Raw genomic sequence first — 57,001 nt, forward strand, 5'->3', positions numbered from 1 at the left:
GGCCACATCCTGTTTCAATCTATCCAGCAATGCCGCCTGCGCCCCATCACAGCCACTGCGCCCCATTACCTCGAACGCCTGCAGCAGCGGCACCCCGGCCTTGAGCAAGGTCGCCAACTGCCGGCTGAACCCCGCCGGGTCAGCCTTTGCCCGCCGTTTCGGCAAACTGAACTGCAGTCCGCCGGCAGGCCGCAAACTGGCGACCTTGATGCCCTGGCGGATAAGCCCGGCACGCACATAGGCCGGGCTGCGCCCGGACGTTTGCCCGCTGACCGGCGTGCCGTTGGCGTCAGTGCCGTGCCAGGTGTAGAGGAGTGTGGATTGGGTCATGCAAAGGTCCTTTTTCTGCCCGTGCGACAAGCCTGGAAACAGCTTGCCGCGCCCATGCGAGGGCGTGCTTCCGAGATGCTCACTAGAGTAGTTCAGCGAAGACGACGCCCGAGCGGGCAGGGGTGACAAAAGGTGTCTGTTCAGGCCTACTGCGCCGCTGCCAGCCGGGGTCGAGCCTGACCTCAACGAGTACGCGTATCAAAAAGGAAAACGTTCATGAAAGGGCAACGCGGTATCACCCTGATCGAACTGATGATCGTCGTCGCGATCATCGGCATTCTGGCGACCATCGCCTTACCGATGTACACCAACCACCAGTCACGCTCCAAGGCCGCGGCCGGGTTGCTGGAGATCAGCGCGCTGAAGACGGCGATGGACCTGCGGTTGAATGATGGGAAGGACGTGGGGGATGCGGCCGCGCTGGGTGGCCAGCCGGCGACGGCGCACTGTGCGATCACGGCTAGCGGCAAGGCGGCGGATGGCACCGGGAGCATCGTGTGCACGCTGGTGGATGCGCCGGCCACTGTGCTCGGCAAGGCACTGACCCTGACGCGTTCGGCTACTGGGTGGGCGTGTACGACCAACATCGAGGAAGACCTGGCGCCGAAGGGGTGCAAGGCGCCTTGAGGGTGGGGCAATAAACTAGCGGAAACAGGGGTTTGCGTAACGGGTGCGAGCAGTGGTACGTTGCGCTACACGCCGGTGTAGCTCAGTCGGTAGAGCAGCGCACTCGTAACGCGAAGGTCGCAGGTTCGATTCCTGTCTCCGGCACCAGTCAATAGATTCATGCAGTGCCAAGCAGTCGCATGAAACCCCTCAGAAGCCCGCCTAGTGCGGGCTTTCTGTTTCATGCGGTGCCATCCGATCCCATCCCAGCCCTTGCTATCTGAGTACCCCTGCGAGTACCTTTGCGCTGTTCAATAATCTATGGGTACTCGGATGCCTTTGACAGCGCTGCAAGTGAAGAACGCTGCACCCCGCGAAAAGGATTTTGGCCTTGCTGACGGAGGTGGCTTATTCCTCTGGATTCGAGCCGCCGGCGGTAAGTCTTGGCGCTTCCGTTTCAGGCTGGACGGTAAGCAGTCACACATTTCTTTGGGCACTATCGACAACGTTACGTTGGCGCAGGCTCGCCAGCTTGCGTTTGATGCACGCCAGCTGGTTTCCCAGGGGCGGCATCCAGGCCTTGAGAGAAAGGTCGCTCGGGCCCAGGCGGCAATTTCTCGTGCCAATACCTTCAAAAATCTCGCATTGGAGTGGCATCAGCATAAATCTGCACGCTGGTCAGAAGGGTATGCGACTGACGTCATCGAGGCTTTTGAGCTGGACATCTTTCCGCAGGTTGGAAGCTTGCCCCTGTCTGAGATCAAGCCTATGCAGTGGTTACAGGTCTTCCGCCGCATAGAGTCACGTGGGGCTTTGGAAAAGCTACGCAAGGTTCGACAGCGCTGCCAAGAGGTGTACCGCTTTGCAATTGCCACGGGCAGGGTCGAATACAACCCCATCGCAGATATCGGAGGGGCACTTCAAACGCCTACCTCCCGGCATTATCCCTTCCTTCCTATCGCTGAAATCCCAGATCTGATTCGAGGCTTCCAGGCGTGCCCAGGTCATGACGTGGTGAAAATTGCTACCCGTTTGCTAATTCTCACGGGTGTACGGACTGCTGAGCTCAGAGGGGCGCCGTGGTCTGAGTTTGACCTCGAAAATGCCCTTTGGACGATTCCGGCTCAGCGGATGAAAATGCGCCGGGCCCATCTAGTTCCTCTGCCGAAACAAGCTGTGTCTGCACTGCGTGAGCTAGAAAGCATCACCGGTGGCTACACGCTCGCATTTCCTGGTCGGAATGACCCCGCTAAGCCGATGAGCGAGGCCGCCATCAATCAGCTGTTGAAACGCTCGGGTTACGACGGCAGAGCCACAGGGCATGGGTTCCGTCACACAATGTCTACCACCCTGCATGAGCAGGGGTACCGCAGCGAGTGGGTGGAAACCCAACTGGCGCATGTGGACAAGAACAGTATTCGAGGAACCTATAATCACGCTCAGTACCTTGAAGGGCGTCGTGAAATGCTTCAGTGGTATGCCAACCATTTAGATGCTTTGTCATGTGGGGCTGCCGAGATTTCTATTAAAGGAAGAGAGAGTGCACAGTGAGTGATGATTTTATGCGCCTGTGTGATCTGGTGCCGAGATACGCTCGATTCCACAAAATTAGCCCGAAAGAAGCTGCATACGCGCTGTATGAACTGATTGAGAGATTATATGTTGAGTACGGTGTAAATCGATTTCTTCCCAATTCGGTTAATGATGTTTTTTGGGTGGGTTGTTTTGGAAGTCATGACCGATCCCCCAGAACTCATGTGATCTATTTTCAGGAGTTAAGCAAGTATTTCTACGAGCTTTTTTGCTCGCCGAGCAAGGGTGATAAAAATAAACTAAGCTGTTATTGTGAGGAGGCGCAGCGGTCGATAGATGTTCCTGATAGCGTAGTTTGTTTTTCAGGGTCAGTCTTAGTAGAGTGGATTTTTAATGCAGGGTTTGAAAGTCCAGATTTTCTGTTAAGTACTAATTTAGCTGAGAAAGCTAAGGATAGGAGAAATGGCGGACTCAATGAGCAGGAGTTGGGTACTGTCATCAAGATTGTAAATGGTCTGGTTGATATAATAAAGGCAGTTGATAAGGCTCATCGTGAGTTGCCGACTAATTATGATGATAAGGTTAGCTCAAGTAATATCAAGCGTTATGCCTGTACGCTCAGTAGCCCGCCGCGTAAGAACTCTGATGTGTGCTCTACCTTGATAGCTCTCGCGGAGGAGGCTGGAGTTGACATGCCTTCATATCATGGAACCATGCGAAAATATATGGGTATCCAGTCCAAGTCGGATACAAAGGCGTGACTTATCCTTAGCGAAAATCTTGAGGAACCCTATGAGAATTTGAGGTTCCTCATGACTCCTCTACTGTGGTGCCATTGAATGCCTAGCCATCCAATCCGGCCTCAGGAGGGCCCTAGATGGCTAATCAGTCTGTCTCACCATTGTTGCTTCGCCTGCCGGGAGTATGTGCCCTTGTGGGGCTGAGCAAATCTCAGATCTACCGCTTGATTCGAGCCGGTGAGTTTCCTCCGGGTATCTCACTAGGGGCGAACTCTGTGGCATGGCCAGCGGAGCATGTGAATGCGTGGATCGCTGAGAAAATTAAAGCGTCGCAGGGGTGATGCATTTGTCATCCGATCATGCGCGTATCGTAAGGGAGGCTCGTCCAGGTGAATCTTGGGCGCAAGCTGAGGCTAGGCTTAATGGAAAGCGAATCCAAGATCAAGCGCGTCCAGGTGAATCATGGCAGGAGTTAAATGCTAGACGTCGTGAAATTGTCGCAAGTAAAAATGAGGAAGAGGTTGAGTTGGTTGATTGTTTTATAACAGCTGACGGTATTGCGATAAAAGATTGTCGGCATTTTATGGATGTTGCGTTGTTTCGCATGTCCAAAAAGGAAAAGCGTGCTGGTGAAGTTATCAGGTATAACTTGGTGGATGGCTATGTCGAGGTGAAAGCTGGACCGGATGGAATGGCAACGATCTGGGACTACGATATTGTGCTGATGCTGGTATCGCATTTGACCGAGTCAATGAATCGCTTTAAAAATGGCCGTGGGGCAATGCCGGGTCGTATTTTTACAATGCATGTCTCGGATGTGCTTAAGTTTAGCCAGCGCGGCGATGGTGGTGGTCAGTCGGAAAGAGTTGAATCAGCATTGGATCGTTTGAAAGGCACTGTAGTCAAAAGCGTGTTTTCTCGTACTGTGCATAAAGGGAAGCTCATAATGCGTGAGGTGAAAAGTGAGAGTTTGATTAGTGGCTACCGTGTGCTTTCCGTCACAGGCATCGGTAGAGTAGATCGCGTTGAGATTGAAGTGCCTAATTGGATCTATTCGCAGGTGACTCGCAGTCCAAGATCTGCAGTTCTGACTGTGAGTCCAGAGTTTTTTCTTATCGAGTCCGCTCTAGGGCGCTTTGTTTATCGTTTGGCTCGACGTGCGGCGGGGAATGACAAGGCTCGGTGGGGATTCCGAACGATATATGAGCGAAGCGGTATTACTCGATTTAAGGAGTTTTGTCGATCTTTGAGAAATCTTATTAAGTTGAATAACCTCCCAGAGTATGAATTGCACGAGGAGGCAGGACAATCCGGTCCGCAACTGCTCATGACACGACGGGGGTGGGATTCGGGCTGTGGATAACCCGTCCATTACCCACCACCTTCCGTCCATTGCACACCAGCTTCCGTCGATTACCCACTAATCCCCGTCGATTGCACACTCCTGATATTCTTATGCTATTGAAAAATAAGGGATTTATAAGCCTTTCCAGGTCTAAAGCTTTGAATCCTTCAAAAACCCTATAAATCGCTGCTTTGCAACTGAGTGCTGATCGCTGACCATGAGCTGAGATTACGATCCCTTTTCAGGGCTTGCCTCACCACTGCGGCCGTCGCATCGTCGCCCGTAGCCCAAGTCTCGATGAGCACGTTCAGGTAAGCGATGCGGTCCTGCATCAACTTGAGCTGTCTCTGATCGTCAGATGCGGCCTTAATCGCGATGTCTCGCTCTTGCTCTGCAACACCGAAGATCTGCATGAGGCTAGCTATCTCATGTCGATGATGCGTTGCAGCTTCAGCCAAGCGTTCAAGGTGTAGCTGTTCGAGAGCTTCAATTGCTTCGCCTTGTTCTTTGTGCAGCGCTAGCTGTCGCTGAGCGCTGGCGTCCAGTAAGATTTCAGTTCTCACTCTCGCTTTTTTGCTCTCGAAAAGTAGGAGGCTGAGCACAACTATTAGGGTTAGTGACGTACCTAAAACGAAGAGAAAGCTGCTGTGAATCAGGGTTGGATCGATGGTAGTGCTCAACGCAGGTAGACCTCGGTAATTTCGGCCCGGAAGTGACCAAGTTCTTGAGAAACGACCTCCAACGCTTGTTTCCGTGTGAGGTGACGTTGTAGCGAAGCCATTCGCTCTTGAGCGTACGTGTGCCGTAACCCGTGGGCACCATTTGACCAACCGAGAGCTTCCTTCGATGCAGCGCTAACGCTTTTGCTCCATGGCTGGCCGCCGCCAATTGCATAGAATTGCTGGTAGCTGATACCGCGATCCTTTACGACCCGTGGCGTTGCCAACCGGCTCCTTTCCAAGCGTTGAGCCAGAGGTATTGGGATGCGCACCTCGCGGACCAGGCCACCCTTGCCGTGGACCGTGTAGCTGATGGTCGTTTCCCGAATTCCAGCAAACTTCATCCCGTGCGCTGGACGTTCATCCGCTACACGGCGATGAGTTCTTTGGAGACTCAGCAATTCATGAGCACGGAGACCCGCTGCATATGCAATCTCTGTCGCAAGCGAGTTGTGAGGAGCTTGCCGAGAGGCGATCAGTGTCATCTGCTCGCGGTTATAGGCTCGTGTTTGGTTGGCCAGACGGCGACCCAAAGTCGGGTGCTGCTTCGTGCTGGGGCGAGCGGTCGCGCTGCTTTTAATTACTTCTAGAGACCGGCCTAGCGGCAGTTGTAGGGTGACGTGCTGCATCATGGCCTGGAGAGCCTGACGCTCCATATCGAGTGTTTTCTGACCCACGGTCGTCGCTCTTTGCTGAAGGTAGCTAATCGCGCTATCAGGGGTCATTTCGCGGAGGCTGCCTAAGCGATGCTGCTGTAGGTAGGCGGTGATGCGTACCAACCGCTGCTCGTAGTTACGGACAGTGCCCACGGATCGAATGTGGGTGCCCTGGAGCTTTTTCATCACGGATGCAGCTTGCTTTGTAGGCTTGGCAAACTTAGCCACTCAGGCGATTCCGATGTAGCCATCGGTGCACTGTAGAACGCTGAATCTTGATACCTTTTTCCGCTATCCAGCGTTGCAGTTCAGTGCCATTGCAGCCTGCGGAATCAAGCTGCAACAGCTCGTACTTATAGTTATCCAGCAATGAGCGACGTTGGGCATAGGTTCGGGGTTTTCTCCGAATCCTAGATTCGGCCTTGAGGCGTGCAGTAATGCTCTGCGCATCGAATTCGCTCATGGGATTCTCTCTATCAGGTGTAAGAACTCCTGACCGTTGCCGGTTCAGCGACACACCATCCGTAGATGGTTCGTTGTGTGCCTGTTCGCCCCCCTTAGCATGAGATGCAGGCGGGGACTGTTCACGCCTACTCGGATTCTCCGAGTGAGTTCCTGATTGTCCGCTCAGGTTCGGCTGCCATTGGGTCTGGCTGACCATGTTGGGTTGTCTTCTCTCCTCAAGTGATTGGTCGTTGATGGTCCCGATATGTAGTCGGCGTTGGGCCGGGCACACACGCGATGACGCAAGTGTGGCCGATGGGCCAATGCCCGCGATGACGCAGGCCGAGCCCCCTGCCACTGTCCCAACCCATGAATCACATGGGTAACGAGACTGCCGGGCAGTGCGGTTTGGTTCGTGATCAGCTTACGAAAATGGGGGAGGGCAAACAACGCAACTGCGCTGCGTTGTATTTGTTGCGCGAAATCAAACCGTTCGATGGTGCCCGCTATGTGGCGCGACGTTTAGGAGCGTTACATAGCGGGCAAGGGGCGCGAGCAGAACCAGTAGCAGTAACTACATAGGGTTCGGTAGAACCGCAGCCAGTGGATTCATAGGATCGATACGTATCCTTTATCACTGGAGTGATGTGACGATGAAAATCGCAATTTTCTTGGACTGGGTTCAGATGCGTATGCCATTCCTTACCAGGTGGGCGGGTCGGCTGGGATTGCTCCTTGGCCCCGTTCTTTGCGTTCTGCATCTGATCGCCGCATCAATTTTTCCACCATATGGGAAACTCGTACTCGCCCAATATGATGCGGTCCAGCTCACCGGAAGCCTCCTAGCCGCTCCGACTGCGCAGTATTTCATTCTGTTGGGCGCGGTCTTCGGTGTCCTCTGGGTGTTCCTTTGGGCTGTCCGGTGTGGCTTGGCTCTGCGTAGTTGGATCATCTGTCGGCGGGCGGCCTGATGAGCATTGGCACGGCTGAGGATTTCGCCGGATTCAATTGGGTATTCGGGCTGTGGGAAAACGTTGCGTTGACGATCCTGACTGCCACCGAGCCGCTATTTGTCGCATTCAACGAAACCAGCAACGCGCTTATCGTTGCGGTTGGATTTGGATGGATGCTGCTCGTTGCATTGCGCGTGGGGCAAGGAGCTGCGCGTACGGTGTTGTCAGGAATTATGATTTTCCTGGTTGTGGCGTACGGCATGAGACCCGTGACAGTGACTCTTCCAAGCGGAGCAACGGTCCGGCTGGTCGAAGCTCAGGCGGTGCCGCTCAGTTTCGTGATGACGATTCACAAAATCTACAGAGAGGCTTTTGATCAGGTCCTGAGTGATCAAACAGTAGCCGGGACAATCGTCCCTGCGCAGTCCGCGATTGACAACATGGTAGGTCGATCAGCCGAAGTGTTTGCCGGCAGTGATTTGGCCCGGCTGATTAGAGATTACAACGCCAGTTGTGCCCCGGCGCCGGCTGAGCTTGCCGGTCCCGAGCACGCGGCTAAAGTGGAAGCTTTGCAGGCTATCGGGCTGCTCGGCGGTGGTGGCTTGGGGATACCGGATGAAGAAGTCGGCGTGATAGCACAAGCACGCACGGCTATTGGCGGCGCGTGGACGTATGTTTTCGGTTCAGCCGAAGAAAATGGCGGTTGGGGAGCTTATCTGTTAGGCGGCGGGGCTGCCCGGACTAGTTTGGGTCAGGTGCTTGACCAGAGAGCTATCCAGTCGCGTCGTGAGGCCGGTATTCGTGCTCTTGAAGCTGCCGGGCCGTTCATGGGGGACCGCTATGCGCTGCCAACGCAAGCGCATTGGGCCGCCAAACTTGCAGGGGAATCTCAAGCCACGCCGTCTTACTTGTCGATCAGCACAGTGCCAGGGCAGGAGTCGGCTATCGTCGGCGACGATCAAGGAATAATGTTTCGACCCACCAGCTGCATCGAGGCATACAAAATTGCCCAGATGGGCGCTGAGCAGGCGTATCAGGCGTTGCGCGAGTCGGGTGCGGTTATAGCAAGTGGGCAGCGAGTAAGCGCTGAGGTGGGGGCTGTAAGTACAGCGACAGCTTGGCAGCGATTCATGGCTGGTTCATTGCAGAAAACGACGGGCCTCTCTCGTGGGGATAGTGAGGTTGCTGGAAGCTTCTTAGCCGCGGCTCAGATGTGGAAGAACTTCAGCGGGTGGCTTGATCTGCAAACGCTGTTACCTGGTTATGTGATCATGTCAGCCTGGTTGTTTTGGATTGTGTTACTCCTCGCGCCGTTCTTTTTGATGCTCGCACCTCTCAGGGGCGGTAGGATGTTGACCAATTGGCTGTCGCTGCTGATGCTGCCGGTCATCTCCGTTATGACCGCACAGATGATCACTGTTGCGGTGTCCCAGACTGTGGCTGCTGTTGCGGTTGCCCAAGCAGGGGCTGCTAGTGGGTGGTCAGGCGTCGGGGCGGACTATGACGGTCTCCGTGGGTTGATGTCAGCTATTGCAGCTGTGTCACTGGGCATTTCCACCTGGATCACGTCGAGTATGCTAGGTGTATCATTGGGAGGTTTGGCTGGTAGCTTGTCCGGCGCTGTGGCAACTGCCAGCGATGTAGGACGCTTAGGTATGAAAGCGGTTGGCTTTGCCATGCTGGGCTCTCGAATCGCTAGCGTAGCGGGAGCGGCCACCGCTGGACGGAGTGGTTCTAAAGCTCAGCCGGGTAAAGCCACCCCTCCATCCATGCCACCATCAGCCAACCCAGTTGGGCCTAGCTCGATTCCTACATTTCGGCCTGGTAGCCGTGGTGTAAAATCGCTGAACCCACCAAAAGCCAGACGTTAGAGTTTGGGCAAGGGGGGCGGCGCTGACCGCCCTGGTGCAGGTGATGACGTCGCTACTTGCGAGGCTCATCTGCACAAGCCCTCCATTTCCGAAAGAAGCCAACGGCTATATTCGCGGCGCCCTAACAAGTCAATTGGGGGGCACCGCTTTTGCCTTGCCACAGAAGTGAGCCGCAGAAGCTCGCAACAGCCGTACCAGTGAGTCACCTATAAGGTTCCTCTGAGATGAGTCTCCGATACTGCGCCCGGCCACTGGCATGGCGCCGCGAGACTCAAGCAAGCCTGCGCCACACCAGTGATTACCCAGCGAAAATCTCCGAAAAACCACTGAGAATCATCGGCGCACACTCTCGTGCTTTGGGGTACTGCTAATACACCTCGGCTTGCCTATGAGATCCGCCAAGAATTCCTCGATTCCCACTTGGGGTAGTGAGCATTTTTTCCCGGGGCTCGATGACACCATGCCAAGCGGTGTTTTGCTTCACCCTCTACTGAGAGTGGAGGTAAGCATGAAGTCCTTTTTGATCACGGTTGTATGCGCTGGGGGAGGGTATTGGCTGGGAACGAATCGATTAGTACCTCCTTGGCTGGTAATCGGGTTGGCAATTTTGGGAGTGGGCTTATGGGCCATTGCCGAGTGGATTGAGCTCCGGGAAGGAAATGATGAGGGCAAGCCATGATGTATGCCGATATGAAGGATCTTGCTGTTCTATCTGCAATGTTTCCTTCCTGGAGTTGGAGACTGTCAGCGAGACGACGGATATTTGTGGCGTCGGAAGGGCCGGTCATCCGACTCTACTGGATGCCAGCCCTTTTGAGCCTGGACGAGTTTCGTGCCCAACTTTTTGTGAAGGAGCTCAACGCCTTAGGCACATCTGGTGGCTCAAGACAGGGGGAGTGGTGACAATGGCAAATTGTTATCAAGGGGTGTGCTGTGTGAAAAAATGGAAACTGGTGATGCTGGCCATGGCATCCGCCTCCCTTGCCGGGTGCTGGCAGAGCGATTATGCCTTTGAGGGGAAATACTTCGCTGCGGAGGGAGAAGAGTGCGCGACCCCGACTAGCGCCTCGGATCGCGAGCAATATCTTCTGGATATCACCAAGCAGGTCCACGACGGTAAAGCCCTGTACTCGGCCAGATTCCCTATCGCTGCGAAGCTGGGAGCTCCTCTCACCAGCGAACAGAGCGTGGCTGCAACAGACGATAATGAGCTGACTTTCCGTTTCACTAAACCTGAGGTTTCCGGAGTGTTTTCAGGAAGCCCGGCAGTGGAAATCGAGCTCACAGTCGTGCCGAACAAGAGCAGGAAAGATCATCTCTGGATGAAAAAAGCAACGTTCACCAGCGTTCGAGACGGGAAGGTCATCGAGCGAGATTTCTTAACAACTCTGAGAGCTGCAAGCAAGGTCGGGGAGTCCGGTGCTTGTTTGAGAAAAGATAGCGTAGCTCGCTGACAGGCTAAGTGTCGCGCTGCAGCAGGCAAAGGAGCATTTAAGGCATTGTAAAATGGGCCGGCTTGACTATGGATTGCCGCTCCCTTGTCGTAGCAGGATAAAGAAGTGCTAGACTCCTCGCGAGGTCTAGCACCCATAGCCTTGCACCACCACAGCCCTGACCAGTTAAGACTCGACCCTCAGCTGGTTCAGGGCTTTTCTTTCTGAAGGCACCGAGGTGGGTGGATTAGCACTCGATGCCCATGACTCTTCTCCTGGCGATCCGCATACGGCCTCCTCTTACGGGTCTTCGCCTTAGCCTTGCACCACCACAGCCCCAGCCGGTCAAGACTCGACCCTCAGCCGGTCCGGGGCTTTCATTTTGAGGGCATCGAGGTGGGTGGATTAGCACTCGATGCCCATGACTCTTCTCCTGGCGATCCGCATACGGCCTCCCCTTGCAGGTCTTCACTGTAGCTTTGCACCACCACAGCCCCAGCCGGTCAAGACTCGTCCCTCAGCCGGTCCGGAGCTTTCATTTTGAGGGCATCGAGGTGGGTGGAAAAGCATCCGATGCTCATGACTCTCCTAAGCACTAGCCTTAGACCTCCTCGTTCGTTTGGGCTTGGTGGATGGAGCTGGCGGCGCTGGAGGTGTCGCGGTTGTGTTCGACGTCTGCTTCGCAGCTTCCGCGGCGGCGGCCGCAGCTTTCTCTGCTTCCTTGAGAGCGGCCCAGTAGACGTGGAGCGCCTCGATATCGCCATAGGCACCGATCTCGGGAAGTCGCTCGATGAACCGGCTATACAGCCCGTCCTGAACTTTGCCGTTATGGCGCATCCACTCAACCGCAGCGTTCGGATTGGTGAGCATCACATAGTGGAATTCGCCCGATGCACCTGGCTTGGCAACAATGAACTGCAGTTCTCGCAGCTTCTTCATCCGCCGACGCCAGGTATCCACAGCCCGCTCTCCGAGAAAGCCCGCTTCAGCAGCAAATGTGCTGGGATTCTCAATGGTGATGACCGGATGATCGGGCATACGCGCCCATAGACAAAACAACACGTGGCCGGCAGGCTGTCCTTTCGAATCGGCATCGATGACTTGCATGGCAATCGGCAGTGTCCGGGGAATCGTGCTAAAACCATCGTGGGTTTTGCGCGTCCATTTCCACGCTTCAGGCATGTCGGGGAAGTGCACCTGCATTAATTGCTGGGCACGCTCCGCCATCGTTAAGCGGCGTTTAGCTGATTGTTTTGCGTTGGCCATTTTGCAGCCCTCATTCGATTTCTGTTGGGCTCAGTTTCCCGACATCGGCTGATGATGGCAAACCGTCATTGAGCGCTAATATCACGCATCTCCAAGCGCATGAATGAACGATACAAGCTACTCAATTGCACTATATGAGCCTAGTTCAGATAATCGAATTGCGCGATATCGCGCATAAAAAGCTTACAACCTACTGATTTTCATAGTTTTATTTTTGCTTTTTGGTGCTCGGCGTGCTGAGTGTACTCGGCGTGCTCAGTGTCCTCGCCGTGCTGCAGGGTGTAGGGTGTGGGAAGAGGGGCTTCACGAAATGGGTTCGGCCTCGATTTTCTTGCTCATGGGTACACCTAGTAGCGCACTTTGAAGGTTGGGGAGTCTTCTGGCCGCTGCTGACGGCGGTCGTAGATCCGGGTAGTACTGATGTTGGCATGGCCCAGCCAAGCCTGGACCTTAGCAATGTCGGCTTCATGCTCCAGGGCATTTGTGGCCGCGGTCGCACGCAGACCATGCACACCCAAACCCGCGACCTCGATCCCGGCGCATTTCGCATATTTTCCTACCAAGGTGTAGATGCCATTGGCTGTAATGCCGGTGCCGGTCGAGCGTCCCCGCAACGGTACAAACAGCGGCCCCTGGGGCTCGAGCAAGTGATGACCGGACTTTTCTAAATAGGCATGGATTCGCTCGGCGGCCACGGGATGCAGCGGCAAGAAACGCAGCTTTCCACCTTTGCCCAAAATCCGCAGGTGCTTGATACCTCTCCGCTCCTGCAGATCGCTCAGCTGCAGCTGCGCACATTCCTCACGACGCAGGCCGTGATACAGCAGAACAGCGAGAATGGCCCTATCTCGTAGCCCCTTGAGCGAGTCCGCCGATGGCGCATCCAGCAGCGCTTTAGCCTGGTGGTCTCCCAGAGCCGGTGTCTTCCCTTCATTCGTTTCGATCTTGGGCCTCTTGACCCCATGTACTGGATTGCCACCGGCGACAGCATTGCACTCCAGCAGATGATCGAACAGGCTGGCCAGCGCGGCTAGCTTGCGGCGGATGGTCGCTCCGGCCAGTCCACGCTGCTCGAGCTGAGCACGCCAGGCCAAGACATGTGCCCGGGTGATGGCGCGGAACTCCTCCGCCGCGGCTAAGCCTACGAAGCCGCAGAAGTCTTCAAGGTCACCCTGGTAGGCACGCCGGGTGCGGGGGTTAACGATATTGGCAAACCACTCCACCGCAGCCGGAACCTCAGCCAGGGTTTGAAACTGGGCAGCGGTCAGCCGGCGTTCAGGCAGGATAACAAGCTTCGACATTTACTCTGCCTCCCAGTTTCTCTGGTGGATGTTGCGGCAACGCTGCACGACTTCTTCCACGCAAGGATGACGCGGTGAGTCGGTGTAGATCTCTTTTCCATAGAAGGGAAGTGCGCCCAGGAAAACTTCCAGTACGGCGTCGACTTCGAGCGAAAGCAGAACCAATGTCTTGAAGGCGTTGGGCACTTGGTCTTTTTCGAATCTGGCCCATCTGTCCCTCATGGCTCGTTCGGCCTTTCCCGCCTCGTCCCACTCCTTGGATTTATGGTGCACCAGAGCATTGCGCGCTTTGATCAGGCCCTTAAGGCCATTGACCGCAGGACCTTCCTCCTTAAGGGAACGGCCGCAGATGAGTCGGGGAACAATCATCCACTTACCCAGCAGATCCATCTTGTCCAGGTAGTCGGTGGCCACCTTGTCGCCCAACTGGATGGCAGCCAGGTCAAAAACAGCCGCCTCGATGGCCATCGCGGAAAAGACGATGGTCTTGATGCCGTTTATGGCTTTTCGTTCCTCGCGGTCCATAGCACCTGTGGGATCGTGAGGCGGGCAAAACAGGGGACTGGGATCCGCTGCGCCGTCAAGAAACAGCGTAAAGGCTTGCTCCGCCATTCTTGCGTAGGTGTCTGCCATGGTATCGACACGGATGTAGGTATCGCGGATTTCGAACGGCTCAGAGCTACTCATAGCGTCCTGTTTCAGAATTGGTGATAACGTATTTTATCACCAGTTTCGCTATCGCAGGTTGTGCTGACCTTTCACAGCACAGCTTCGTCAAAAAACGCCTTGACTTATCCTTGTTCTGATATAAATTATATCTACACCCTCGGGTGCGATTCAGCATAGGTGTCGAGCTGTAGACCTATGCGCATTCCATGTGGAGTGCACGATTTTCTGGATTGCGGCGCCGCCGTAGTTCAAACAAGCAGGTGACCAAGCTGGGGAACGCTGATGGCTTACTCATATACTGAGAAAAAATTCAATATTATCAAAAGCTTACTAAGGTATTACCAATGGCCGAGGTATCGAAGTTAGTAGATTTTTGTGGCAGCAGTAAGAAAGATATTTCAGATTTTCCTCTCGCAGTCCGTGATCGGGTGATTTATCAGCTTGACCTACTGAAGCATGGAGACGATCCATCCAACTTCAAACCAGTCAAGACTGTAGGACCTGGCGTTTACGAGATCAAAATCCGAGCAAAGGAAGGGGCTTTTCGCGTGTTTTATGTGGTGAATCGAGCAGCCGTGATCTCGGTATTGCATGCGTTTCAAAAAACCACTGAAAAGACGGAAAAGCGTGACATTGATCTTGCAAAAAAGAGATTGAAGTCACTGGGCTAAAGCGGACTGGTATCCCCTTGTACGCGTTAGGGGTTAAGTATTAGGTGCACCACCATAGCCCGAACCCTATGAGGTATCTATCGAAGAGATTCATCAATAGAGGTAAACATGATGACAAACGAACGCCAAACCAATCTTTGGGGTGCGTTGGTTGAGTCGCCGGAAGAAGCCGCAAACCTACAAGTGCGTTCAACGCTGATGCGGGAAATTACTCGAAAAGTACGTTCTTGGGGGCTTGCTCAGAAGGACGCAGCGCAGAGATTGAACGTAACGCAACCTCGGCTGAACGATTTGCTGAAAGGGAAAATTGATAAATTTTCCCTGGATGCTCTGGTAAAGATGCTGCCTGGCGCAGGCCTTCAGATTGAAGTGATAGTGAAAGAGCAATCTGCAGCATAATACCCAGCTAGTGCCAAGTCTCACAGAGAGTTGTTGTCTGATTGAGAACTGGAAGATCACGACGAGAATGCGTGAGGGAAAAATTCAGCAGCAGGCGGTTAGCAAGTGTTCTCCTATTGAAGAGAAGGCTGCGGCACAAGACTGAAATCCCCTGAATGCAGTCATTGGGCTAGCTATGCAAAGCCATGACCATGGTCTCGAAACCATGGTGAGTGCGCTTCGGCTAGGTTATCCTGATGCAAGGACTGAATCGAGCGAGCCTGGCTAGGCCACCGCGAAACCTATTACAAGGATCGATCATGAAGGCGTTTCTATCTCACTCAAGCGCTGACAAAAAGAGCTACGTTGGTATTGTCGCTTCGCGGCTTGCTGAAGAAGACATCGTCTATGATGAGATGTCGTTTGAGTCTGGCGAAGAAACCATGAATGAAATTATTCGTGGTTTAGATGAGAGTACAGTGTTTTGCTTGTTTATTTCTGATGAATCGCTCAAGTCTCCTTGGGTTCGTGAGGAGATAGATGGTGCGTCTATCCGGCTTGCAAATGGTTCGCTCAAATATATTTATCCTGTGGTTATAGATCGTAGTGTGACCCATGATGATCCGCGCATACCCAAATGGCTTAAAGAAAATTATAATTTAAGATTGGTTACTCGTCCCGTTATTGCTGCGCGTCGCATCCAACAAAAATTGAGGCAGGCCAGTTGGGCAAAACATCCGAAGCTAAAGGAACGTGAGCGTGCCTTTGTGGGGCGAAACAAGAATATTGAGTCATTCGAGCGCCGCTTCGATGACTATAGTCAACCTAAACCCGTGCTATCTGTGGTCGTTGGCCCTCCATCGATTGGTCGTCGTACGCTCATATCCAATGCTTTGCGTAAGCTTGCCCTTAACGGGCCAGATAAAGACTTTCCAGTTCTTCCGCTAGACCGCCATGCTAGTATCGAAGACTTCATTCTCAGACTTTTGGATCTTGGTGCTTCAGACGCAAGTTATGCCGAGTTGAATCTTGCCGAGCGTCCCATTGACGAGAAAGTGGCAATTACAGTGGGTTTGCTGAAAGACCTCGCGAAGCTTAAAGAGCGAGTGGTCGTGCTTGATGAAGGGTGCCTCGTAACCTACGAGCGGAAATTGGCCCCTTGGTTTGAGGCGATAGTAAGCCATGCCGATCTGGTCGGTAAGCCCTTGCTTTTTGTTGCTTCGCGCTGGGCCCCAAATCCTAACTCAGTTCGTCAACTCTCTCGGGTGGTGTTTTCATGCACTCTGGGCGAACTGGATCCATCTGAGCGGCGCCGACTCTTTGCTCGGCTTCTGGAGATTGAGGAGATAGTACTCAGCACTGAAGATTTCGAAACCTTCGCGGCCCTCCTCAACGGATTCCCTGATGAAGTGTTCTTCGCTGTTGATCTTTTGGCAAGACTCGGCGTTAGAGGCGCTATAGATCACTCTAATGAAATTGTCGAGTTTAATGGGGAAAAAGCGTCTATGCTGCTACGCCCCTTCCAAGATAACGAGGCTGTGCTCAACGTAATACGGCTTCTTGCCCAGTCTGAAGTTTTCAGTGTTGATTTTCTTTGTCAGATATTTAAGGAAGAGCAGCTCGTAAATATTATTGGTGATCTTGTTTCTGAGCATGTGTGCGAGCTGATTGGGGCAGAGGGTGAATTTTTAAGGCTGGTTGATTCGGTTCGTGATTATGTAAAGCGGAATGACTTAAGTTTGATTCCCGAACTTCGTGCTGCGGTGAATTCCGCGGTTGAACGCGATATTCAGCACGGTAACTGGAACGAGTACGACTCGTCTCGTGTTGCGTTTTTAGTAAAGAACGCACTTGCTTCGGGCGAAAGCTTAGAACCCCGGTTTATGATTCCCTCTCATATACTACGGACGATCAAAGAGCTTTATTATGATCGAGGTAAGCTGAGGCGTGCTGTCGACTTGGCGGACATTTTACTGGCTAAAGAGCGAAATCTCGATCCACAGCTGGTTCAGGATGTGCGCTATTACCTTTGCCTGGTTCTAGCCCGTCTCAGGGACACCCGCGTGCTGGAAGAAGCTCAGCGTATTCATGGAGATGAGCATGATTTTATTCTCGGATACTACTATCGTCTGGTAGGTCGCCAGCGTGATGCTATCGAGCGGCTCTCCCGTGTGGCCTCTGGAGCTTTTGTTGGGGTTAGAGCTAAACGAGAACTGGTTGAAGTACTGCTGCAAATGGAGCAGTACGATGATGCGAGAGAGTTAGCTCGAAAAAATTATGAGGAGAATCGTACCAACCAATTCCATATCCATGCTTACTTCCGTGCATTAGTGCTCGGGAGCAGCCCGGAAAGATATCTCACCGTGCTTGAGGCGCTTTGCTCTGAGCTGGAGGATGTGCGCAGTGATCGCTCTCGCCAAATGGCTATGATCGGGAGAGCCCTCATTGCCGCTCGATGCAAGCATGATCAGCGATCTCTCGATCTTATCGACGACGCAATCGCTTCGTTCCCTCGCATTATCTATCCTGTTCTGGCGAAGTTCGATATAGGTTTGAGCTTCCGCAATGAAGCTGCCATGCAGGACGCACTGACCCGCTTGGAGAGGCTAGCGAGTGACGGAGTGAATCTATCGACTAAAACCTTAGCTGTCCTTCGCGCCTATCTTGCCGCGGTGCGAGGAGACCTGGCCACAGCTCATAGTCGGGCGGCTGAAGTAGCTAGGCATTTTACTGATGAGGCGCGCACCAGATTTTTAGAAAAGCTGGAGGCCTTTGCATCGGGTGCGGTAGTAAACCGAGGGGGGGCTCGTTAGCGTAAGCTTGGGCTTGTCGCAACGGTTCATTTCCATCGGGCTTGGGGGCGTTCCAGGAGGTAATCACTTCACGCCGTTCTTACGCAGGGGGAGCTTCCCCCGCGTTAGAAGCGATTGAAGTGTGAGCTCGAGTACCCTTTTGAGTACCTTTATATATTTTTTATTGACTCAATGCTCGTTTTTTCAAGGGCCTTGAGCTCGGGGTTCGATTCCTGTCTCCGGCACCACATCCAGCTCCACTGCATTCCGCTGAATGCTTTGGAAACCCTCTAAACCGGCCTTCTGGCCGGCTTTTCGTTTCCACTACACTCCGTCGGGAACCAACTAAATCCCCAATAACGGGGGGTATTTTTGGGGTACAGCGTCTTTCCTGAATGGAGAACGTACCCCTATGCCACGCCTAGCCACTCCGCTCAGCGACCTCAAATGCCGCACGGCCAAACCGCGTGATCGCGCCTACAAACTGTTCGACGGCGGGGGCATGTACCTGTACGTCACGCCCAGTGGTTCTAAGACTTGGCGGCTGCGGTATTTCAAACCCAGCGGCAAGGAAGGCACGCTGATTATTGGCAAGTACCCCATCGTTTCATTGGCTGTCGCGAGGACCAAGCGCGATGAGGCTAAGGCTCTATTGCTCGACAACCTTGATCCGATGGAGGAAAAGCAGAAGGCCAAGATTGCTGCCCAGCGGGCGAGCCTTCTCTTCGAAACCGTTGCCCTGGAGTGGCACGTCGAAATGTCCCGGCGCTGGACTGAGAGCCATGCCAAGACGGTGCTGAGCAGGCTGCGCACCCATGTGTTTCCTCTGATTGGTCAGCGGCCTATCGCTGAACTCGACACCCATGATCTCCTTGAGGTCACCCAGCGGATCAAGGATCGCGGCACCATGGATGTAGCCCTGCGTGTGCAGAACTATCTATCCACGATCATGCGGGGCGCGAAGCGGGCGCGGCAGATCACTCAAAACCCGGCGCTCGATCTGGCCGGCTCGATTCAAGCGCCGCGCACCGTGCACCGTCCTGCACTTTCGCTGAACCGCCTTCCTGAACTGTTGGATCGAATCGACAACTACACCGGTCGCGAGCTAACCCGGCTCGCAGTGCTGCTGACGCTGCATGTGTTCGTGCGCTCCAGTGAACTGCGCTTCGCTCGGTGGGATGAATTCGACCTGCAACGGGCGATGTGGGAGATCCCTGATACCCGTAAGCCGATTGAAGGCGTCCGCTATTCCACACGCGGAACTAAGATGAGTGGGGACATTCAGATAGTGCCGCTGTCGCCTCAAGTCATCGAGATCCTTGAACGGCTACGCAGCTTGAATCGCTTCTCTGAACTGGTTTTGCCCGGCGACCACAGATATTGGAAGCCCTTGTCGGAGAATACGGTTAATCAGGTGCTGCGCAATATGGGGTACGACACCACCAAGGACGTGTGTGGGCATGGTTTCAGGACCATGGCTTGTAGTGCCTTGCTCGAATCAGGGCTGTGGACGGACGCGGCGATTGAGCGGCAGATGAGTCATCAGGAGCGTAACCGCGTGCGCGCCGCTTACATCCACAAGGCCCAGTTTCTGGAGCAGCGTCGGTTGATCATGGCGTGGTGGAGTAACTACATCGATGCCAACAGATCGGGCCATGTCACCCCACATGAGTTTGCCCATCCGGTCGGCGACAACGTCACCGCCTTGCCAAATGGCCATGGCGCATTCAATCGCGGGTGAGCCTGCAAGATTGGCGCTGGCTGCTCTTTCAGGCGGGTCCATCCAGACAGGGCTGCAAAGCCGCCCTGTTTGGATGGACCTTATTTTGAAGAGCTAAAGGCCACGAGTTTGTCCGGGGTTTACCACGGAATTCCATCGGTGGATAACCGCTTTTCACGTCCCAAGCAGCGGTGAGTATCGACCCTTGACCGGGTTTATCCACAGGCGTAGAACTGGCCGTGCAAGCGCTGTCGATGACAGCACCCCAGGTGGCCCGAACCTTCAAGGCCACGCCGCTCTCGCGGTGGTTCTACCCAAGGGCGATTAGCATTCGGCAGCTCGCCCGGTCACTACCCATGTGATGAATGCTCTTACACATATAGCGCTCGTGCGCCAGATACTCCGTACCTCGCTGCCCTGCAGCAACCTATCCGCTTGGCCGAATCCTGCGCCAACCTGTGCCCGTCTCTTTCTCCTGGAAAGAGACGGGCACTTCTACCACTGCTGCAGCCCTGATCGCACAAGGCTTTGCGGCATTCCCCCTCGTGACAATCGGCGTGACAAACGCCGATGTCACCAGCAACAGCGCTGTAGATGATGGTGCAGCAGACCAAGGAATGGACTGCACCTGACTGACAGTCAGGCCTGCCCCGGTCATCGCAGTGCTGCTTGCACATGGCTCAGGATCTTCAGGCGCTGGTCTCGTCAGCCAGCACTGCCTCCACCCGCCCACCGGCAAGGGTGCTCAGGAAGCCAGATCATGAGATGCCCTTGCTCCCGGACGTAAGGAGCCGCCAGTCCCGCGTAGAGGACATTCCCCACAGGTCGCAGGGGCCTTGATCCCTGATAGCACTCAACATTCTTGGCGGGATGACGTGGGGCGAGGATCGGAGAACGGTAGATGAGGTGACTGACATGGCATTGGTGGGTAGACGCGATGGCCGTAATTTCGGCTACGGCAGGCAATTGAGCTATGCAGGGCCGCAGGCGCTGAAAGACATGTTTGGCGGTGGCCATTACGGCACGGTCAAGGCGCACTGTGATCGGTGGCAGGCATTCGTGAAGTGGTGTCGCTCCGAACAGGGGCCCGGCATCAATGATGCGCGGCAGATTGATCGAGAGATCTTGGTAGGTTACGCAGCGTACCTGTGCGACCTGGTTATGCGCGGTGATCTTGCTGTCAGCACCGCGCAAAACCGGCTATCCAGCGTTAACCGGACCATGGCGGCGCTTCGCGGTGATCAGTACGTGAAGTTGCCCAGTCCGAGCAAGGCGTTGGGTATGCAGCGCACCGGGGTCCGTCATTCGGTGCCGCAGGGCCAAGACCGTGAACAGGTTAAGCAGATCGTCAAAGCGCTTTGCAGCCAACATCAGCTACGGGCCGCTGCGATTGTTCTGATGGCGCGAGCCACCGGCATGCGCTTGCGTGAGGCCATCTTGGCGGATCTGCCAAGGCTGAGCCGTGAGGCTAACAGGCTAGGCAGGATTAACATTCAGGATGGTACCAAAGGTGGCCGCGCCGGCGCCTCGGCGCCACGTTGGATCGCAATGAACGACCATGTTCGATATGCACTTGAGTTTGCACTACGGGTGTCGCCTGCCGGTAGCCGCAACATGATTGCGCCACACGAAAGCTACCTGAATGTTCTCCAAGATATCATCCGACCTGCAAGGGAGATCCTGCACGCACAGAACCTTAAAGGTTTGCATGAGCTACGAGCGGCATACGCATGTGAGCGCTACGAGCAAATCACCCAACACCGCGCGCCTATCAATGGCGGCCATTGTCACCAGTTAGATAGGAACCTTGATCGTGAGGCTCGGAAGCAAATCAGCTTCGAGTTGGGGCATGGTCGGATCGATGTGGTCGCGGCCTATATTGGAAGACGGTCATGAGCAAGCCATTCGATATGGAGTTGTTCTTGGCTGGCATGCTGACCGGGTCGCACGCGACTCGGCAACGCCATATACACCAGGCGGAAATCATCCAAGCAGAAATCTCAGAGCGTTGGCATCGACAGACGCCTTGGGCTTGGCAGAAAAAGCATGTGGATTGGTTTCTTGAGCGCCGCATAAACCGACGCAGCGAGGCGACGCGGTATTACTATCTGTTGACCGTGCGGCTGCTCGCCCGTCGTTTACAAAAAGCATGGGTATTCAACCTCTGAGCGAGGTGCTGCTATTGATAGGTACGACTGGCAGCAATCGACCCATAGCTGCCCTTCGTACGGGACAGCAATCGGCCAGAAGCGGACCTCTGCCTAGTAAATAAATCTCCCAGCCAGGCGCAGGTTTGATGCCTTTCGCGCCTCACGAAGAAGCGCTAGGGGAGCGCCCCCTTTCCCCTCCGCGAGCCAGATCTGGGTCAGCACCACAAAACTGTTCATTCAACCAGTAATAATGGACGCGCCAAAAGAGAAAGTCACGCAAGTACGTATGGCCATTCCCACTGGATTTAACCAGTTGATTTGTCTAGGCTGCTGACGGAATATGATGGCGTAGCGAGCGAAATTAGACCGCCTTCCCTGCTGTCGGATTAGTGACAAATTTTATCTAATTATCGTCATAAAAATCGAATGGATATCAAAGTTGAAGAAATATATTTATTTAGACTGGAACGTAATCCAGTACATGAAGCATGAGAAAGTTGTAGAGGGGAAATTTGATGCGGTTAAATTCAAATCATTTATGCAAGGCCTTAAAAGCAAGTACGTATTTCCTGCGTCAGAAGGGCATTTGAAAGATTTGGCTGCAACATTTAAAGAAGAAAATTGGCCGCACATCGAAAAGGACATTTCATTTCTTGATGAGATCTCTGAGAGTTTGATGCTGGGAGTTCTTCCAGATGAATCGTTAATGCCAGTAAAAGCTAATATTAAAGATGAATTTAAAAAGATTTTAAATGAGCGAAAGGTCGAGCTAGATTTTTCTGTCAAAGGCGACAGTTATCATGTAGATATGGGGAAGTTACCGCCGGAAAATTTGTTTCGCCCTTTTTTGGAGAAGAATAACGGAGTGCTGGATGCATCTGTCATGGATGCTTTCCTAAACATGATGTGGGATTCAATAGATGACCCTGATTTCTATAAGTTGCTGAGAAAAGAGGTTGAATCCTTACATAAAATTATTCCCGGTCAAGACACAATTATAAACCAAGAAAGCCCTTACTTTAAAAGAATTGAGCCGTTTCTTGATATAGGAAGAATCAATGATGCTGAAGAGCTAGAAGAGAAGTTTGAGGGGATTCTATCGTCGTTTTTAGCAATTGACGGAAGAGTCCTAAATAATTTGACAAAAGGACAAAAAATCCAAAATGCATATTTATTGCTAGATTTTAGCCCTCTATTCAGAGACAAGGTTAACAAGAAGAATCGACCTGGCAATATGGATAGGGACTTAAAAAACTTATTCTTTGCGTCTGATGCTAAGTACTATGTCACTGAAGATGATGCTACATACAAAAAGTCAAAATTTGTGGCTAAATCACTTGGCTTACCCGTTAGACTTGTGAAAATGGATGAATTGAGACTAAAGCTTACTGTATTATAACGGTGTATTACAGAGGACGGGCCGCTGAATGCGGCGTTAGGCGATCAAGACTAGAGGGCGTTATTTGAACTGGAAAGATTATCAAGAAAAGGCAGCTGGTTTTTTTCGCTCCCTTGGGCTAGACGCAGAGACAGATGTGACAATCCAAGGAGCACGGACAAAGCATGATATTGATGTATTAGTAAAATCTCACCATGCGGGGTTTGATGTTACATGGATTGTCGAATGCAAGCATTGGAAGTCAAAGGTGTCTAAGCTCCACGTTCTTGCACTTCGTGAGATTGTAAGTGATACAGGGGCAGATCGAGGGATCTTGCTTGCTGAAGAAGGTTTCCAGAGTGGCGCAATTGAAGCTGCAAACCTAACGAATGTTCAGGTTACCTCTTTGGGGCATGTAGAGACTTCGGCCCGGACTGCCATCAACGCTATGAAACTGAGAGACCTATTTGATCGTCTAATTTGGTGTAAAGCAGAATATTGGAAAATACCTAAATATATTAGGATTAAGTCAGGGCTGCGCCCAGAGACAGGAGGAGCTGTCGGATACTCCGGAGACTGGGCAACAAAAGTCGGAGAAGACCTTATTTCAAAGGCGTTTCGAGGTGAATTTCCCATAACTCCAGACGAGATGCACCAAATGGCCTCAAAAGGACTCTTGGGCCAAGACATGCCGAATGAATTTGTAGCTATGAAAGATCTAATGGATTTTTTAGAACCGTTGATTGAAAGTTTGGAAAATAGAATCAATGCATGCAATGCTGAGTTTGGTGCATAAGGCTAACAAAGCATTGCAGAGGACAAGCCTCCGAATGTAGTGTTATGCCCATTAAATGAGAGAGGTCTGAATGCCTACGCCTTGGGAAAAAGAAGAGTTTAGTCAATCCTTGGAGTGGAGAAAAAAAGCCCAAGAGGGGGCTCTGGATCCAATTTCTTGCGTCAGTGTGTGGATGGATATATGCGGATTTGGTTCGAAATTAGAATCCGCCAATTGGGATTTAAAGCTCTTGCAAAAATCCGGCATAGTTAATCTATTGAATGAAGTATATCAAAGAGTTGGCCATCCTTTTTGGGTTGGTGTTCCTCCTGAGCCATTTGAAAATGTCCTTGTTATTAACGACGGCATTGCTCGTACTGTAGATTTGGGAGCGCCTGAGTACATAAGAGCTATTCAGGCAGTATTTTATATGAGAGACCTAGTTCTTGGTCATTTAAGTCTGTTGCGGCTAACTGACCGCTACAGTATGGGGGTCAGAACTGTTCTTGCCGGTGGTGAAAGGATTCAATATTCACCGGCCTTGTTTACAGGGAATTCAATACTTTTCCATAGCGACACTCCTAGTGAGTACGGTAAAAAACTGCTTGAGACTAACTTTCTCTATAATCCCGCAGAGTTTCAAATGAATACAGCGTTTGCTAAAGCTTATTCTATAGACTCAAAAGGTACTAGCTCTGGATTTAATGTAAATGGGTTTTACTTGGAAAAAAATTTCCTTGATAAATTTAGAGATGTCAAAGGATTGGGTTTTGTGCCTAGCGATAAATCCATACTTATGAATCACCAAGGTCAGCCTGCGCTAGAGCTATACATCAAAAATATAATTCCATTTCAATTTAAAGGGATTTCTACAGATGTATACGAAGTGTCATCAGTTAGAGTTGACAGTTCGTTTGAAGGGGAAGAGACCTTGATTGACCTAATTAACTATGAAACGGCATAACACACGCATGTTATCGAATTGGTTTACGCTACGTTCCAAACCAACTGCAAATGGGGGCGTTAGACAAACATGAAGGGGCAGTTTTCAAGTCGAAGCATCACAGGGAAAAATACCAACTGACTGCTCCTGGCCGATAGCTGTCTCCGGCACCATATCCAGCCCCACTGCATTCCGCTGAGTGCTTTGGAAGCCCTCTAAACCGGCCTTCTGGCCAATTTATCGTTTCCACGACCCTCCGTCGGGAACCAACTAAATCCCCAATAACCGGGGATATTTGTGGGATACAGCTACGCAGGGCTGCAGGCGCTGAAAGGCATGTTCGGCGGTGATCATTAAGGCACGCTGATCGGTAGCTGGCATTCGTGAAATGGTGCAGTTCCGAACAGTAACTTTTAACCGTTAGTGCGCGAGTGCTTGATTTATAATTTTCGTGATTTTAGTAGAGCACTTTTTTACGGCGCTCTACTCACCAGTCGCGTGTTGTTTTTATATTTAAAAGTATTGGGTTTATGCGCAGATATTTCCCAATTGTGGATGAATAGACTGGTAAAATGCGTGTGTCCAGTTATTTATTGAGTTGGCCTTGGTTTGCTGTGTTATAAAAGTTTCGAGCTCTGCTTCTCTTTGGTCAGGTGTTAATTTGTCGGAAATTATTCTTTCTATTTTAGGGACTTCTTCTGATGTGGCCTTTGCAATGTATCTGGTGTTTAAATTTAAACTTTTGAAGTGGCGGTCAAATAGATCCGTTAGAGTGGGGTTTATGTTTGGGTTTGGTTTTACGTAAAATTGGATTTTGTAGATTCTTTGTGTTAGCAAAATAGTATTGCAGAATAGAAATTGTTCATCAAAAGGGATTGCGTCAAAGTATGGGTGTATAAATTGCCGGCCGGTACCATTTCCCCAGAGTGCTAACTTATATATTGTGTTGCATGTGCTGCAAGCTGGCACCAAATTCTGAAGCGAAATTGAAAACTCGGGGAAAACACTTCTTGGGAAAAAGTGGTCGAGATCTTTGTAAGTGTCTATATGGCAGTATGGGCACAGATTTGCTGAGCCAAAAAGATCTATGACTGATTTTTTAATGTTGCTGACTTCCGCGGCTTTGCTGTCGAATAAGCTAAAGTATGCGTCGTGCTCGGCTTTTGTAAGGTTAATTTTATTTATATTTCCGAGGTGCAAGTCAGTCCTGTAATTTCCGAGTTTAGATATCGTTAAGGCGGCATTGCTTGTGAGGTTGGTTTTTCTTGGCTTTCTTTGCCTATTAATAGCCTGCTGCACTTCATTTTGATCAATGTCGGCTAGTGGGGCGACGGAGTTTCTCATATGTCACCTCCAATGCTAACAAAGTAACTGGATGCCTCCGGGCTTAGATTGTGCCCTAAAATTGAATTCAGGTCGCGCAGGGATAGTTTTTTTTCTGCGAAGTCCTTCAATATGTTTCTATAATCGGGCATTTCGCTATGTATTCCAAATATTCTACCGGCCAAAGTGTCTAAGCTAGTTCCGAATGACTCTATTGGCAGGCCACGGATGTAGGAGTTATTATGAATACGAGTGATCACATGGATGTATTTTGATGGTGTTTCTTGTACGACGATTGGGGAGTGGGTTGAAATAATGGCGTAACTGTTTTTTATTTCCAGCATAGTTCGCAATGCGTGGATGGTTGAAGATACTAAACTTGGATGTAGATGGTTTTCTGGTTCGTCCATTACAACCAGCGAGTTTTCAGCAAGCTTGGCAAAAAGGCACGTAAGGATAGATATTGAAACCTTATGTCCGGCGCCAAGTTTTTTAAATTTAGACGATAACATGCGCTCTGTCATGTTGCTTGAGTCTATTTCTGCCTCATCAAATATTGGCTTCATGGACTGTCGCCATTGGTTCGTTAGTCCTTTTGAGTCAATGTGTTTGATAGCGTCTACAAATTTTCTGCTAAGCGTTGTAGAACCAATTACGCGATAGGTGGTTTCATTTTTGTTCTTTTCTCTAATCCCGATGTAATCGTACTTTGCTTGGTTATCCAAAAAATCGCGGCGGCGAGTGGAGTTCGGAATTTTTACATCATTTGGCATAAAAAATTTATCAAAAACGCTGTAGGATATTGCGAATACTTTTGAAATTTTTGCCCTTGACTCGGATATGTTGTCTGTAGGTCCTATGCCCGTAACAGCGCCGACTAAGTTTGCTAAAAGCTGAGTTTTACCTGTTCCATTTTTCCCTACTAATACATTTATTCGCCCAGGAATAATTGAGTCTGAACTGAATTCAAATTTGCTTGTGGTTGTATCGGATGAGCCTTGCAGCTTGCACTTAAACTCTAATGTCAGTTCGGGTGAGCTAGGCTGATGAATAAGATCGACAGGAGGCGGAACGGTTTTCTTGTTTAAAAGGCTCTCATACTCTTTTTCTAGTAGGTTTAAAGCGCCAAGGCTGCGAAGCAATGAGCGCTTTACTACGCTTTGGTCTTTCACTTCTGCCAATTTTTTAGAGCCGCTGCGTAGGTCATTTAATGATTCAAGGAGGAGTTTGCGGTAGTTGGCAGGCAGCTTCTCGACCTGATCGTAAAAATTTTTTGACTGACCGATCGAAAAATAAGATGAGTCGAGTCTGGTGAACTGTTCTGGAAGTTCCGTCTCGCCAGGGCTTTGATTTTTTTGTGCGATTTTTATTTCCCCGAGCAAAATACGTTCAGATTCTGAATTTTTAAACTCCATGATAAATGTAGTTTTATAGCTAAAGTCATCCCATCTAGAACGTTTCAATATAAAGCATGGGTACTGGATCTTTAGCTTTGTAGGGGATAGGTAGAAATTGATGTCATGCATGTTGATGCCCAAATCGATTTAAGAGGAAGTGTAGAGTTGCTCTGTGCATTTTTGCTAGGAAGTAAAGTTAGGTGTCAGTGATAGTGAATTTTTGCTATGCTTATATTTGCCTCAGTTTTGATCATGGTTAAATACATTAAAGTTTCGTGCTTGCCTTCCTGCTGTTTGGTACGTAAGCTGATCAAATTCCAGCGGATGAATTTACAATGATTAGTGGCATTTCGCCACTCTTTGTGAGGATCGGTTGAGCGTGGGAAAGAGAATAAGAAGGTGTGAAATTAGTGTGCACTGTATGCGTATACAGTTAGTGGCGTTTCTCAAGGCCACTGACGGTCAACGGCCCGCCATCGATGCCAATATTCAATCGACGAACGTCGTCTATGTTCCGCTAGCTGCTATTTTCGAGCGGATTCAGTCGTTCCTCACCTAGCATTTTAAGCGGGTGGACGCCGCCCTCACTGGAGCACAGTTATTCCCAATTCGATTCCACGAAAAGCCATAACTAGCTGATTTGTTTATAGATACCCTATGAGGTACATCAAATAATCCACCAAATTCCAGCCCCGCGAAAACCGGGCCCTCACGGCCAACAACCGTCCGTCTGTCTCCGCAGCTGAAGCACGAACTCATGATACGGATACTTCAGTTTGGGAATGCGTTGCCGGGTTCGATTTCCGAGCAGCTTTGATGAACATCGCCGTTCCACCTTGGCGCATATCGATCTCGAACAGCTCTGAGGTTCGGATGAGATCGCTAAGCGTCCGATGCCCGTAGTTCACGGCTGAAAACGAACTATTGTTGCGGATAAAATTACCGACCTGGCTGAGGCGCGACCAGCCTGTGTCATCGGCGGTCTTTTCTGCAACCGTTCTCAGCAAGCGCACTAGTGCCGTGTCACTGCGTAGCTCGTTTCGGGTGCGTTTACTGCATTTCGACGATTCGCCTTCATCAGCTTTCTCGTGATCATCACCAAGCAGGTTCTCTGTGTAGATAAACTGCGAGCAGGCATCTACAAAAGGCTTCGGCGTCTTCTTCTCCCCAAAGCCGTAGACCGGCAAGCCGCTTTCCAGCAGCCGAAGCACCAATGGGGTGAAATCGCTGTCGCTTGTCATGAGTGCAAAGGCATCGACGTTTTTGCTGTATAGCAAGTCCATCGCATCAATGATCATCGCTGAGTCAGTGGCATTCTTGCCCTTGGTGAAAGCAAATTGCTGCATGGGGCGGATGGCGAACGGGTGGATCTTCTCGACCCATCCAGTGAGGAGAGGAGAACTCCAGTTCCCGTGTGCATGCCTGATGTTGACCATGCCGTACTTGGCCAGCTCATCGAGCACGCCCCCGATGGATGCATGGCTCACATTGTCGCAGTCAATCAGCAGTGCTATCCGTTTCGACTCCACGGTGAATCCCCGTCAGTCCCTGTGTCACCAAACTCTAGCTCAACTGCTCTGGCAGCACTTTCAATGTTCATACCGTGCACCTCATCCCTCTTTGGCGATTTCAGCTGAGCCTATGTCGCTGCATTCGAAGTTTGAATGGATTTTTTATGCAGATGATCGGATGTGGACTTAATCGCTACATTCAACGCTGTTCGCACATAATTCAGAGACGTTTCCTACAACTTCGACACTTGCTTGGCCGAGTTACATGAGGCTAAATTTCCTCCGTCGCGGAAAATTCCGTGACCGGGCGTAGGAACCCGTTGGTAAACTTGGCGCACGCACTAGGCGCCCCTGCACCACAGCTGGCGCTTTTTTTGTGCCTGCCGTGCTGTGTCATGGCGGCTGTGTGTGGGCAGGCTTCGGCCTGGCCGGGTTTCCAAGTTTCCCGGTATTCCTACCCCATACACAGCTGCCACCCAATCCCGTAGGAAGGATCGTGGCAGCTCCAACTAAAACTTGGAGTGTCATGCATGCTTATCTCAAGTCCGTCCAGGATCCTCGCATTCGTTCTCCACCGTCGTTCCTCGACGGCCCTCAGCGATCTCACCTCCAGTCAATCTCGCTCCGTCTCTGCAGCCAGGGAGGTGCACCATGACTGACCAAGAACGCCTATCCACCATCCAAAGCTACGCCTGGACCCTCGAACTGCTAGGCGAAGCCCTGGTCCAGCACGACGAAATGCTGGAGTGCGAACACAACCCACACCTGAGCTTTCGCAACACTGCCGGTATCCATCAAGCGATCCGGATCATCAGCCGTTTGGCCAGTGAGCAGTGTGGGAAGGTGATGGAGCGAAACGGGCAGGACCCTGTTAGTTAGGCAGGATCATTGGTGAGCGGCGGGCCAGATATCATCCTTGCGGCTGGCCCTCTGCTCAAGGCCGCCTGGTGGTTTATTCCTGTTGGGTAAGGTTATGGGGCTGCTGCGCAGCCCATCGCAGGCAAGCCAGCTCCTACAGGGGCCGCGTTAATCCCGGGATATGTGCTTTTCCTGTGACAGTGGGGCAGGCGCCGGGGCAAAACGGCACGGGCTTCGCTCGTTTTCGCTTTGTGAGCCTCAACCACGGACAATAGCAATCATTGTTGGGGGGCTTGCCGGATATTGCCGACTGGCCCTCTACCAAAGGCCGCCGGGTATTTATTCCTGCCAGGTGGGGTAAGGGGGCTGCTGCGCAGCCCATCGCAGGCAAGCCAGCTCCTACAGGGGCGGTGAAATCCTGGAGCATCGGCTTTGCATGCGGCAGTCGGAAGGCGCTGGGGCAAATGGCACGCCCTCCTGAAACCCGCCTTGTGGCGGTTCTTTCCTTATCCACCACAACCGGCCAGCACTAAACGCCGTGATAGTCAGAGCCAGCAATCGCTCTCAGAAAGCCTCGATCGGCCAGCCGCCGCAGGTCCCGCCACTCGCGCCAGTCTACCAATCCAAGGCGGTCCATCTCATCGGCCAAGCGCAACAATTCCTCGTGGTGGGTGCTGGGGCAGTTTCGTCTTTGCTCGACGTCGTCGTAGAGCAGAAACCAGCGATTGATCGCTTCGAGCCGGCGATGTCCAAGAGCTATCTCCTCGCTGAACGCGTTCATGCCGAAAACTGCGGCTGCACATCAGCGAGCGATGACACTTCGCAGTACAAGTCTCCCTGATAACTGCGCAGCTCGCAGGTACCGGGCCGGTCGAGGATGCAGCGGATCAAGTACAGGTAGTTGACCATGCGAATGCCCTCTTGGCGGAACTGGGACAAGTGACTCAGTTAGGTTGATCCCGATCGAGCCGCAGCCGTTCAGCCGGATAGATGGCTGGCTGCGAATCAAACAGTGTTTCGCCCCAAAGGCGGGCGATTGTTTTTTTGGACAAAGCTTTGAGCGCCGCTGATAAACGCAATTTGTATACCTCGCCACCATGATCGTTTTCGCAAGAAGTAGGGGCCACTTCCATTAGGGCATTTCGTCAGCTCTTTCAGAATTCGTTGCAAGATGCGCCGCTTGGGCTCTGTCACTGATGAACACAGACCTTCCTGTGTAACTACCGACATGAGGTTTCAATCATGGCTAGCAATCAGGACAACCGTGGTAACCAAAGTGGCAACGCCAATACCAATCCAGGCAACTTTGCCAACGATCGCGAAAAGGCATCGGAGGCCGGGCAGAAAGGCGGCCAGATGTCAGGGGGTAACTTCAAGAACGATCCAGAGCGCGCATCGGAAGCAGGCCACAAGGGGGGCCAGGCGTCGGGTGGCAATTTCAAGAACGACCCTGAGCGAGCGTCCGAAGCTGGCCGCAAGGGCGGTCAGGAGTCCGGGGGCAACTTCGCCAATGACCGGGAAAAGGCCTCTGAGGCCGGACGGGTCGGTGGCCAACATAGCCACGGCGGTGGACGCAAGAGTGACGACAACCGCTAGTCATCCGTGAAAAACGCAGGGGCAGCCGCGCTGCCCCTGCATGCCTGAGGACCTGCTTATGTTCATGCACAACAAGCGATTGCAATACACCGTACGCGTGGCACAGCCTGATCCGGGCCTGGCCAACCTGTTGCTGGAGCAGTTCGGTGGCCCGCAGGGCGAGCTGGCTGCCGCCATGCGCTATTTCACCCAAGCGGTCAGTGAGGATGACCCTGGCCGCAAGGATATGCTCTACGACATTGCGACCGAGGAACTCAGCCACCTGGAGATCATCGGTTCGATCGTGGTGATGCTCAACAAAGGAGCCAAGGGCAACCTTGCTGAAGGCGTGGAGGCCGAGGGCGAGCTCTACCGCTCGCTGACCGGTGCCGGCAACGATTCACATGTCACCAGCCTGCTGTATGGGGCCGGGGCGCCGCTGGTCAATTCCGCCGGCGTACCTTGGAACGCTGCCTACATTGATACCATTGGCGAACCGACTGCCGACCTGCGTTCGAACATTGCCGCCGAGGCGCGGGCCAAGATCGTCTACGAACGGCTGATCAACGTCACCGACGACCCAGGCATCAAGGAGGCGCTGGGCTTCCTGATGAGCCGCGAAATCGCCCACCAGATGTCGTTCGAGAAGGCATTGCACGCCATCCAGCCAAACTTCCCGCAAGGTAAGTTGCAAGGTGACCCAGAGCTCAACCGCACCTATTTCAACCTGTCCCAGGGCGGTGAAATGCGTGGGGCGTGGAACCAGGGGCAGGACTGGATTTATGTCGACGAGCCTCAACCGGCGGTAGACGGCGGCGATGGCTCTGCCAGCATCCAGCTGGACGAGCACAGTGCGTCGGTGGTCGAGGCAATGAAGCTTCGCACTCAGTCGAACCCGGAGGCGCAACCGCTGACTGGAGCGGAGCTGGGCAAGGTCAACAGCGGACAGCAATGAGAAATGCCCGCGCCGGAGTTGATCCGTCGCGGGCAGCACACTTAGCGCTTGGCTGTGGCGTCAGGGTCGGCCGAGCGGGCCAGGAACGCCCGGGTGACCTCCGGCAGATGCTCCTTCAGCCATTCGGCCATGGCGACTTCTTCCTTCAGAATCGAACGACATGCCTGTGCAGTGGCGCTGTCCCCGGCCGCCTCGGCCGCCTCGATCAGCACCGTGTAAGACGCGATTTCCATGTTCTCGAACACGTACCCTGCCATGGCGCCTTTTACTACTTCATCGCTCATGGCCATCCCGCCCACTGCCTGCCCGAACGCCATGAGTTTGCCGGCCAGGTCCTTCAAGGTCGATGTGCTGCCGCCCAAGCGCTCGATGCACTCCACCAGCACGCGCTGTTGGCCTTGAGTCTCTTCAATATGCCTGACGATACGGCCCTTGAGTTCCGGGTAGTGCTCCAGGCGCTCAGCCTGGCCTTTGAGCATGCTTTCCGCTTGCTGCTCCATTGCATGGGCATCACGCAGCCAGTCGAGCAGGTTGTCCCTTGGAGTTGCCATGATCAGTCCTCGTTTCCAGTGATGGGTACCTGTTCAGAGAACCCTCACCGCTGTCACGGTCGGCTGGACCGACGAACGGGACAAGCGAAGGCGAGGCCGAGGACATCCGCGAAGAAGTACGTATCTGGTCGGCCGGGTGCTGCACCGGGGAGGTCTCGCATCAACCTTCGAGTGGCCTTTTCGCCTCAGCGGGCAATACTTCTGTGTATTGCAGGCGTGTTCCTGGTGGCGCGCGCCGCTGGGAGGTGTCACGTGAATAAACTGACAATCGTGGGTGCCGGCATGGTCGGCGAGGCGGCGGCGCAGATCATCGCCCGGGAAGAGTTGTGCCGTGAGCTGGTGTTGATGGATGTGCAGGGCGAGATGGCGCAAGGCAAGGCGCTGGACGTGTGGCAGGCGGCAGTCGAGTCGGGTTCCGATACCCGGGTTCACGGCGGCGCCAAGGCTGACATGCTGGGCGGGTCTGAGCTGGTGGTGATTACCGCAGGCGTGCCGCGCAAGCCTGGGCAATCGCGTCAGGACGTGCTGAGCATCAACCTGCCGATTATCGATAGCATCATGGCGGACATCAAACAGCATGCGCCAACGGCGACGGTGCTGGTGGTGTCGAACCCGGTCGATGTGCTGACCTATCGCGCCTGGAGCCTCAGCGGGCAGGGGCGCAGCAAGGTGTTCGGCCAGGCAGGGGTGCTGGATACCGCGCGCATGAAGTGTTTCATCGCCGAGCAGACCGGGTTTTCTGCCCGGGATATCACGGCGCTGGTCCTGGGCGGGCATGGCGACAGCATGGTGCCGCTGATGCGCTATTGCCAGATCGGCTCGGTGCCGCTGTCGCACTTTCTTTCCAGCGAGCAGATCGAGCAGATCGTCGAACGCACCCGCAAGGGTGGTGGCGAGATCCTGGGGCTGAAGAAGCTGGGTAGCGCCTGCGATGCGCCGGGCGTGGCGATTGCGCAGATGGTGGATGCGATCGCCAATGGGCGAAACCGCATCTTGCCGGCGGTGGCGATTCTGGAGGGCGAGTACGGGCGAACGGATATCGCCATGGGTGTGCCCTGTGTGCTGGCAGGGGAGGGGCTGGCGCGGGTGATCGAGTTGCCGCTGGATGCGCAGGAGCAGGTGATGTTCGACCATTCTGCAGATCAGGTGGCGCGGGATATCGCTGAGATGAAGGCCTTGTAAGCGAGGCCGAGCGCCTTGGGGCGGGGTGACGCGGTCGGTTGTAGGAGCGGCCTTGTGTCGCGAAAGGGCCGCGACGCGGCCCCCCGGATGTTAGCGCTGCCGCAGATATCGAGGGGCTGCTCCGCAGCCCTTCGCGGGCTCGCCCGCTCCCACAGGTTCACCGCAGGCCTGGGGACTTGCGCTGCACCTGTGAGAGCTGGCTTGCCGGCGATGAGGCCAGCGCAGGCAGCACAGACTGTTGCTCTGGCGTGCGCTGGCGGTTCAGCGCACCAGCAGCGGCACTGCCCGCACGTAAACCAGTTCACACACCAGCTCCACCAGCGTCTGGGTAATCACCGCAGCGGCGGCCAGCCCGCGCATTTCTTCTGGCAGCGCCAGCGCCAATGGCAGCACCACCAGCGAGTTGCGCGTGGCGGCGCTGAAGGTTACCGAGCGTGCCTCGGTCACCGGCAAGCGCAGCAAGCGCGATGCAACGAACCCAAGCACCGGCGCCAACAGCATGAAGCCGATGTACACCGGAATCACCGGCAGCAAACGGTCGAAATCACGCAGCACCACGGCAATCTGCGAGGCGATCACTACCACCAGCACCAGGGCCATGGCGGGTACCGGCATCCACGCCCAGGCGTCGTTCCAGGTCGAGACCGTGCGCGAGCGACGGGCGCCGACGCTGGTGAGCACGGCAAGCGCCATAGGCAGCACGATCAGCAGCACGAAGGCTTCCACGAACGGGGTGATGGAGATGGCCACTTTGCTGCTGTCGCCCAGCATCAGGGCCAGGTAGAGCGGCAGCAGTGCCAGTTGCACCAACAGCAGCACGGGGGTGGCGGCCAGGGTCAGGCGGGAGTCGCCTTTGCCGATGTGGGTGAACACCACCACGTAGTCGATGCACGGTGTCAGCAGCACCAACAAGGCGCCGACGAGTATCGCCGGGTGTGCCACCAGCCCACGGGTGATGGCCCATACCAGCAGCGGCACGAAGATGAAGTTGGCCAGCAGCAAGGCGCTGATGAAGCGGCGGTTGCTCAGGCCTTGGCGCAGGTCGAGGAAGGGGATCTGCAGGAACATCGCGTACATCAGCGCGGCGATAGCGGGGGTGACCAGCGCTTCCAGGAGCTGCGCAGCGTCGCTGGTCAGCAGGCCGAACGTGACGGCGACGAGCACGGCGATGAAGTAGATCGGGATCTGGTGGGTTTCGAGTTGCTCTCTGGTCAAGGTACGGCCTGTGCTTGCGGGTATCAAAGGGGCACAGGGTAATACGCGCTACCAGCAGGGTGTCGCGTTTTTTTGTAGGAGCGGCCTTGTGTCGCGAAAGGGGCGCATAGCGGCCCCACGATTGCAGCTTCGCCACCGTGATAACCGGGACCGCTTTGCGGTCCTTTCGCGACACAAGGCCGCTCCTACCTGGATTGCGACAGTGCTGGAAAATTGCTTATGGCCCGACAACAAAAAAGCCCGGCACTAGGCCGGGCTTTTTCCTGTCAGGCAATCGCCAATCAGTTGCCGTAAACCGGCAGCTTCTTGCAGATGGCCTTGACCTTCTCACGCACGGCGTCGATCACCGCTTCGTTGTTCAGGTCAGCCAGGATGTCGCAGATCCAGCCAGCCAGCTCGCGGCACTCGGCTTCCTTGAAACCACGGGTGGTAACGGCTGGGGTGCCGAAACGCAGGCCCGAGGTGACGAACGGGGAACGTGGGTCGTTCGGTACCGAGTTCTTGTTGACGGTGATGAAGGCTTTGCCCAGGGCGGCGTCAGCGTCTTTGCCGGAGATTTCCTGCTTGATCAGCGACAGCAGGAACAGGTGGTTCTGGGTGCCACCGGAAACCACGTCGAAACCACGCTCGATGAACACGCTGGCCATGGCCTGGGCGTTCTTCACGACCTGCTGCTGGTAAGCCTTGAACTCAGGCTGCAGGGCTTCCTTGAAGCAGATGGCCTTGGCAGCGATGACGTGCTCCAGCGGGCCACCCTGGGCGCCAGGGAAGACGGCGGAGTTCAGCTTCTTCTCGATCTCTTCGTTCTTGCGAGCGAGGATCAGGCCGCCGCGCGGGCCGCGCAGGGTCTTGTGGGTGGTGGTGGTGACCACGTCGGCGAACGGAACTGGGTTCGGGTACACGCCAGCGGCAACCAGGCCGGCAACGTGGGCCATGTCGACGAACAGGTAGGCACCAACCTTGTCGGCGATGGCGCGGAAGCGGGCGAAGTCCAGCACCTGCGAGTAGGCCGAGAAACCGGCAACGATCATCTTGGGCTTGTGCTCGACAGCCAGGCGCTCGACTTCGTCGTAGTCGATCAGGCCGTTGCCGTCGATGCCGTACTGGATGGCGTTGTACAGCTTGCCCGAGGAGCTTACCGAAGCACCGTGGGTCAGGTGGCCACCGTGGGCCAGGCTCATGCCCAGGATGGTGTCACCGGCCGACAGCAGGGCCAGGTAGACGGCGGCGTTGGCCTGGGAGCCGGCGTGCGGCTGGACGTTGGCGTAGTCGGCGCCGAACAGTTCCTTGGCACGGTCGATGGCCAGCTGCTCGACGACGTCGACATACTCGCAACCACCGTAGTAGCGCTTGCCCGGGTAGCCTTCGGCGTACTTGTTGGTCAGGACCGAGCCCTGGGCCTCCATGACTGCCGGGCTGGTGTAGTTTTCCGAAGCGATCAGCTCGATATGCTCTTCCTGGCGCAGAGCTTCTTGCTGCATGGCTTCGAAGAGCTCGGCGTCGTACTTGGCAATGGTCAAATCACGGCTGAACATGGCGGTCCTCAAGGATCGGGGTGAATTGGGGGGGCATTCTAACCGATTGATTCGCGGCTGGCATATGAAGTGGCATCAAGTCGCGGACCAATGGGCTTCATGTTGCATCCCGCGCCGTGTCTGGGCTGGGCGGGAACTGGAGTTGACTCGAAGGTCCGTTTTTACAGGTGCGCTTCTCAGGCCGGGCGCGGTCCCTGTAGGAGCGGCCTTGTGTCGCGAAAGGGGCGCGCAGCGGCCCCACGATTGCAGCGTTGCTGCCGAAATCGTCGGGACCGCGTTGCGGTCCTTTCGCGACGCAAGGCCGCTCCTACAAGAGTCCGCGCACGCCAGGAGGCGTCGGGGTCAATGGAACATGAACAGCTTCTCGTTGGCGAACTGCGCCTCGAACTGATGCGCCGGCATCGGCCGGCCGAACAGGTAGCCCTGCACCTCGTCGCAACCATGCTCGCGCAGGAACTCCAGCTGCTCGTGGGTTTCCACGCCTTCGGCAATTACCGCCAGGTTGAGGCTATGGGCCATGGCGATGATCGCCCGGGCAATCTGCGCATCCTGCTCGCCTTCAGGCAGGCCGTCGACGAAGGTGCGGTCGATCTTCAACACATCGATCGGGAACTGCTTGAGGTAGTTCAGCGACGAGTAACCGGTGCCGAAGTCGTCCACCGCGATGCTCAGGCCGAGGTTTTTCAGGCTGGCGAGAATCTGCATGGCTTCGTTCACTTCGCGCATCAGGATGCTTTCGGTCAGCTCCAGCTCCAGGCACGCCGGTGGCAGGCCGGTTTCTTCCAGAATGGTGGCGATGCGCGTGCCCAGCTGGCCGTCGGAGAACTGCCGTGCCGAGATGTTCACCGACACCTTGGGCACGCGCACCTTGGCCTTGTGCCAGGCCTTGAGCTGGCGGCTGGCCTCGCGCAGCACCCAGTCGCCCACGTCCACCACCAGGCCCAGTTCTTCGATCACCGGGATGAAATCGCCCGGCGGCACCAGGCCGCGGGTCGGGTGGCGCCAGCGCAGCAGGGCTTCGGCGCCGGTCAGGCGCTTGCCGTCGCCGCTGAACTGCGGCTGGTAGTAGAGGATGAACTCGTTCTGCTCCATGGCATGGCGCAGGTCGCTCTCCAGCTCCAGGCGTTCCAGGGCACTGGCGTTCATCTCCGCCTGGTAGAACTGGAAGTTGTTCTTGCCGCGCTCCTTGGCGTGGTACATGGCGGTGTCGGCGTTTTTCATCAGCTGGCTCAGCTCGCTGCCGTCCTGCGGGCTGAGGGCGATGCCGATACTGGCGGTGACGAAGAACTCGCGGTTTTCCAGCACGAACGGCCGCACCAGGCTGCCGAGGATGTTCTCGGCCACGTGGATGGCGCGGTTGAGTGCCATCTCGCGGGTAGCGCGCGGTTGCAGCAGCAGGGTGAACTCGTCGCCGCCCATGCGCGCCACGGTGTCGTCGTTGTCCACGCAGGCCAGCAGGCGCTGGGCCATGTCCTTGAGCATGCGGTCGCCGGCAGCGTGGCCGAGGGAGTCGTTGATCGGCTTGAAACGGTCCAGGTCGAGGAACATCAGCACCACCCAGGCCTTTTGTCGCTCGGCCTGCTGCAGGGCGTTGTACAGGCGGTCCTGGAACAACGTGCGGTTGGGCAGGTGGGTGAGGGCGTCGTAGTAGGCCAGGCGGTGGATGCGCTGTTCGCTGGCCTTGCGCTCGCTGATGTCGGTGAAGAAGCACACGTAGCTGGCCAGGTCGCCTTCGTCGTCCAGCACCGCGGTAATGCCGACCCAGGCCGGGTAGTGGTCGCCGTCGCGGCGCTTGAGCCACACCTCGCCTTCCCAGCTGCCGCGCTGGTACAGCTGCTTGACCACGTAGCGCAGGTGGCCTTCCTGCTGCTCGTCGACGGTAAGCATGCCCGGCAACTGGTCGAGCACCTCGCTGACGGCGTAGCCACTGACGCGGCTGAACGCTTCGTTGGCCTGGACGATATAGCCGGCCGGGTCGGTGATGAGGATGGCCGAGGTGGAGTGCTCGAATACCGTCGCGGCCATGCGCAGGTCTTTTTCGGCGCGGCGTTGCTGGCTGATGTCGCGGCCCACCCCGAGCACGCCTTCGAAGCGTTCTTCATCGTCCCACACCAGCACCAGGCGCAGTTCGATGGGGATCTTGCGGCCATCCGCGCGCAGGCAGTCGAACAGGAACAGCTGGGTGGGCAGCTGGCTGCGTAGCTGGGCCAGCTGGGCCGGGTCGCCCATGGCCTTGCTGACGCGCTCCATCAGGCTGTAGATACCGGTGAGCTGGGACGGGTTGGCGACGATCGACTGCCAGCCGTTGGCGAAGATCCAGTCGACCTGGTAGCCCAGCACGCCCTGCACCGAGGGGCTCACGTAGTTGAGCTGGAGCAGCCTGTCGGTGGAGAAGATCACGTCGCTGATGCTTTCGGCGAGCATGCGGTAGCGCTGTTCGCTGTCGCGCAGCGACTGGCTGGCCTCGATCTGCACCGTCACGTCCTTGCCCACGCCGATGATGCGCGTCACCAGGCCATCGGCGTCGCGGGTCAGCACTTGTTCGCGGATGTCGTAGCAGCGCCAGCCGCCATCCCGGTGGCGGAAGCGCAGCTGGCAGTGCAGCGGTTGGTCATGGCCGCTGTCGCGCTGTTGCTGGCGCAGCGCCTGGTAGTGCGCGGCGTCCTCGGGGTGCAGCAGCAGCTCCCAGAAGCGGTCGCCCATCTGCGCCAGCTCGGTACGGTCGTAGCCCAGCGTCTGGCCGAGGTGGCGGTTGCTGAAAATCATTCGCTGGCTGAGCACGTCCTGCACGTACAGCTGGTCGGGCACGGTGCGCACCACGTCCGACCAGAAGCTTTCGCGCTCCAGCAGCGACAGCTCCACCTGCTTGCGGCTGGTGATGTCGCTGATGCTGAGGATGACCGCCTGGTAGTCACGGCGCTGCTGCGGCAGGCGGGCCATCAGCCACAGGTGCAGCTCGCCACCCAGTGGCGCCGGCAGGCGCACTTCCAGCTCCAGCAGCGGGCGCTGCTCGATCAGCGCGTCGATCAGTTGCATGCCGATGCTGTCGCGGCCATCGCCAGTGCCGTCGATCAGGCGCTGCCAGGCACCTTCGTGGCTGTCGATATTCAACAACTGGCGGGCCACCTGGTTGATCTCGGTGATCTTCAGCTCCAGCAGCAGCGAGCGGCGCAGGTTGGGGTCCAGGGCCAGGCTGTGCTTGAGCGCGGCACGGTTGCGCAGGTGGTAGCGGTCGAGTTGGCCGGGCAGGCTGGACAGGTCGAGCACGCACAAGGCCACGCCGGTGCCTTCGAAGATTTCCTGGTAGCGCCGGCGGTCTTCCTGCAGCGCCCGTTGGCGGCGGCGCATGTTGATCAGGGCCAGCACCGGCAGCAGGGCGCAGAACAGCACCAGCAGGCATTTGCCGAGCAGCGCCGGCAGCAGCTTCTGCTGGGCCAGCTTGGCGTCGAACAGGCCGCGCAACTGCCAGGTACTGTTTTCGATGAAGGCCAGCATCACGCTTTGCAGCGGCTCGTTGCTGGTGTCGGCTGGCGCATGGCTTTGCAGTACCTCGCCGTTGCGGCTGTTTTCCAGCAGCCACAGCGGGTGGCCGGCACCATCCAGATGGAGGGTGAGGGTGCGGTAATAGTCCGGCGACAGGCGTAGCAGCCAGTAGCCGCGGCCCTGTTCGGTGGCCTGGCGTAGCAACAGGTAGAGGGTGCGGTTGTCGGCCGAATTGGTGAAGAAGTACGGGCTGCCCTGGTTCAGCCTGAGCAGCTCGTCAAGCAAATGGCGGTCGGGGCTGCCGGCCAGGCTGTCGGCCTGCACCTGCCCGGTAGCGTCTAGCCAGGCCATGCTCTGCAGGGCCGGCAGGCGCTCGCGCAGGGTACCCAGCAGGCTGGGCAGGGCCGAGGGCGTCGGCGCCTTGACGTAAGGCTGCACCACATTCATGGCCTGCTGGGCCTTGAACGCCATGTTCAGGCTCAGGTGGTCGGCCAGTTCGGCGGTGGCATCCAGGCTCTGTTTGCGCAGGTCGGCCTGGGTATGGTTGAACTGGGCGAACAGCTGCCACAGCAGCAGGCCCAGCAGGATCAGGGCCAGCAGCGCCAGCGCACCCTTGATCGACCCGCGCAGCGAGGCGACGGGCGCCTGTGGCGCGGAACGCAATGACGACGGATGAGTAAGATTGGTCAAGCGTTGATCCTGCGATTGGGCTGGCGATGGCAGGGATGGATCATGCACGGTGTGTGCCGGTGTCTGGTTGCCAGACAGCGGTGGCGCACTATAAGGCCGGACACCCGAAACGAGCTAGCATGCCTAGGATTATGGCAAAGTGCCAGCCAATGTGACCGGTGGTGCCTGCCCGGTGGTTCGGCAAGCCCCTGCAACCTGTGCGAGAATAGCGCCCGCTTCAAATGACAACGCATCGGAGATGTTCGGTTTTGGTTACTCACTTTTCCTCCAATGGCCTCGATTCCGCCTGCGGGCGCAGCAGTCAGACCCTTGTCAGCACTGCCGTGACCGAGGACGTATCCTGCAAGTCTTGCCAGCGTTCGCTGAGCAAACCCGAGGCGGCAGCTGTCGCCAAGAGCAAGAGCCCTTCGCTGGCTGAACTGCGCAAGACCGCCAAGGCGGCAGCAGAGCCAGCAGTTACCGTGGCCGAGGCCAAGCCGGCGGCGAAGGTCGTCAGCAGTGTGCCTGCGGCCGCCAAACCGGCCAAACCGGCCAAGGCTGCCGAGCAGCAACCGGCTCGCAGCGGTGGCTTCAGCGTGAAGTCCGCCTGGGCCGCGCGTCTGGCCGAGCAGGGCGACCGTTGCCGCTTGCCGCGGGGCAAGGCCAAGCAGCGTCACGTCTGAGTCATCTGCAGCTGTACCGGCCCTTTCGCGGCTAAAGCCGCTCCCACAGGGATTATCACTGCCTTCGAGAACTGTGCAGTACCTGAGGGAGCGGCTTTAGCCGCGAAGAGGCCGGTACAGGCAATAGATTCCCCCCGATCCCACCCCCACCATCCGCCCCCTCCTATGCAACGCCGCGCGTTGGCGTAGAATGGTCGACTTTGTTCAATGACACCCCGTAAATACATCCCCCTGGCCAGCGCGCCGGGGCGATCGTCGATGTCTTTACCTATCTGATTAGAGGGCTTGGTTTTGGCTCAATACGTCTACACCATGCATCGGCTGAGCAAGGTCGTGCCGCCGAAGCGGGAAATTCTCAAGAACATTTCCCTGTCGTTCTTCCCGGGCGCCAAGATCGGCGTGCTCGGCCTGAACGGCGCCGGTAAATCGACCCTGCTGCGGATCATGGCGGGCGTCGACAAGGAATTCGACGGCGAAGCCCGTCCGATGCCCGACATCAACGTTGGCTACCTGCCGCAGGAACCGCAACTGGACCCGAACAAGTCGGTGCGCGAAGTGGTCGAGGAAGCGGTCAGCGTGATCAAGGACGCCCAGGCGCGCCTGGACGAGGTCTATGCTGCCTACGCCGAACCGGATGCCGACTTCGACAAGCTGGCCGCCGAGCAGGCCAAGCTGGAAGCCATCCTGCAGGCCGCTGACGGCCACAACCTTGAGCGCCAGCTGGACGTTGCCGCCGACGCCCTGCGCCTGCCGGCCTGGGACGCACGCATCGAGCACCTGTCCGGTGGTGAGAAGCGCCGCGTGGCCCTGTGCCGCCTGCTGCTGTCGGCCCCCGACATGCTGCTGCTGGACGAACCGACCAACCACCTGGACGCCGACTCGGTGGCCTGGCTGGAGCGCTTCCTGCACGACTTCCCGGGCACCGTGGTAGCCATTACCCACGACCGTTACTTCCTCGACAACGTCGCCGGCTGGATCCTGGAACTGGACCGCGGCGCCGGCATCCCGTACGAAGGCAACTACTCGGGCTGGCTGGAAGCCAAGTCCGAGCGCCTGGCGCAAGAATCCAAGCAGCAGAGCGCCCACGAGAAGGCCATGAAAGAGGAACTGGAATGGGTGCGCAAAGGCGCCAAGGCCCGCCAGTCCAAGTCCAAGGCCCGTCTGCAGCGCTTTGAAGAAATGCAGTCGCAGGAATTCCAGAAGCGCAGCGAAACCAACGAGATCTACATCCCGGCCGGCCCGCGCCTGGGCGACAAGGTCATCGAGTTCAAGAACGTCACCAAGGGTTACGGCGACCGCGTGCTGATCGACAACCTGTCGTTCTCCATGCCTAAAGGCGCCATCGTCGGTGTGATCGGTGGTAACGGTGCCGGTAAGTCGACCCTGTTCCGCATGCTGATGGGCAAGGAACAACCGGACTCGGGCAGCATCGAGATCGGTGAAACCGTGCAGCTGGCCTGCGTCGACCAGAGCCGCGAGGACCTGGACGGCGGCAAGACCGTGTTCCAGCAGGTTTCCGACGGCTCCGACATGATCCGCATCGGCAACTACGAGATCCCGTCGCGTACCTATGTGGGCCGCTTCAACTTCAAGGGTGGCGACCAGCAGAAGTTCGTCAAGGACCTGTCAGGTGGTGAGCGCGGCCGCCTGCACCTGGCCCTGACCCTGAAGGAGGGCGGTAACGTCCTGCTGCTCGACGAACCGTCCAACGACCTCGACGTCGAAACCCTGCGTTCGCTGGAAGAAGCCCTGCTGGACTTCCCGGGCGCGGCGATCGTGATTTCCCACGACCGTTGGTTCCTGGACCGTGTGGCTACCCACATCCTGGCGTACGAAGACGACTCGAACGTGGTGTTCTTCGAGGGTAACTACACCGAGTACGAAGCCGACCGCAAGAAGCGCCTGGGCGATGCTGCTGCCCAACCGCACCGTGTACGGCACAAGAAGCTGGCCCAGTAAGCCGGTGTTCTGATGCACAAGAATGGGGCCATTTGAGGCCCCATTTTTGTGCCTGACTGGAAAGTGGTGCTGGCTTCTTCGCGGGTAAACCCGCTCCCACAGGGATGCCCATAGCTCTCGGGCTTGCGCAGCTCCTCTGTGGGAGCGGGTTTACCCGCGAAGAGGCCAACACTGATAGCGAATTTGTATACAGTTATAGAAAACGCACCAAATAATTTCAAAAAAACGACATTTCGCCCTATTCCGGTGCGATTGCTTCTTGGTACATTCGTGAAAAAACCAATAAGTCCAATCCTCTTGGTGAGATGTCTACCATGATCGAATCTGTCGACAATTTCCTCGCGCGCCTGAAGCAACGCGACCCGGCCCAACCTGAATTCCACCAGGCTGTGGAAGAAGTGCTGCGCAGCCTGTGGCCATTCCTCGAGGCCAACCCGCATTACCTGCAGGCCGGCATTCTGGAGCGCATGGTCGAGCCCGAGCGCGCCGTGCTGTTCCGCGTGTCCTGGGTCGATGACCAGGGCAAGGTGCAGGTCAACCGCGGCTACCGCATCCAGATGAGCAGCGCCATCGGCCCGTACAAGGGCGGCCTGCGCTTCCACCCGTCGGTCAACCTGGGTGTGCTCAAGTTCCTGGCCTTCGAGCAGGTGTTCAAGAACTCCCTCACCTCGCTGCCCATGGGCGGCGGCAAAGGCGGCTCGGACTTCGACCCCAAAGGCAAGAGCGACGCCGAAGTCATGCGCTTCTGCCAGGCGTTCATGAGCGAGCTGTACCGCCACATTGGCGCTGACCTGGACGTCCCGGCCGGTGACATCGGCGTGGGTGCCCGCGAAATCGGCTTCATGTTCGGCCAGTACAAGCGCCTGGCCAACCAGTTCACTTCGGTGCTGACCGGCAAGGGCATGACCTACGGCGGCAGTCTGATCCGCCCGGAAGCCACCGGCTACGGCTGCGTGTACTTCGCCGAGGAAATGCTCAAGCGCCAGGACAAGCGTATCGATGGCTGCCGCGTGGCGATTTCCGGTTCGGGTAACGTGGCCCAGTATGCTGCGCGCAAGGTCATGGACCTGGGCGGAAAGGTGATTTCGCTGTCCGACTCCGAAGGCACCCTGTACGCCGAAGCCGGCCTGACCGATGCCCAGTGGGATGCGGTGATGGAGTTGAAGAACGTCAAGCGTGGCCGCATCAGCGAACTGGCCGCGCAGTTCGGCCTGGAGTTCCGCAAGGGCCAGACCCCGTGGAGCCTGCCGTGCGACATCGCCCTGCCATGTGCCACGCAGAACGAGCTGGACGCCGAAGACGCCCGCACCTTGCTGCGCAATGGCTGCATCTGCGTGGCCGAAGGCGCCAACATGCCGACCACCCTGGAGGCTGTGGATATCTTCCTGGAAGCGGGCATCCTGTACGCCCCGGGCAAGGCCTCCAACGCCGGCGGCGTGGCCGTGTCGGGCCTGGAGATGTCGCAGAACGCCATGCGCCTGCTGTGGACTGCCGGTGAGGTGGACAGCAAGCTGCACAACATCATGCAGTCGATTCACCATGCTTGCGTGCATTACGGTGAAGAGGCGGATGGCAGCATCAACTACGTCAAAGGTGCGAACATCGCAGGCTTCGTGAAAGTGGCTGATGCGATGCTGGCGCAGGGCGTCGTTTGATCTGAGGCCGTTGGGGCCGCTTTGCGGCCCTTTCGCGACACAAGGCCGCTCCTACAGGGAAATGCGTACTCCTGTGGGAGCGGCCTTGTGTCGCGATGGGCTGCAAAGCAGCCCCCAGGTCCCTCAACCTTCACCCAAAATCTCAACCACTTCGATCACCTGCTCCCCCACCGGCCGCCGCCAGACCACCTCATCCCCAGGCCCCGCCCCGAGCAAAGCCCGCCCCAACGGCGAACCCCAGTTGATCAACCCCCGCCCGGCATCCGCCTCATCCTCGCCCACCAGCCTTACCACTTGCTCCTGGTCCTGCGCATCGACAAACCGCACCCGGCTACCAATCTGCACCTTGCTGCGCGACGTCGCCGCCGGCACCACCTGGGCACTCTGCACCCGCGCGCTGAAGTAGCGCAGGTCCCGTTCGGTATCCGCCAGCCGTTGCTTGTCGCCACGTTCGCCCTGTGCCTGCAGTTCGCTGCGCAGGGCGTTCAGTTCGGCCACGCGCTCCTGCAGCTGGCGCAGGCCGCTGGTGGTCACGTAGTTGGGTTGTTCGCTGACCCGTCGCTCGACTGGCTGATCAGCCTGGGCAGCGGCCTGGTCTTCGTTGACGAATGCTCGGCTCATGCGTGGCCTCCTTGTGCAGGAGACCATCATCGCAGGCCGCCGGTTTCAAGGGATGTCCGTTTGCGACTCAGTTATGGCGATAGGCGCGTGCGGCGTCGCGGTCCTTTTCCTGCTCCCAGTCGCGTTCGCGCTGGTCCCAGAAGCGCTCGTGGTACTGGCGCTGTTCTTCGCTGTTCTGCATGGCGTGGCACTGGCGAAAGCCGTCGTCCCAGCCGCTTTCGTACTGGCGCTCGTGCAGGTAGCGCGGCACGTCCTTGCGAAAGCCACCGACCATCAGTCCTGCCGCCTGGCGGCCGCTGCTGCAGCCGTCCTGGAAGCCATCGGCATAGGCGGGGGGGTAACCCTGGTTGACCATCTGCTCGTGGGTGGTTTCGCAACCAGACAGCAACAACGCCATGCACACGCCAAACCAGTACCGCGACATAACCACAAAACCCTCCGGTTGATACTGGAAAGTCTAGGTGGCGATTTGTCGGGGGGCCGTCAAAACAGTGTCAAAGAGTCGGTTGGTTCACACAGGTTCTGCCCTGGCGCGGTCCTGTAGGAGCGGCCTTGTGTCGCGAAAGGGCCGCAGAGCGGCCCCAGGATTTCAGCGATGATGCAAAAATTGCCGGGGCCGCTTTGCGGCCCTTTCGCGACACAAGGCCGCTCCTACAAAGTCTGCGTAGGGCCGATCAGTAGTGATACCACTTCAGCTCAAGCATCACCTCGTTCTGCGCCGTAGCCAGGTGGCTGAACTCTCGCGAAGCACTCAACCGCAGGCCCAGGTTCTGGCTGATCTCCCACTGCTGGTTCAGGCTCACACTGCGCCGTACCTCGCCATTGGTGAAGTAGTCGCCCTTGGCCTCCAGCGTCATGTTGCCCAGCCCGTTGCGCCACAGCAGCCCGCCATTGAAGCCCGCCGCCGGGGCGATGAACTGGGCAAAATCATTGTGGTGCTCGACCCGCACCGTGCCAAGGGCAAAGCCCAGCAACCCGTCGGCCAGTTGCCAGGTGCCGCCGGCCCCGCCGTTCACATGGCTCACCAGCACTTCGTCATCATGCTTGCCCGGCACCCGCTCCAGCCCGCCGGCCACTTGCCACGACCAAGGCTTGAGCAGCTCGTTGCGCGGCGTCAGCGAGCGGATGGTGGCCAGGTCCAGGCGCTGCACCTGCCAGTCGTTGCCTTCGTACTGGCGCAGCTTCAGCTGCAGGATCTCGATCTGCGCCCCCAGCGGGAAGCCATAGGCGTTGTCATTCAGGTCGTGGTAGGCCATGCGCAGGCCGTACTCGGCGTAGGCGCGGTCTTCGCGGGTGCCCACGCCAAGCTGCCAGGTGCGCGAGTCATGGCCGTCCTCGGGCAGGCCCGGGCGCTCGATCTGCAGGGGCGGTGGCGGGTTGCTGTTGATCGCCCGCAGCAGTTCGAAGCTGCGCTTGGCTTGCCCAGGGTCGCGCTCCTGGCCATTGGCGCGGTAACGCTCCAGGCGGTACGCGGCATCCTGCACCAGCGCCTGGCGTTGGCGGGGGAGGGCCTTGAACTCGGGGCTCTGCAGTTGCGCGGTGTCGGCGCTTGCAGCCAGCACCAGGCGCTTTTCGTCGTGATCGAGCGGCTCGGCCCGGGCCAGCAGTTCACGTTCGCGAGAGGGGCGGTACGTCTCGCTGGCGACCATGCCGGACTGCTTCACGGCCTTCACCGTGTCGGTCGGGATGGCGGTCAGCGGAAACTGCGAGGTCAGGTCCAGGCTCGGCCGGGCCACCTGCAGCAGCTCCAGCAGGCGGTACGAGCAGTTTTCGTCGAAGAAGAAGTAGTCGAACTGGACCTGCTTCAGCTCCCAAACATGTTCGACCATGCGCCCGGTTTCTTCCGGGGTCAGGTCCAGCTGGTACTCCCACAGGTCGCGGTTTTCCAGGCTGCGGTATTCGGACAGTTTTTCCTGGTAGGGCATCAGCGCGAACAGGCCCGGGTAGCCGCCCATCAGGCCCTTCCAGGCGTACAGGATGCTGTTGTCGCTGCCTTCGATGTAGGCACCGAAGTTGATCGCGTAGCTCAGCAACGTGGTGTCGTCGCTGCGGGTGTTGGACTGGTCGATGCGCAGCAAGGTGTGGCCGAACATCGATGACGGGCTGTTCAGGTAGGCCGCCGGGAAGATCAGCGCCGCACTGTGCGGGTCGATCGACTGGTACCAGGTGGTGAATTCCTGGCAGTCCGGTTGCGGCAAGTCTTGCAGGTCGAGCTGTTCGCGCAGCCAGCGGGTGCGCGCCGGGAATACGCACTGGGCATGTTTGTCGCCGAGGCTGGCCGGGGCGTACAGCGCTTCGACCGTGGCTTGCAGTTCCTGGTCGGGGTGGTGCGCGCCATCCTCGGCGAGGAAGAACGCATCATCGTCCACATAGCTGCGCCAGCCACCCAGCTTGGCGGTTTCGTAATGGCCCAGGGCAATCCAGTAAGGGGTGTTGGCCAGTTGCTGGACACGGCCTTGGTCCAGCACGGGCGCGGCATGAACAGGGGCGCAGGCACACAGCGCCAGGGATACGAAGCGTTTGAGCATGTCGGGCAACTACTTCTTAACGATGCCGAAAAAAGGCGAAACCCGCCCCGGGGCCGGGGCGGGAGCAGCTGCACTCAGGCCTCGGTTGCGTATTTGGCCAGGCGTGGGTCGTTCTTCAGAACAGCCAGGGTGTTGCTGTGGACGGTTTCGGCAGTGACGTCGGCGCTGCTGAAGATCTGGTTGAAGTGCTGGTGGGTGACCGATGCGAAGTAGCCACGGTCTTCCGGGGCCACGCCGAGAACCACGGCATAGGTGGTCAGTGCTTCGCCCTGACCCATGGCCATGTCTTCGGAAAGCTCATTCATCATGCCGTTCATGGCGAACCAGGACTTGCCGCCGTAGGTCAGCGAGGCCTTGGTCGAGCAGCCGTTGGTGCCGGAGGTCATGCCGAAGGTGGCGTTACCGGAGGTGCCGTTGGTGGTGGAAGCCAGGAAGTGTGCCGGAGTGCCGCGCTGGCCTTCGAACAGCATGTTGCCCCAACCGCAGTTCGGGCCGCCTGGCGCTTCGGCCATGGCATTGATCGAGACCACGGTGAACAGAGTACCCAGAAGAATCCGTTTCATAGCATTTGTTCTCTATTTGACTTAACCAAGGGTCAGGGTTTCTGGCAACTCGGTTGCCAGGTCGGGAAAGCTTTTCACCCACCCGCGCAGCTTGGAGTTTAGGCACGATCTAAGAGTTGCGTTGTTGATTGCGAAAAATTTGCTGTTACATGACCCGCACTGGCTGCGACATAAAGTCCCGTGGAGCCTTGCAAGGCGCGCGCGGGCAGCGCCAGAATGCTGCGTATCTGCCCCGCCGAAGTAAGGAAACCCAATGCCCGATCCTGTCGCTGCGCGCCTGCGTCTCGCGCCTGAAGCCCTGACCCGGCGTTTCTCCCCCGAGCAGTTTGCCTTTACCAATACCGACGATCTGGAGCCGTTTCGCGGAGTCCTGGGCCAGGAGCGTGCTGTCGAGGCCCTGCAGTTCGGCGTGGCCATGCCGCGCCCTGGTTACAACGTGTACGTGATGGGCGAGCCCGGCACCGGCCGCTTCTCGTTCGTCAAGCGCTACCTCAAGGCTGAGGGCAAGCGCCAGCAGACCCCGGCCGACTGGGTCTACGTCAACCACTTCGATGACACCCGTGAACCCCGCGCACTGGAGTTGCCGTCCGGCAGCGCCGGGGCGTTCATCAGCGACATGAACGGGCTGATCGACAACCTGTTGTCGACCTTCCCGGCGGTGTTCGAGCACCCGTCGTACCAGCAGAAGAAAGGCGCCATCGACCGCGCCTTCAACCAGCGTTACGACCGCGCCCTGGATGTGATCGAGCGCGCCTCGCTGGAAAAGGACGTGGCCCTGTACCGCGACGCCAGCAACGTCGCCTTCACCCCGATGGCCGACGGCAAGGCGCTGGATGAAGCCGAATTCGCCCAGTTGCCGGAAGAGGTGCGCGAGCAGTTCCACGAGGATATCGCCCTGCTCGAGGAACGCCTGAACGAAGAGCTGGCCAGCCTGCCGCAATGGAAACGCGAGTCGAACAACCAACTGCGCCAGCTCAACGAAGAAACCATCACCCTGGCCCTGCAACCGTTGCTGGCGCCGCTGTCGGAAAAGTACGCCGAGAACGCTGCGGTCTGCGCTTACCTGCAGTCGGTGCAGCTGAACCTGCTGCGTACCGTGGTCGAGCAACTGGTCGATGACAGCAAGACCGACGCGGCCGCGCGCAAGCTGCTGGAAGAGCAGTACGCCCCAAGCCTGGTGGTCGGCCACCACGCCGACGGCGGTGCGCCGGTGGTGTTCGAGCCGCACCCGACCTACGACAACCTGTTTGGCCGTATCGAATACAGCACCGACCAGGGTGCGCTGTACACCTCGTACCGCCAGCTGCGCCCGGGCGCGCTGCACCGCGCCAACGGCGGTTTCCTGATTCTGGAAGCCGAGAAGATGCTGGGCGAGCCGTTCGTCTGGGACGCGCTCAAGCGTGCGCTGCAGTCGCGCAAGTTGAAGATGGAGTCACCACTGGGCGAGCTGGGCCGGGTGGCCACCGTCAGCCTGACACCGCAGATGATCCCGCTGAACATCAAACTGGTCATCATCGGTTCGCGCCAGCTGTATTACGCGCTGCAGGACCACGACCCGGACTTCCAGGAGATGTTCCGTGTGCTGGTGGACTTCGACGAAGACATGCCCATGGTCGACGAGAACCTGGAGCAGTTCGCCCAGCTGTTGCGCACCCGCACCAACGAAGAGGGCATGGCGCCACTGACCAGTGACGCGGTGGCGCGCCTGGCCACCTACAGCGCCCGCCTGGCAGAAAACCAGTCGCGCCTGTCGGCACGTATCGGCGACCTGTTCCAGTTGGTCAGCGAAGCCGATTTCATCCGCCAGCTGGCCAGTGACGAAATGACCGACGCCGGGCACATCGAGCGTGCGCTCAAGGCCAAGGCCACCCGCACCGGGCGTGTTTCGCAGCGGGTGCTGGATGACATGCTCGCCGGCATCATCCTGATCGACACCGAAGGCGCGGCCATCGGCAAGTGCAACGGCCTGACCGTGCTGGAAGTGGGTGATTCGGCGTTCGGTATGCCGGCGCGCATCTCCGCCACCGTGTACCCGGGCGGCAGCGGTATCGTCGACATCGAGCGTGAGGTCAACCTCGGCCAGCCGATCCACTCCAAGGGTGTGATGATCCTCACCGGCTACCTGGGCAGCCGCTATGCCCAGGAGTTCCCGCTGGCGATCTCGGCGAGCATCGCCCTGGAACAGTCCTACGGCTATGTGGACGGTGACAGCGCCTCGCTGGGCGAAGCCTGCACGCTGATCTCGGCCTTGTCGCGCACGCCGCTCAAACAGTGCTTCGCCATTACCGGCTCGATCAACCAGTTTGGTGAAGTGCAGGCGGTGGGTGGGGTCAACGAGAAGATCGAGGGCTTCTTCCGCCTGTGCGAGGCGCGTGGCCTGACCGGCGAGCAGGGGGTGATCATCCCGCGTGCCAACGTCGCCACGCTGATGCTCGACGAGCGTGTGCTGCAGGCGGTGGAAAATGGCATGTTCCACGTGTACGCGGTCAGCCAGGCCGACGAGGCGTTGAGCCTGCTGGTGGGCGAGGAGGCCGGTGTGCTGGATGACAAGGGCCAGTTCACCGAGGGCAGCGTCAACGCCCGGGTGGTGGAGCGCCTGCGTGAGATTGCCGAGATGATCAGCGAGGAAGAAATCGAGAAGGCGGAGAAAGAACGCCTGGAAGAGGTAATTGCCCAGGCCAAGCCGGCCTGAGTCAAGAAACCGGCGCTAGCGGCGATGTGCTACCGTTCAGCGCCGGTTTTCCATCTTTCTGTACCGTTCTTCTATGCTGGAACTTAAGGACGGTATCAGCGTTCAGGATGGAAACAGCCTGAGGTTCAGGCTGAACAAGGCTTTTTGGAGGGGGCGCGGCCATGCGCAATCTCAGCCTCACACGCCAGTGCCTGGGCCTGGTGACCCGCATCGAATGCAGCATCCGTCCGCTGGCCGGGGACAACGGCATGTGGACGCTGCTGTTCGCCGCCGGCATGGCCGGTGAACAACCGTCCGCGATCAAGGCCCAGGGGCCGTTCCATGGGCCGTTGGTGGCCGAATCTGTGCTCAATGCCATTGTCGACAGCCTGACCTTGCATGGGTACCAGGTGGCCGAGGATCCGCAGATCTGGTGTTTGCATTTGCAGGCGCAGTTGCGGCGGATCAATGGTGAGCGGTGTCGGAATCTGGGGGATTACCAGTTTCATCCTGAGACCTGATTGATGCCGGGGGCCGCTTTGCGGCCCATCGCGACACAAGGCCGCTCCTACAAGGGACCGCGATCTCTTGTAGGAGCGGCCTTGTGTCGCGATGGGCTGCAAAGCAGCCCCATTCACCGGGCTTTTGCTGTAACAGGTGGCTGGCTATACTCGCCGTCGCTTTTTAGTCACCTGATGAGTCCCAACCCTCCATGGAACGTATCCTCGAAAACGCGATGTATGCCTCGCGCTGGCTGCTCGCCCCCATCTACTTCGGCCTGTCCCTCGGCCTGCTGGCCCTGGCGCTGAAATTCTTCCAGGAAGTGGTCCACGTCCTGCCCAACGTCTTCGCCCTCAGCGAAGCCGACCTGATCCTGGTGATCCTGTCACTGATCGACATGTCGCTGGTGGGCGGCCTGCTGGTGATGGTGATGATCTCCGGCTACGAGAACTTCGTCTCGCAACTGGACATCGACGAGAGCAAGGAAAAGCTCAACTGGCTGGGCAAGATGGACTCTTCGTCGCTGAAGATGAAGGTTGCCGCGTCGATCGTGGCCATTTCGTCCATCCACCTGCTGCGGGTGTTCATGGATGCACAGAACATCTCCACCGATTACCTGATGTGGTACGTGATCATCCACATGACCTTCGTGGTCTCGGCATTCTGCATGGGCTACCTGGACAAGCTGACCAAGCACTGAGCCTGTGCCCCTTGTGGGAGCGGCCTTGTGTCGCGAAAGGGCTGCACAGCAGCCCCTCTGCTCATGCATTGCTGCTGATATCCTGGGGCCGCCATGCGGCCCTTTCGCGACACAAGGCCGCTCCCACACAGTTCGGCTTCCACCTGACGAGCGGCGTCAGTCATGCCTTGTGCATTCTCCCTTTCTGTACAAAAAATGAGCTCTCATGCGTGGTTCCCATCGCGAGGTGCTTTCATGAACCTGCATCAGCTCAACACCGAGGCCAGGGCTGGCCATGTCGACGAACTGAACCTGATCGCCATCGAAGGCGGTGACTACCTGCTCGAGGCCCGGATCAAAGGCCACCCCCACCCCCTGTCCGATGCCCGTGGTGAACGCTTGCGCGTACATTCGGTGGAGGACGCGCGCAAGTTGCTGCAAACCATCCCCATGGTCTCGATGAACCTGGTGCACTGGTCGGTGCAGGACGAAATGTGCGGCATGGGCACGCACCCGGAAGAAGACTTGAAGGTGCCGATTTCCCAGCGCTCGGCCTGGTAGCTGCTCGCAGCGCCCCAGTGTGCTAGGCTGCTCGCCCTTTTCATCAAGGGCGCGGCTTCACTGCGCCCTGCAGTGGAGCACGACAATGTCCGAACTCAACCTGTCCACCGACGAAACTCGCGTCAGCTACGGCATCGGCCGTCAGCTGGGCGGCCAGCTGCGCGACAACCCGCCACCAGGCGTCAGCCTGGAAGCCATCCTGGCCGGCCTGACCGACGCCTTCAACGGCGCCGACAGCCGCGTCAGCGAAGCCGACCTGTCGGCCAGCTTCAAGGTCATCCGCGATGTGATGCAAGCCGAAGCAGCCGCCAAGGCCGAAGCCGCTGCTGCTGCTGGCAAGGCATTCCTGGTCGAAAACGCCAAGCGTGACGGCATCACCACCCTGGCTTCGGGCCTGCAGTTCGAAGTACTGACCGCAGGCGAAGGCGCCAAGCCGACCCGCGAAGACAACGTGCGCACCCACTACCACGGCACCCTGATCGACGGCACTGTGTTCGACAGCTCCTACGACCGTGGTCAGCCGGCTGAATTCCCGGTAGGTGGTGTGATCGCTGGCTGGACCGAAGCCCTGCAGCTGATGAACGCTGGCAGCAAATGGCGCCTGTACGTGCCGAGCGAGCTGGCCTACGGCGCCCAAGGCGTTGGCAGCATCCCGCCGCACAGCGTGCTGGTGTTCGACGTCGAGCTGCTCGACGTTCTGTAATGCCGCTGGGGCCGCTTTGCGGCCCATTCGCGACACAAGGCCGCTCCTACAGGGGAACGCATGCACCTGTAGGAGCGGCCTTGTGTCGCGGTCGAGGGCGAAGCCCTCGCCAGGTCCGTCAGTTCCAGTCTGTTCCCCCGGGGCGCAACGCCCGCGCATAGCAGAACAGAAACAGATTCCGCACCAGCTCCTTGAGCACCCCCGGTTCACTCGAGTTCAGCCCGCTCATGTCCAGGTCGCCCTGGTCACGCAGCTCGTCGAGCGCTTCTTCTTCGAGCACCGCGCACACTTCGCCGGTTTCCCGATGAAGAATGCGCAGGTAGGGGTGAGGGCGGTCCAGCCAGGCGTCGATCAGATAAGTCATGGCTATTCTCCTTGGATAGCAGTCCCAATGAGAATAATTCTTATTATCTGAATAGCAAGCGCCAATTGCCGGTTTTTTGGAAAATCAGACCTTGCGTACGAACTCGGACTTCAGCTTCATGGCGCCGATGCCGTCGATCTTGCAGTCGATGTCGTGATCGCCATCGCACAGGCGGATGTTCTTGACCTTGGTGCCAACCTTGACCACCAGGGACGAGCCCTTGACCTTGAGGTCCTTGATCACGGTGACGGTGTCGCCATCCTGCAGGATGTTGCCGACCGAGTCCTTCTTCACCACCTCGTCGCTGGCCGCTTCGGCATCGCCGCTGGCCGACCACTCGTGGGCGCATTCAGGGCAGATCAGCTGAGTGCCATCCTCATAGGTGTATTCGGAGTTGCATTTCGGGCAGGGTGGCAGAGTGCTCACTTCGGTTCCTCAAACAAACAGACGGGCGGTTAAAAACCCGAATTGTATAAGGTATTTTTTCAGAAGTGATTATGTCCGGACAAAAGCATTCGCGGGCTTGCCCGCTCCCACAGGGTCTGCGCTACCTCTGAGGCTTGCGCGATCCCTGTGGGAGCGGGCAAGCCCGCGAATGGATTTGATGCGATCTGTCAGTGAGTACGCGCGACCGCAAACTCGCTCAGCTCGACCAGCGCATCACGATATTCGCTGGCCGGCAGCACTTCCAGGCACTGGATCGCACGCTTCACATAGTCACGCGCCAGCTCCGCCGTGTACTTCAGCGCACCCGACTCCTCGACCGCCACGCGAATCTGCTCCAGGTCTTCCAGGCCACCCTTCTGGATCGCCTGGCGCACCAGCGCAGCCTGTTCGGCGGTGCCTTCGCGCATGGTGTAGATCAGCGGCAGGGTAGGCTTGCCTTCGGCCAGGTCGTCACCGACGTTCTTGCCCAGGGTCTGCGAGTCGCCCTTGTAGTCCAGCAGGTCGTCGACCAGCTGGAACGCCACGCCCAGGTGGTCACCGAAGGTACGCAGGGCCTCGCGCTGTTCGTCGGTGGCTTCTGCCAGCGCGGCGGCGCTGTGGGTCGAAGCTTCGAACAGCATCGCGGTCTTGCCGCGGATGACCTCCATGTAGACTTCCTCGGTGGTGCTGGCGTCGCGTACCCGCGACAGCTGCAGCACTTCACCCTCGGCAATCACGCGGGTGGCCTTGGACAGGATCTGCATGACCGGCATCGAGCCCAGTTCGACCATCATCTCGAACGAGCGCGAATAGAGGAAGTCGCCCACCAGCACGCTCGGCGCGTTGCCCCACAGGGCATTGGCGGTGGAGCGGCCACGGCGCATGCCGGACATGTCGACCACGTCGTCGTGCAGCAGGGTAGCGGTGTGCAGGAATTCGATGGTGGCAGCCAGCAGGCGCAGGTCGTCGCCTTCGCGGCCCAGGGCCTTGCCACACAGCAGCACCAGCAGGGGGCGCAGGCGCTTGCCACCGGCGGACGTGATATAGTCGCCGATCTTCGATACCAGCGGCACGCGCGAGGTCAGCTGCTTCTTGATGATCTCGTCGACGGCGCTGAAATCATCAGCCACCGCGCGGTAGAAGGATTGGGGTTGCATCGGCTGCTCCAGTGAGGTTGCGCGGCATGCTAGGTCGCAGGTCCCGGTGTGTCAAGGCGCGGTGCCAGCGCCCCGGGGGCGGTACTTGCAAGCAAAACCGCGGTTGCGTACAATCGCGCACCCTAACTTCCTGGGCAGCACCTGCCTTACGCAATTGCACCGGGCCGTTCCAGCCCTGTGCAGCCATGCCAGCCAATACTCATCATATAAAGCGCTGGGTGAGCAGGATTATCGGAGAAATACCATGTCTTACGCAGTAATCGTTACCGGCGGCAAGCAGTACAAAGTCGCTGAAGGTGAATTCCTCAAGATCGAAAAACTGGAAGTCGCCACTGGCGAATCCGTGACCTTCGATCGCGTCCTGCTGGTCGCCAACGGTGAAGAAGTCACCATCGGTGCTCCAGTTGTTGCTGGCGCCAAAGTAGTGGCCGAAGTCGTTTCGCAAGGCCGCCACGACAAGGTTCGCATCATCAAGTTCCGTCGTCGTAAGCACCACATGAAGCGTATGGGCCACCGCCAGTGGTTCACCGAGATCAAAATCACCGGTATCCAGGCTTAATCCCCTAGATCCCCTGAATTTATTTGGAGAATTGAACCATGGCTCACAAGAAGGCTGGTGGTAGTACTCGTAACGGTCGCGACTCAGAATCGAAACGCCTTGGCGTGAAGATGTATGGCGGCCAGGTTATCAAGCCAGGCAACATCATCGTCCGTCAGCGCGGCACCGAATTCCACGCTGGCTACGGCGTTGGCATGGGCAAGGATCACACCTTGTTCGCCAAGATCGAAGGCGTGATCAAGTTCGAGAAAAAAGGCGAGTTCATGCGCCGTTACGTGAGCATCGTCGCCGCTTAATCGCGACGTCGCTCCAGAAGCCCCGTCATGCGACGGGGCTTTTTCGTTTGTGGTGAGCCTCTTGCAAAGCTGTTTGTATGGGCTGCCGGCGTGGGTTTCTACGGTCGTACGGGGCCGCCGCGCTCATTTTTGCAAGAGCCTCAGGTTT

Annotated in this window: 54 protein-coding genes and 1 tRNA gene (1 of these 55 only partly in view); 31 read left to right on the forward strand and 24 right to left on the reverse strand. The window is 57.0% G+C overall.

Going from position 1 to position 57,001, the window contains the following annotated elements:
* Window positions 1-330, reverse strand: partial view of a type II secretion system F family protein gene (locus ABNP31_RS03320; protein WP_350012986.1) — the 5' portion only. Its footprint begins 879 nt before the window's first position; 330 of the gene's 1,209 nt are visible here — the first part of the coding sequence; its start codon is at window positions 328-330; the stop codon falls past the left edge of the window.
* Between the two features lie 216 nt (window positions 331-546).
* Between ABNP31_RS03320 and ABNP31_RS03325 the strand changes: the two genes are divergently transcribed.
* The 6 genes from ABNP31_RS03325 (at window position 547) to ABNP31_RS03350 (ending at window position 4,572) form a co-directional block, all read left to right on the forward strand.
* A complete protein-coding gene (locus tag ABNP31_RS03325; RefSeq protein ID WP_350012987.1) occupies window positions 547-957 on the forward strand; it encodes a pilin in 411 nt (136 codons plus the stop codon).
* A gap of 71 nt (window positions 958-1,028) precedes the next feature.
* Window positions 1,029-1,104, forward strand: a tRNA-Thr gene (locus tag ABNP31_RS03330).
* Between the two features lie 165 nt (window positions 1,105-1,269).
* On the forward strand, window positions 1,270-2,487 hold the full coding sequence (locus ABNP31_RS03335) for a tyrosine-type recombinase/integrase (RefSeq protein WP_054881355.1): 1,218 nt from the start codon (window positions 1,270-1,272) through the stop codon (window positions 2,485-2,487).
* A complete protein-coding gene (locus ABNP31_RS03340) occupies window positions 2,484-3,230 on the forward strand; it encodes a hypothetical protein (protein WP_350012988.1) in 747 nt (248 codons plus the stop codon). The genes ABNP31_RS03335 and ABNP31_RS03340 overlap by 4 nt, the downstream gene beginning before the upstream one ends.
* Window positions 3,231-3,346: 116 nt before the next feature.
* A complete protein-coding gene (locus tag ABNP31_RS03345; RefSeq protein WP_082438022.1) occupies window positions 3,347-3,550 on the forward strand; it encodes a helix-turn-helix transcriptional regulator in 204 nt (67 codons plus the stop codon).
* On the forward strand, window positions 3,550-4,572 hold the full coding sequence (locus ABNP31_RS03350) for a replication initiator protein A (RefSeq protein ID WP_350012989.1): 1,023 nt from the start codon (window positions 3,550-3,552) through the stop codon (window positions 4,570-4,572). The genes ABNP31_RS03345 and ABNP31_RS03350 overlap by 1 nt, the downstream gene beginning before the upstream one ends.
* Window positions 4,573-4,730: 158 nt before the next feature.
* Here ABNP31_RS03350 and ABNP31_RS03355 read toward each other — a convergent pair whose 3' ends face one another.
* From ABNP31_RS03355 to ABNP31_RS03365, 3 genes are read right to left on the reverse strand one after another with little or no spacing between them, the layout of a single operon-like run.
* Window positions 4,731-5,234, reverse strand: coding sequence for a hypothetical protein (locus tag ABNP31_RS03355; protein ID WP_054881356.1), 504 nt, complete (start codon window positions 5,232-5,234; stop codon window positions 4,731-4,733).
* Complete coding sequence (locus tag ABNP31_RS03360) at window positions 5,231-6,157, reverse strand: site-specific integrase (protein WP_054881357.1); 927 nt, start codon at window positions 6,155-6,157, stop codon at window positions 5,231-5,233. The genes ABNP31_RS03355 and ABNP31_RS03360 overlap by 4 nt, the downstream gene beginning before the upstream one ends.
* Window positions 6,150-6,392 carry a hypothetical protein gene (locus tag ABNP31_RS03365; protein ID WP_008091975.1) on the reverse strand — a complete coding sequence of 81 codons (243 nt, stop codon included), beginning with the start codon at window positions 6,390-6,392 and terminating at the stop codon, window positions 6,150-6,152. Before ABNP31_RS03365 ends, ABNP31_RS03360 begins: the two co-directional genes overlap by 8 nt.
* Window positions 6,393-7,343: 951 nt before the next feature.
* Here ABNP31_RS03365 and ABNP31_RS03370 point away from each other — a divergent pair.
* Complete coding sequence (locus ABNP31_RS03370) at window positions 7,344-9,197, forward strand: hypothetical protein (protein ID WP_350012990.1); 1,854 nt, start codon at window positions 7,344-7,346, stop codon at window positions 9,195-9,197.
* Window positions 9,198-10,132: 935 nt separating this feature from the next.
* Entirely contained in the window at window positions 10,133-10,651 is a 519-nt protein-coding gene (locus tag ABNP31_RS03375) for a hypothetical protein (protein ID WP_350012991.1), read from the forward strand.
* 567 nt (window positions 10,652-11,218) lie between these two features.
* Here ABNP31_RS03375 and ABNP31_RS03380 read toward each other — a convergent pair.
* From ABNP31_RS03380 to ABNP31_RS03390, 3 genes are all read right to left on the reverse strand, one after another.
* Window positions 11,219-11,896, reverse strand: a complete 678-nt coding sequence (locus tag ABNP31_RS03380) for a hypothetical protein (RefSeq protein ID WP_350012992.1) — start codon at window positions 11,894-11,896, stop codon at window positions 11,219-11,221.
* Between the two features lie 347 nt (window positions 11,897-12,243).
* Complete coding sequence (locus ABNP31_RS03385) at window positions 12,244-13,197, reverse strand: tyrosine-type recombinase/integrase (RefSeq protein WP_350012993.1); 954 nt, start codon at window positions 13,195-13,197, stop codon at window positions 12,244-12,246.
* On the reverse strand, window positions 13,198-13,884 hold the full coding sequence (locus ABNP31_RS03390; protein ID WP_350012994.1) for a hypothetical protein: 687 nt from the start codon (window positions 13,882-13,884) through the stop codon (window positions 13,198-13,200). It abuts the gene before it with no gap.
* 326 nt (window positions 13,885-14,210) lie between these two features.
* On the opposite strand from ABNP31_RS03390, the gene ABNP31_RS03395 reads away from it, so the two are divergent.
* The 9 genes from ABNP31_RS03395 (at window position 14,211) to ABNP31_RS03435 (ending at window position 24,694) form a co-directional block, all read left to right on the forward strand.
* Window positions 14,211-14,537 (forward strand): type II toxin-antitoxin system RelE/ParE family toxin, encoded by a 327-nt coding sequence (locus tag ABNP31_RS03395; RefSeq protein ID WP_350012995.1) that lies wholly within the window; start codon window positions 14,211-14,213, stop codon window positions 14,535-14,537.
* Between the two features lie 111 nt (window positions 14,538-14,648).
* Window positions 14,649-14,936 (forward strand): helix-turn-helix domain-containing protein, encoded by a 288-nt coding sequence (locus tag ABNP31_RS03400; RefSeq protein ID WP_212811253.1) that lies wholly within the window; start codon window positions 14,649-14,651, stop codon window positions 14,934-14,936.
* Between the two features lie 299 nt (window positions 14,937-15,235).
* Complete coding sequence (locus ABNP31_RS03405; RefSeq protein ID WP_350012996.1) at window positions 15,236-17,728, forward strand: toll/interleukin-1 receptor domain-containing protein; 2,493 nt, start codon at window positions 15,236-15,238, stop codon at window positions 17,726-17,728.
* 391 nt (window positions 17,729-18,119) lie between these two features.
* Window positions 18,120-19,448 carry a tyrosine-type recombinase/integrase gene (locus ABNP31_RS03410; RefSeq protein ID WP_350012997.1) on the forward strand — a complete coding sequence of 443 codons (1,329 nt, stop codon included), beginning with the start codon at window positions 18,120-18,122 and terminating at the stop codon, window positions 19,446-19,448.
* A gap of 894 nt (window positions 19,449-20,342) precedes the next feature.
* Window positions 20,343-21,323 (forward strand): integrase domain-containing protein, encoded by a 981-nt coding sequence (locus ABNP31_RS03415; protein ID WP_350012998.1) that lies wholly within the window; start codon window positions 20,343-20,345, stop codon window positions 21,321-21,323.
* Entirely contained in the window at window positions 21,320-21,595 is a 276-nt protein-coding gene (locus tag ABNP31_RS03420; protein WP_350012999.1) for a hypothetical protein, read from the forward strand. Before ABNP31_RS03415 ends, ABNP31_RS03420 begins: the two co-directional genes overlap by 4 nt.
* A 463-nt stretch (window positions 21,596-22,058) precedes the next feature.
* Window positions 22,059-22,976, forward strand: coding sequence for a hypothetical protein (locus ABNP31_RS03425; RefSeq protein WP_350013000.1), 918 nt, complete (start codon window positions 22,059-22,061; stop codon window positions 22,974-22,976).
* A gap of 64 nt (window positions 22,977-23,040) precedes the next feature.
* The gene (locus ABNP31_RS03430) at window positions 23,041-23,751 is read left to right on the forward strand and encodes a restriction endonuclease (protein ID WP_350013001.1); all 711 of its coding nucleotides are present in this window, start codon (window positions 23,041-23,043) and stop codon (window positions 23,749-23,751) included.
* A 70-nt stretch (window positions 23,752-23,821) separates the two neighbouring features.
* Entirely contained in the window at window positions 23,822-24,694 is an 873-nt protein-coding gene (locus tag ABNP31_RS03435) for a hypothetical protein (RefSeq protein ID WP_350013002.1), read from the forward strand.
* A gap of 507 nt (window positions 24,695-25,201) precedes the next feature.
* On the opposite strand, the gene ABNP31_RS03440 is transcribed toward ABNP31_RS03435, so the two are convergent.
* From ABNP31_RS03440 to ABNP31_RS03450, 3 genes are all read right to left on the reverse strand, one after another.
* Window positions 25,202-26,017, reverse strand: a complete 816-nt coding sequence (locus ABNP31_RS03440) for an HNH endonuclease (RefSeq protein ID WP_350013003.1) — start codon at window positions 26,015-26,017, stop codon at window positions 25,202-25,204.
* Complete coding sequence (locus tag ABNP31_RS03445) at window positions 26,014-27,522, reverse strand: AAA family ATPase (protein ID WP_350013004.1); 1,509 nt, start codon at window positions 27,520-27,522, stop codon at window positions 26,014-26,016. Before ABNP31_RS03445 ends, ABNP31_RS03440 begins: the two co-directional genes overlap by 4 nt.
* 626 nt (window positions 27,523-28,148) lie before the next feature.
* Window positions 28,149-28,922 carry an NYN domain-containing protein gene (locus tag ABNP31_RS03450; RefSeq protein WP_350013005.1) on the reverse strand — a complete coding sequence of 258 codons (774 nt, stop codon included), beginning with the start codon at window positions 28,920-28,922 and terminating at the stop codon, window positions 28,149-28,151.
* A 633-nt stretch (window positions 28,923-29,555) separates the two neighbouring features.
* Between ABNP31_RS03450 and ABNP31_RS03455 the strand changes: the two genes are divergently transcribed.
* Window positions 29,556-29,783: a hypothetical protein gene (locus ABNP31_RS03455; RefSeq protein ID WP_015268870.1), complete on the forward strand. Its 228-nt coding sequence runs from the start codon at window positions 29,556-29,558 to the stop codon at window positions 29,781-29,783.
* Window positions 29,784-30,291: 508 nt separating this feature from the next.
* On the opposite strand, the gene ABNP31_RS03460 is transcribed toward ABNP31_RS03455, so the two are convergent.
* The 3 genes from ABNP31_RS03460 to ABNP31_RS03470 are packed head-to-tail and all read right to left on the reverse strand — an operon-like array spanning window position 30,292 to window position 30,895.
* Window positions 30,292-30,543: a hypothetical protein gene (locus ABNP31_RS03460; protein WP_350013006.1), complete on the reverse strand. Its 252-nt coding sequence runs from the start codon at window positions 30,541-30,543 to the stop codon at window positions 30,292-30,294.
* Window positions 30,540-30,671, reverse strand: coding sequence for a hypothetical protein (locus tag ABNP31_RS03465; RefSeq protein ID WP_350013007.1), 132 nt, complete (start codon window positions 30,669-30,671; stop codon window positions 30,540-30,542). Before ABNP31_RS03465 ends, ABNP31_RS03460 begins: the two co-directional genes overlap by 4 nt.
* 35 nt (window positions 30,672-30,706) lie before the next feature.
* A complete protein-coding gene (locus ABNP31_RS03470) occupies window positions 30,707-30,895 on the reverse strand; it encodes a hypothetical protein (RefSeq protein WP_350013008.1) in 189 nt (62 codons plus the stop codon).
* Window positions 30,896-31,004: 109 nt separating this feature from the next.
* Here ABNP31_RS03470 and ABNP31_RS26155 point away from each other — a divergent pair, with 109 nt between their 5' ends.
* A complete protein-coding gene (locus tag ABNP31_RS26155) occupies window positions 31,005-31,358 on the forward strand; it encodes a general stress protein (RefSeq protein WP_433916053.1) in 354 nt (117 codons plus the stop codon).
* 58 nt (window positions 31,359-31,416) lie between these two features.
* Complete coding sequence (locus ABNP31_RS03490; protein WP_350013009.1) at window positions 31,417-32,292, forward strand: manganese catalase family protein; 876 nt, start codon at window positions 31,417-31,419, stop codon at window positions 32,290-32,292.
* A 41-nt stretch (window positions 32,293-32,333) separates the two neighbouring features.
* Here ABNP31_RS03490 and ABNP31_RS03495 read toward each other — a convergent pair whose 3' ends face one another.
* Window positions 32,334-32,843: a ferritin-like domain-containing protein gene (locus ABNP31_RS03495; protein WP_085618674.1), complete on the reverse strand. Its 510-nt coding sequence runs from the start codon at window positions 32,841-32,843 to the stop codon at window positions 32,334-32,336.
* Window positions 32,844-33,095: 252 nt separating this feature from the next.
* On the opposite strand from ABNP31_RS03495, the gene ABNP31_RS03500 reads away from it, so the two are divergent.
* Window positions 33,096-34,025, forward strand: coding sequence for a malate dehydrogenase (locus tag ABNP31_RS03500; RefSeq protein ID WP_350013010.1), 930 nt, complete (start codon window positions 33,096-33,098; stop codon window positions 34,023-34,025).
* A 261-nt stretch (window positions 34,026-34,286) separates the two neighbouring features.
* Here the strand turns inward: ABNP31_RS03500 and ABNP31_RS03505 are convergent, their stop codons facing one another.
* The 3 genes from ABNP31_RS03505 to ABNP31_RS03515 all read right to left on the reverse strand — a co-directional run bounded on the left by ABNP31_RS03505 (window position 34,287) and on the right by ABNP31_RS03515 (window position 40,948).
* Window positions 34,287-35,240: an arsenic resistance protein gene (locus tag ABNP31_RS03505; RefSeq protein WP_350013011.1), complete on the reverse strand. Its 954-nt coding sequence runs from the start codon at window positions 35,238-35,240 to the stop codon at window positions 34,287-34,289.
* Window positions 35,241-35,521: 281 nt separating this feature from the next.
* Window positions 35,522-36,775, reverse strand: a complete 1,254-nt coding sequence (gene glyA / locus ABNP31_RS03510; protein WP_025337620.1) for a serine hydroxymethyltransferase — start codon at window positions 36,773-36,775, stop codon at window positions 35,522-35,524.
* A 342-nt stretch (window positions 36,776-37,117) separates the two neighbouring features.
* Entirely contained in the window at window positions 37,118-40,948 is a 3,831-nt protein-coding gene (locus ABNP31_RS03515) for a sensor domain-containing protein (protein ID WP_350013012.1), read from the reverse strand.
* Window positions 40,949-41,196: 248 nt separating this feature from the next.
* Between ABNP31_RS03515 and ABNP31_RS03520 the strand changes: the two genes are divergently transcribed.
* The 3 genes from ABNP31_RS03520 (at window position 41,197) to gdhA (ending at window position 45,224) form a co-directional block, all read left to right on the forward strand.
* Complete coding sequence (locus ABNP31_RS03520) at window positions 41,197-41,610, forward strand: hypothetical protein (RefSeq protein WP_085665692.1); 414 nt, start codon at window positions 41,197-41,199, stop codon at window positions 41,608-41,610.
* A gap of 291 nt (window positions 41,611-41,901) precedes the next feature.
* Window positions 41,902-43,569 carry an energy-dependent translational throttle protein EttA gene (gene ettA / locus ABNP31_RS03525; RefSeq protein WP_015268893.1) on the forward strand — a complete coding sequence of 556 codons (1,668 nt, stop codon included), beginning with the start codon at window positions 41,902-41,904 and terminating at the stop codon, window positions 43,567-43,569.
* A 314-nt stretch (window positions 43,570-43,883) separates the two neighbouring features.
* Window positions 43,884-45,224: an NADP-specific glutamate dehydrogenase gene (gdhA, locus tag ABNP31_RS03530; protein WP_015268894.1), complete on the forward strand. Its 1,341-nt coding sequence runs from the start codon at window positions 43,884-43,886 to the stop codon at window positions 45,222-45,224.
* Window positions 45,225-45,347: 123 nt separating this feature from the next.
* On the opposite strand, the gene ABNP31_RS03535 is transcribed toward gdhA, so the two are convergent.
* From ABNP31_RS03535 to ABNP31_RS03550, 4 genes are all read right to left on the reverse strand, one after another.
* Window positions 45,348-45,845 (reverse strand): GreA/GreB family elongation factor, encoded by a 498-nt coding sequence (locus tag ABNP31_RS03535; protein ID WP_350013013.1) that lies wholly within the window; start codon window positions 45,843-45,845, stop codon window positions 45,348-45,350.
* A 67-nt stretch (window positions 45,846-45,912) separates the two neighbouring features.
* Window positions 45,913-46,269, reverse strand: a complete 357-nt coding sequence (locus ABNP31_RS03540) for a hypothetical protein (RefSeq protein WP_025337630.1) — start codon at window positions 46,267-46,269, stop codon at window positions 45,913-45,915.
* Between the two features lie 250 nt (window positions 46,270-46,519).
* The gene (locus ABNP31_RS03545) at window positions 46,520-48,373 is read right to left on the reverse strand and encodes an Lnb N-terminal periplasmic domain-containing protein (RefSeq protein WP_350013014.1); all 1,854 of its coding nucleotides are present in this window, start codon (window positions 48,371-48,373) and stop codon (window positions 46,520-46,522) included.
* A gap of 74 nt (window positions 48,374-48,447) precedes the next feature.
* Complete coding sequence (locus tag ABNP31_RS03550) at window positions 48,448-48,936, reverse strand: DUF3015 domain-containing protein (RefSeq protein ID WP_003256313.1); 489 nt, start codon at window positions 48,934-48,936, stop codon at window positions 48,448-48,450.
* A 253-nt stretch (window positions 48,937-49,189) separates the two neighbouring features.
* Between ABNP31_RS03550 and ABNP31_RS03555 the strand changes: the two genes are divergently transcribed.
* From ABNP31_RS03555 to ABNP31_RS03575, 5 genes are all read left to right on the forward strand, one after another.
* Window positions 49,190-51,628: a Lon protease family protein gene (locus ABNP31_RS03555; protein WP_025337632.1), complete on the forward strand. Its 2,439-nt coding sequence runs from the start codon at window positions 49,190-49,192 to the stop codon at window positions 51,626-51,628.
* Between the two features lie 161 nt (window positions 51,629-51,789).
* A complete protein-coding gene (locus ABNP31_RS03560; RefSeq protein WP_003247487.1) occupies window positions 51,790-52,128 on the forward strand; it encodes a hypothetical protein in 339 nt (112 codons plus the stop codon).
* Window positions 52,129-52,319: 191 nt separating this feature from the next.
* The gene (locus ABNP31_RS03565; RefSeq protein WP_003247486.1) at window positions 52,320-52,808 is read left to right on the forward strand and encodes a TIGR00645 family protein; all 489 of its coding nucleotides are present in this window, start codon (window positions 52,320-52,322) and stop codon (window positions 52,806-52,808) included.
* Window positions 52,809-53,042: 234 nt separating this feature from the next.
* Entirely contained in the window at window positions 53,043-53,348 is a 306-nt protein-coding gene (locus tag ABNP31_RS03570; protein ID WP_015268897.1) for a DUF6482 family protein, read from the forward strand.
* Window positions 53,349-53,433: 85 nt separating this feature from the next.
* Window positions 53,434-54,051, forward strand: a complete 618-nt coding sequence (locus ABNP31_RS03575) for an FKBP-type peptidyl-prolyl cis-trans isomerase (RefSeq protein ID WP_025337633.1) — start codon at window positions 53,434-53,436, stop codon at window positions 54,049-54,051.
* Window positions 54,052-54,169: 118 nt separating this feature from the next.
* On the opposite strand, the gene ABNP31_RS03580 is transcribed toward ABNP31_RS03575, so the two are convergent.
* From ABNP31_RS03580 to ABNP31_RS03590, 3 genes are all read right to left on the reverse strand, one after another.
* Window positions 54,170-54,415 carry a PA4570 family protein gene (locus ABNP31_RS03580; RefSeq protein ID WP_003256316.1) on the reverse strand — a complete coding sequence of 82 codons (246 nt, stop codon included), beginning with the start codon at window positions 54,413-54,415 and terminating at the stop codon, window positions 54,170-54,172.
* Between the two features lie 84 nt (window positions 54,416-54,499).
* Window positions 54,500-54,841, reverse strand: a complete 342-nt coding sequence (locus ABNP31_RS03585) for a zinc ribbon domain-containing protein YjdM (protein WP_009686103.1) — start codon at window positions 54,839-54,841, stop codon at window positions 54,500-54,502.
* A 188-nt stretch (window positions 54,842-55,029) separates the two neighbouring features.
* A complete protein-coding gene (locus tag ABNP31_RS03590) occupies window positions 55,030-55,998 on the reverse strand; it encodes a polyprenyl synthetase family protein (RefSeq protein ID WP_003256318.1) in 969 nt (322 codons plus the stop codon).
* A 244-nt stretch (window positions 55,999-56,242) separates the two neighbouring features.
* Here ABNP31_RS03590 and rplU point away from each other — a divergent pair, with 244 nt between their 5' ends.
* Window positions 56,243-56,557: a 50S ribosomal protein L21 gene (gene rplU / locus ABNP31_RS03595; RefSeq protein WP_003247466.1), complete on the forward strand. Its 315-nt coding sequence runs from the start codon at window positions 56,243-56,245 to the stop codon at window positions 56,555-56,557.
* Window positions 56,558-56,595: 38 nt separating this feature from the next.
* Entirely contained in the window at window positions 56,596-56,853 is a 258-nt protein-coding gene (rpmA, locus tag ABNP31_RS03600) for a 50S ribosomal protein L27 (protein WP_003247464.1), read from the forward strand.
* The last annotated feature ends 148 nt before the right edge of the window (window positions 56,854-57,001 follow it).

Origin of the sequence: Pseudomonas asiatica (assembly GCF_040214835.1) — a bacterium.
GTDB classification, from domain to species: Bacteria; Pseudomonadota; Gammaproteobacteria; order Pseudomonadales; family Pseudomonadaceae; genus Aquipseudomonas; species Aquipseudomonas putida_Z.

Coding starts and splice junctions, on each gene's coding strand:
- ABNP31_RS03380 (WP_350012992.1), bottom strand. CDS start 11,896: ATGGCCAACGCAAAACAATCAGCTAAACGCCGCTTAACGATGGCGGAG.
- ABNP31_RS03405 (WP_350012996.1), top strand. CDS start 15,236: ATGAAGGCGTTTCTATCTCACTCAAGCGCTGACAAAAAGAGCTACGTT.
- ABNP31_RS03460 (WP_350013006.1), bottom strand. CDS start 30,543: ATGAACGCGTTCAGCGAGGAGATAGCTCTTGGACATCGCCGGCTCGAA.
- ABNP31_RS26155 (WP_433916053.1), top strand. CDS start 31,005: ATGGCTAGCAATCAGGACAACCGTGGTAACCAAAGTGGCAACGCCAAT.
- ABNP31_RS03495 (WP_085618674.1), bottom strand. CDS start 32,843: ATGGCAACTCCAAGGGACAACCTGCTCGACTGGCTGCGTGATGCCCAT.
- rpmA (WP_003247464.1), top strand. CDS start 56,596: ATGGCTCACAAGAAGGCTGGTGGTAGTACTCGTAACGGTCGCGACTCA.
- gdhA (WP_015268894.1), top strand. CDS start 43,884: ATGATCGAATCTGTCGACAATTTCCTCGCGCGCCTGAAGCAACGCGAC.
- ABNP31_RS03590 (WP_003256318.1), bottom strand. CDS start 55,998: ATGCAACCCCAATCCTTCTACCGCGCGGTGGCTGATGATTTCAGCGCC.
- ABNP31_RS03465 (WP_350013007.1), bottom strand. CDS start 30,671: ATGGTCAACTACCTGTACTTGATCCGCTGCATCCTCGACCGGCCCGGT.
- ABNP31_RS03555 (WP_025337632.1), top strand. CDS start 49,190: ATGCCCGATCCTGTCGCTGCGCGCCTGCGTCTCGCGCCTGAAGCCCTG.
- ABNP31_RS03470 (WP_350013008.1), bottom strand. CDS start 30,895: ATGGAAGTGGCCCCTACTTCTTGCGAAAACGATCATGGTGGCGAGGTA.
- rplU (WP_003247466.1), top strand. CDS start 56,243: ATGTCTTACGCAGTAATCGTTACCGGCGGCAAGCAGTACAAAGTCGCT.
- ABNP31_RS03440 (WP_350013003.1), bottom strand. CDS start 26,017: ATGAGAAACTCCGTCGCCCCACTAGCCGACATTGATCAAAATGAAGTG.
- ABNP31_RS03575 (WP_025337633.1), top strand. CDS start 53,434: ATGTCCGAACTCAACCTGTCCACCGACGAAACTCGCGTCAGCTACGGC.
- ABNP31_RS03335 (WP_054881355.1), top strand. CDS start 1,270: ATGCCTTTGACAGCGCTGCAAGTGAAGAACGCTGCACCCCGCGAAAAG.
- ABNP31_RS03455 (WP_015268870.1), top strand. CDS start 29,556: ATGACTGACCAAGAACGCCTATCCACCATCCAAAGCTACGCCTGGACC.
- ABNP31_RS03445 (WP_350013004.1), bottom strand. CDS start 27,522: ATGCATGACATCAATTTCTACCTATCCCCTACAAAGCTAAAGATCCAG.
- ABNP31_RS03560 (WP_003247487.1), top strand. CDS start 51,790: ATGCGCAATCTCAGCCTCACACGCCAGTGCCTGGGCCTGGTGACCCGC.
- ABNP31_RS03370 (WP_350012990.1), top strand. CDS start 7,344: ATGAGCATTGGCACGGCTGAGGATTTCGCCGGATTCAATTGGGTATTC.
- ABNP31_RS03425 (WP_350013000.1), top strand. CDS start 22,059: ATGAAGCATGAGAAAGTTGTAGAGGGGAAATTTGATGCGGTTAAATTC.
- ABNP31_RS03385 (WP_350012993.1), bottom strand. CDS start 13,197: ATGTCGAAGCTTGTTATCCTGCCTGAACGCCGGCTGACCGCTGCCCAG.
- ABNP31_RS03365 (WP_008091975.1), bottom strand. CDS start 6,392: ATGAGCGAATTCGATGCGCAGAGCATTACTGCACGCCTCAAGGCCGAA.
- ABNP31_RS03565 (WP_003247486.1), top strand. CDS start 52,320: ATGGAACGTATCCTCGAAAACGCGATGTATGCCTCGCGCTGGCTGCTC.
- ABNP31_RS03420 (WP_350012999.1), top strand. CDS start 21,320: ATGAGCAAGCCATTCGATATGGAGTTGTTCTTGGCTGGCATGCTGACC.
- ABNP31_RS03410 (WP_350012997.1), top strand. CDS start 18,120: ATGCCACGCCTAGCCACTCCGCTCAGCGACCTCAAATGCCGCACGGCC.
- ABNP31_RS03545 (WP_350013014.1), bottom strand. CDS start 48,373: ATGCTCAAACGCTTCGTATCCCTGGCGCTGTGTGCCTGCGCCCCTGTT.
- ABNP31_RS03325 (WP_350012987.1), top strand. CDS start 547: ATGAAAGGGCAACGCGGTATCACCCTGATCGAACTGATGATCGTCGTC.
- ABNP31_RS03570 (WP_015268897.1), top strand. CDS start 53,043: ATGAACCTGCATCAGCTCAACACCGAGGCCAGGGCTGGCCATGTCGAC.
- ABNP31_RS03580 (WP_003256316.1), bottom strand. CDS start 54,415: ATGACTTATCTGATCGACGCCTGGCTGGACCGCCCTCACCCCTACCTG.
- ABNP31_RS03415 (WP_350012998.1), top strand. CDS start 20,343: ATGGCATTGGTGGGTAGACGCGATGGCCGTAATTTCGGCTACGGCAGG.
- ABNP31_RS03395 (WP_350012995.1), top strand. CDS start 14,211: ATGGCCGAGGTATCGAAGTTAGTAGATTTTTGTGGCAGCAGTAAGAAA.
- ABNP31_RS03345 (WP_082438022.1), top strand. CDS start 3,347: ATGGCTAATCAGTCTGTCTCACCATTGTTGCTTCGCCTGCCGGGAGTA.
- ABNP31_RS03435 (WP_350013002.1), top strand. CDS start 23,822: ATGCCTACGCCTTGGGAAAAAGAAGAGTTTAGTCAATCCTTGGAGTGG.
- ABNP31_RS03350 (WP_350012989.1), top strand. CDS start 3,550: ATGCATTTGTCATCCGATCATGCGCGTATCGTAAGGGAGGCTCGTCCA.
- ABNP31_RS03535 (WP_350013013.1), bottom strand. CDS start 45,845: ATGAGCCGAGCATTCGTCAACGAAGACCAGGCCGCTGCCCAGGCTGAT.
- ABNP31_RS03490 (WP_350013009.1), top strand. CDS start 31,417: ATGTTCATGCACAACAAGCGATTGCAATACACCGTACGCGTGGCACAG.
- ABNP31_RS03390 (WP_350012994.1), bottom strand. CDS start 13,884: ATGAGTAGCTCTGAGCCGTTCGAAATCCGCGATACCTACATCCGTGTC.
- ABNP31_RS03400 (WP_212811253.1), top strand. CDS start 14,649: ATGACAAACGAACGCCAAACCAATCTTTGGGGTGCGTTGGTTGAGTCG.
- glyA (WP_025337620.1), bottom strand. CDS start 36,775: ATGTTCAGCCGTGATTTGACCATTGCCAAGTACGACGCCGAGCTCTTC.
- ABNP31_RS03550 (WP_003256313.1), bottom strand. CDS start 48,936: ATGAAACGGATTCTTCTGGGTACTCTGTTCACCGTGGTCTCGATCAAT.
- ABNP31_RS03540 (WP_025337630.1), bottom strand. CDS start 46,269: ATGTCGCGGTACTGGTTTGGCGTGTGCATGGCGTTGTTGCTGTCTGGT.